Origin of the sequence: Aeromonas sp. PS2Canimalfood6 (genome assembly GCF_048276795.1) — a bacterium.
Classification (GTDB): domain Bacteria; phylum Pseudomonadota; class Gammaproteobacteria; order Enterobacterales; family Aeromonadaceae; genus Aeromonas; species Aeromonas caviae.
The window spans coordinates 1-41353 of record NZ_JBLUXC010000042.1; the positions used below are offsets into that span (position 1 = coordinate 1).

General features: G+C 64.1%; 33 protein-coding genes, 1 pseudogene and 1 riboswitch. Of the genes and pseudogenes, 9 read left to right on the forward strand and 25 right to left on the reverse strand.

What is annotated here, in order from left to right; translation table 11 throughout:
* Positions 1 to 735: 735 nt before the first annotated feature.
* From thiH to ACNPAA_RS15565, 8 genes are all read right to left on the reverse strand, one after another.
* Positions 736 to 2007 carry a 2-iminoacetate synthase ThiH gene (gene thiH, locus ACNPAA_RS15530; protein WP_103244134.1) on the reverse strand — a complete coding sequence of 424 codons (1272 nt, stop codon included), beginning with the start codon at positions 2005 to 2007 and terminating at the stop codon, positions 736 to 738.
* Positions 2004 to 2771, reverse strand: coding sequence for a thiazole synthase (locus tag ACNPAA_RS15535; RefSeq protein ID WP_052815867.1), 768 nt, complete (start codon positions 2769 to 2771; stop codon positions 2004 to 2006). Before ACNPAA_RS15535 ends, thiH begins: the two co-directional genes overlap by 4 nt.
* An 85-nt stretch (positions 2772 to 2856) precedes the next feature.
* Positions 2857 to 3057, reverse strand: coding sequence for a sulfur carrier protein ThiS (thiS, locus tag ACNPAA_RS15540; RefSeq protein WP_010672666.1), 201 nt, complete (start codon positions 3055 to 3057; stop codon positions 2857 to 2859).
* 2 nt (positions 3058 to 3059) lie between these two features.
* On the reverse strand, positions 3060 to 3839 hold the full coding sequence (locus ACNPAA_RS15545) for a HesA/MoeB/ThiF family protein (RefSeq protein WP_408795445.1): 780 nt from the start codon (positions 3837 to 3839) through the stop codon (positions 3060 to 3062).
* Entirely contained in the window at positions 3829 to 5436 is a 1608-nt protein-coding gene (gene thiE, locus ACNPAA_RS15550) for a thiamine phosphate synthase (RefSeq protein ID WP_139736950.1), read from the reverse strand. The genes ACNPAA_RS15545 and thiE overlap by 11 nt, the downstream gene beginning before the upstream one ends.
* Positions 5433 to 7424 (reverse strand): phosphomethylpyrimidine synthase ThiC, encoded by a 1992-nt coding sequence (gene thiC / locus ACNPAA_RS15555; protein ID WP_417891854.1) that lies wholly within the window; start codon positions 7422 to 7424, stop codon positions 5433 to 5435. The genes thiE and thiC overlap by 4 nt, the downstream gene beginning before the upstream one ends.
* Before the next feature lie 263 nt (positions 7425 to 7687).
* Positions 7688 to 7801: riboswitch (TPP riboswitch) on the reverse strand.
* Between the two features lie 62 nt (positions 7802 to 7863).
* Positions 7864 to 8352 carry a hypothetical protein gene (locus tag ACNPAA_RS15560; protein ID WP_041214323.1) on the reverse strand — a complete coding sequence of 163 codons (489 nt, stop codon included), beginning with the start codon at positions 8350 to 8352 and terminating at the stop codon, positions 7864 to 7866.
* A gap of 78 nt (positions 8353 to 8430) precedes the next feature.
* A complete protein-coding gene (locus tag ACNPAA_RS15565) occupies positions 8431 to 8859 on the reverse strand; it encodes a hypothetical protein (RefSeq protein ID WP_029313554.1) in 429 nt (142 codons plus the stop codon).
* A gap of 90 nt (positions 8860 to 8949) precedes the next feature.
* On the opposite strand from ACNPAA_RS15565, the gene ACNPAA_RS15570 reads away from it, so the two are divergent.
* On the forward strand, positions 8950 to 9618 hold the full coding sequence (locus ACNPAA_RS15570) for a response regulator transcription factor (protein WP_049637286.1): 669 nt from the start codon (positions 8950 to 8952) through the stop codon (positions 9616 to 9618).
* Positions 9615 to 10871: a sensor histidine kinase gene (locus ACNPAA_RS15575; protein ID WP_201972574.1), complete on the forward strand. Its 1257-nt coding sequence runs from the start codon at positions 9615 to 9617 to the stop codon at positions 10869 to 10871. Before ACNPAA_RS15570 ends, ACNPAA_RS15575 begins: the two co-directional genes overlap by 4 nt.
* A 156-nt stretch (positions 10872 to 11027) precedes the next feature.
* On the opposite strand, the gene rimK is transcribed toward ACNPAA_RS15575, so the two are convergent.
* The 3 genes from rimK to metH form a co-directional block, all read right to left on the reverse strand.
* Positions 11028 to 11924 carry a 30S ribosomal protein S6--L-glutamate ligase gene (gene rimK / locus ACNPAA_RS15580; RefSeq protein WP_010672657.1) on the reverse strand — a complete coding sequence of 299 codons (897 nt, stop codon included), beginning with the start codon at positions 11922 to 11924 and terminating at the stop codon, positions 11028 to 11030.
* Between the two features lie 191 nt (positions 11925 to 12115).
* Positions 12116 to 13183, reverse strand: a complete 1068-nt coding sequence (locus ACNPAA_RS15585; protein ID WP_125117045.1) for a Gfo/Idh/MocA family oxidoreductase — start codon at positions 13181 to 13183, stop codon at positions 12116 to 12118.
* A 67-nt stretch (positions 13184 to 13250) separates the two neighbouring features.
* Positions 13251 to 16946 (reverse strand): methionine synthase, encoded by a 3696-nt coding sequence (metH, locus tag ACNPAA_RS15590; protein WP_201872585.1) that lies wholly within the window; start codon positions 16944 to 16946, stop codon positions 13251 to 13253.
* A 204-nt stretch (positions 16947 to 17150) separates the two neighbouring features.
* On the opposite strand from metH, the gene ACNPAA_RS15595 reads away from it, so the two are divergent.
* Both ACNPAA_RS15595 and ACNPAA_RS15600 read left to right on the forward strand, forming a co-directional pair.
* Positions 17151 to 18428 carry a cation:proton antiporter gene (locus tag ACNPAA_RS15595; protein ID WP_201872584.1) on the forward strand — a complete coding sequence of 426 codons (1278 nt, stop codon included), beginning with the start codon at positions 17151 to 17153 and terminating at the stop codon, positions 18426 to 18428.
* Positions 18429 to 18899: 471 nt separating this feature from the next.
* The gene (locus tag ACNPAA_RS15600) at positions 18900 to 19076 is read left to right on the forward strand and encodes a hypothetical protein (protein WP_010672653.1); all 177 of its coding nucleotides are present in this window, start codon (positions 18900 to 18902) and stop codon (positions 19074 to 19076) included.
* 101 nt (positions 19077 to 19177) lie between these two features.
* On the opposite strand, the gene ACNPAA_RS15605 is transcribed toward ACNPAA_RS15600, so the two are convergent.
* Positions 19178 to 19699: a GNAT family N-acetyltransferase gene (locus ACNPAA_RS15605; protein WP_201872588.1), complete on the reverse strand. Its 522-nt coding sequence runs from the start codon at positions 19697 to 19699 to the stop codon at positions 19178 to 19180.
* A 140-nt stretch (positions 19700 to 19839) separates the two neighbouring features.
* Between ACNPAA_RS15605 and ACNPAA_RS15610 the strand changes: the two genes are divergently transcribed.
* Both ACNPAA_RS15610 and ACNPAA_RS15615 read left to right on the forward strand, forming a co-directional pair.
* Positions 19840 to 20103: a hypothetical protein gene (locus ACNPAA_RS15610; RefSeq protein ID WP_104455135.1), complete on the forward strand. Its 264-nt coding sequence runs from the start codon at positions 19840 to 19842 to the stop codon at positions 20101 to 20103.
* 74 nt (positions 20104 to 20177) lie between these two features.
* Entirely contained in the window at positions 20178 to 21032 is an 855-nt protein-coding gene (locus tag ACNPAA_RS15615) for a neutral zinc metallopeptidase (RefSeq protein WP_042015333.1), read from the forward strand.
* Positions 21033 to 21105: 73 nt separating this feature from the next.
* Here ACNPAA_RS15615 and ACNPAA_RS15620 read toward each other — a convergent pair whose 3' ends face one another.
* Positions 21106 to 21783: an ATP-binding protein gene (locus ACNPAA_RS15620; RefSeq protein WP_417891855.1), complete on the reverse strand. Its 678-nt coding sequence runs from the start codon at positions 21781 to 21783 to the stop codon at positions 21106 to 21108.
* A 154-nt stretch (positions 21784 to 21937) separates the two neighbouring features.
* On the opposite strand from ACNPAA_RS15620, the gene ACNPAA_RS15625 reads away from it, so the two are divergent.
* From ACNPAA_RS15625 to ACNPAA_RS15635, 3 genes are all read left to right on the forward strand, one after another.
* Positions 21938 to 23254 carry an MFS transporter gene (locus tag ACNPAA_RS15625; RefSeq protein ID WP_039040437.1) on the forward strand — a complete coding sequence of 439 codons (1317 nt, stop codon included), beginning with the start codon at positions 21938 to 21940 and terminating at the stop codon, positions 23252 to 23254.
* Between the two features lie 120 nt (positions 23255 to 23374).
* Entirely contained in the window at positions 23375 to 24097 is a 723-nt protein-coding gene (locus tag ACNPAA_RS15630) for a MarC family NAAT transporter (protein WP_045522936.1), read from the forward strand.
* Positions 24098 to 24256: 159 nt separating this feature from the next.
* Complete coding sequence (locus ACNPAA_RS15635; protein ID WP_041212219.1) at positions 24257 to 24460, forward strand: hypothetical protein; 204 nt, start codon at positions 24257 to 24259, stop codon at positions 24458 to 24460.
* A gap of 103 nt (positions 24461 to 24563) precedes the next feature.
* Here ACNPAA_RS15635 and tldD read toward each other — a convergent pair whose 3' ends face one another.
* From tldD to ACNPAA_RS15695, 12 genes and pseudogenes are all read right to left on the reverse strand, one after another.
* Positions 24564 to 26012: a metalloprotease TldD gene (tldD, locus tag ACNPAA_RS15640; RefSeq protein WP_161469776.1), complete on the reverse strand. Its 1449-nt coding sequence runs from the start codon at positions 26010 to 26012 to the stop codon at positions 24564 to 24566.
* Between the two features lie 57 nt (positions 26013 to 26069).
* A complete protein-coding gene (locus tag ACNPAA_RS15645; protein ID WP_043154366.1) occupies positions 26070 to 26876 on the reverse strand; it encodes a carbon-nitrogen hydrolase family protein in 807 nt (268 codons plus the stop codon).
* A gap of 251 nt (positions 26877 to 27127) precedes the next feature.
* Positions 27128 to 31027 (reverse strand): YhdP family protein, encoded by a 3900-nt coding sequence (locus ACNPAA_RS15650; protein WP_417891856.1) that lies wholly within the window; start codon positions 31025 to 31027, stop codon positions 27128 to 27130.
* The gene (rng, locus tag ACNPAA_RS15655; protein WP_010672637.1) at positions 31028 to 32497 is read right to left on the reverse strand and encodes a ribonuclease G; all 1470 of its coding nucleotides are present in this window, start codon (positions 32495 to 32497) and stop codon (positions 31028 to 31030) included.
* 79 nt (positions 32498 to 32576) lie between these two features.
* Entirely contained in the window at positions 32577 to 33164 is a 588-nt protein-coding gene (locus ACNPAA_RS15660; protein WP_010672636.1) for a Maf family protein, read from the reverse strand.
* A 52-nt stretch (positions 33165 to 33216) separates the two neighbouring features.
* Entirely contained in the window at positions 33217 to 33702 is a 486-nt protein-coding gene (mreD, locus tag ACNPAA_RS15665) for a rod shape-determining protein MreD (RefSeq protein WP_010672635.1), read from the reverse strand.
* Entirely contained in the window at positions 33702 to 34610 is a 909-nt protein-coding gene (gene mreC, locus ACNPAA_RS15670) for a rod shape-determining protein MreC (RefSeq protein ID WP_029313545.1), read from the reverse strand. The genes mreD and mreC overlap by 1 nt, the downstream gene beginning before the upstream one ends.
* 41 nt (positions 34611 to 34651) lie before the next feature.
* Complete coding sequence (locus ACNPAA_RS15675; RefSeq protein ID WP_005308111.1) at positions 34652 to 35692, reverse strand: rod shape-determining protein; 1041 nt, start codon at positions 35690 to 35692, stop codon at positions 34652 to 34654.
* Positions 35693 to 35908: 216 nt separating this feature from the next.
* The gene (locus ACNPAA_RS15680) at positions 35909 to 39301 is read right to left on the reverse strand and encodes a DUF6701 domain-containing protein (RefSeq protein WP_113978236.1); all 3393 of its coding nucleotides are present in this window, start codon (positions 39299 to 39301) and stop codon (positions 35909 to 35911) included.
* A gap of 107 nt (positions 39302 to 39408) precedes the next feature.
* Positions 39409 to 39909 (reverse strand): MSHA biogenesis protein MshP, encoded by a 501-nt coding sequence (locus ACNPAA_RS15685; RefSeq protein WP_417891857.1) that lies wholly within the window; start codon positions 39907 to 39909, stop codon positions 39409 to 39411.
* On the reverse strand, positions 39899 to 40762 hold the full coding sequence (locus ACNPAA_RS15690) for a PilW family protein (RefSeq protein ID WP_113978235.1): 864 nt from the start codon (positions 40760 to 40762) through the stop codon (positions 39899 to 39901). Before ACNPAA_RS15690 ends, ACNPAA_RS15685 begins: the two co-directional genes overlap by 11 nt.
* Positions 40762 to 41232, reverse strand: a pseudogene (locus tag ACNPAA_RS15695) (MSHA biogenesis protein MshD); the annotation flags it as partial. The gene ACNPAA_RS15690 and the pseudogene ACNPAA_RS15695, both read right to left, overlap by 1 nt.
* Between the last annotated feature and the right edge of the window lie 121 nt (positions 41233 to 41353).

Below are 41353 nucleotides of genomic sequence, written 5' to 3' on the forward strand. Positions count from 1 at the left end.
GGCGAGCGTAAGACGGAAGCAAAAAATCGCAGGAATGAGCAGTGAATATCTGGAAACGGTACTCAATGCGGGTCTCAAAAAACTGGGTGAAATTTAACAAAATGTTCACGCTCTCACCCTGGATCTAGCATCTAAACACCCCTCATGGGAAATTTTCACTTCTCAAGTTGTTGGATGGCTCACCCCAATAATTGAAGATTTAAGAGAAATAGATGCTTAAATTTCGTCCTCACAGGGTGTATTACCGTAGGGTGCAATAAGCGAAGCGAATTGCACCCTACGACCACTCCCTGAGGTTATGGCGGGCACGGTTTTGGTTCCCCCTCTTATTCGCTGAGGCGAGCACGCTTGTCCAGGCCGCGAGACAGGATGTCGAGCGAGCGGCGCCGGGCCATGGATGGCCCGTCGCCGCGTGCCGTCGGACAAGCGGGTGAGCCGAAGGAACCCGACGAAGTCGGGCGAATAAGCGGGGGAGAAGACCTTTGGTGACTTTGGGTCTTTCCAAAGTCACTCGCCCCGGCCCGAAGGGCGGGCGAAACACCTTCGAGGCCAGCGGCCTCGCGTCCTGCACGGCGAAGCCGAGCCGTCTACCATCCCCAAAAAATGCAAAGCGGACGATTACGCCTATCGGCTAATCGACCCTACGATTGCACGGCGCAGCCGTGCCTGCTCGCCACAGGCTAGGAGTCTGGCTGGACGCTGGGATGCCACCGGCAAAGGGGGGCGTGGCCGCCCCTATCGGCCCAAGAAGGGTTCCCAGTCCTTGAACACCGGCTGCAACCCTGCCAGCCGCACGGCGGCGGCCACTTCCCCCACCGGGCGGTCGTCGTGGATGGCGAACTGCTCCAGCTCCTCTTTATCCCCCTCGGCATAGCCACCCGGCTGGGTGCGCGACTCGGCCGACATCTGGGTGATGCCAAGGCGCACTGCGCCGTTGCGAAAGGTGGCGGACTCGCGGGTCGAGAGGGACAAGTCCAGCGTGGGCGAGAAGAGGCGCCAGGCGCAGATAAGCTGGGCCAGCTGGCGATCCGACATGACCACGGCAGGCTCCAGCCCGCCGGTGCAGGGGCGCAGGCGCGGGAAGGAGAGGGAGTAGCGGCTCTGCCAGTGGTGGCGCTCAAGCCAGGCGAGGTGCTCGGCGACGAAGTAGCTGTCGGCACGCCAGTCCGCAGAGAGACCGATGAGCGCCCCCAGCCCTATCTTGTCGATACCGGCGCGGCCGAGCCGATCCGGCGTGGCGAGGCGCCATGCGATGTCCTGCTTGTTGCCGCGCAGGTGGTGGCGGGCATAGGTGGGGGCGTGGTAGGTCTCCTGATAGACCATGACCGAATCGAGGCCGAGGGTTTTCAGCTCGGCGTACTCGGCTTGCGAGAGGGGCTGCACCTCCATCCCCACCGTGCTGAAGTGACGGCGGATGATGGGCAACACCTGCCGAAAATAGGCGAGCCCCACCTTGTGCTCGTGCTCGCCGGTCACCAGCAGCACGCTGTCAAAACCGCGCGCCTTGATGGCCAGACACTCGCGCTCAATCTCCTCTGCATTCAGGGTCTTGCGCTTGAGGCGGTTGCTCATGGAGAAGCCGCAGTAGGTGCAGTCGTTGGCACAGAGGTTCGACAGATAGAGGGGCACATAGAAGCCGATGGTGTTGCCAAAGCGCTGGCGGGTCAGGCGCTCGGCCTCGGCTGCCATCTGCGGCAAATACGCCTCGGCGGCCGGGGAGATCAGCGCCATAAAGTCGGCCAGGGTGCGGCGGGAGGTAGTCAGCGCCCGCTCTACATCGGCGGCGGTCTTGGCGCGGATCTGCATGCCGATATCGTCCCACTCCAGCTCCTGCCATCTATCGAGAAAACTCTCCGACTTTCTCTCAACCCCCTCCCGGCCTCCCCCTTCACAAGGGGGAGGTGTTAATCCGCCCCCCCGATCTCCTACTTCACAAGAGGGCGAAGTCGACACTCCCTCCCCTGGCAAGGGGAGGGTCGGGGTGGGGTCATTGGCATGCTGACTCATAACGCCCCCAGAAAATCGGTAAGCGGGCTGGAGGCTTGCGCCTGCAGGGCGCGGGCGCCGAGACCGGCTTCATAGGCACTGCGCCCGGCGGTGCAGGCCAGCGCAAAGGCGCGGCCCATGGCGATCGGGTCGCCGCTCACCGCGATGGCGGTGTTGACCAGCACGGCATCGGCGCCGAGCTCAAAGGCGGCGGCGGCGTGGCTCGGCGCACCGATCCCCGCATCCACCACGACCGGCACATTGGCCTGCTCGACGATGATGGAGAGAAACTCCCGGGTCACCAGCCCCTGATTGGAACCGATGGGCGCACCGAGCGGCATCACGGCGGCGCAGCCCACCTCTTCGAGCCGTTTGCACAGCACGGGGTCGGCGCCGCAGTAGGGCAGCACCACAAAGCCCTCTTTCACCAGCTGCTCGGCGGCTTTCAGCGTCTCGATGGGATCGGGCAGCAGGTAGCGCGGATCGGGGTGGATCTCGAGCTTGAGCCAGTTCGTCCCCAGCGCCTCGCGGGCGAGGTGGGCGGCAAATACCGCCTCGGCGGCGGTCTTGGCCCCCGAGGTGTTGGGCAGCAGCTTGACCCCGAGTTGCCGAAGGGGCGTGAGGATATCGTCGTGGGCCTTGCCCGGTTCGAGCCGCTTGATGGCCATGGTCACCAGCTGGGAGCCACTTGCCTCGATGGCGGCGGCCATCAGTTCCGGGCGGGCAAACTTGCCGGTGCCGGTGAAGAGGCGCGAAGAGAAGGTGTGATCGGCAATCTTGAGCATGTCAGCCTCCGGCCACTGCGATAAGAAGAGATGAGGCCCCGCCGCAAGGCAGAGCGCGCGAAGATGGGACTGCGAGCATCATGGATCAGCCTCCCGCGATGGCGGTGAAGAGGTGGAGTTCGTCCCCGTCATTGAGACGGGTCTCGGCCCAGCGGCCACGGGGCAGCACGGCACCGTTGAGGGCCACCGCTACCCCCTGAGGGGAAATCTCCTGCACCGCCAGCAGCTCAGTCAGGCGCTGGCCGGTGGGCAGCGTCAGCTCGATATCGTTCAATCGGATCTTCATGGTTAATTCTCCAGGGCCGCGTGGGTGCTGCCGCAGACCGGGCAATCGGGGTCGGGAGCCAGCGTGAGGGTCTGCCACTGATGGGTCAACGCATCGAAGCGGCGCAATGTGCCCGCCACCGGGCTCGGCATCCCGAGCAGCATTTTCAGTGCCTCCAGCGCCTGCAAAGAGCCCATCACCCCGACCAGCGGGCCGGTGACACCGCTGGTCTCGCAGCTCTGGCTCACCTTGGTATCCAACGGATAAAGGCAGGCGTAGCAGGCGTGATCGCTGCTGGTGCGCACCATCAGCTGCCCCTGCCAGCCCACTGCGGCGGCACAGACCCAGGGCTTGCCCTGGGCCACGCAGGCGGCGTTGATGGCCTGGCGGGTGGCGAGGTTGTCGCAGCAGTCGATCACCAGATCCACCTCGGTCACAAACGCCGGCAGGCTGGCGGCATCGAGTCGCTGATTGATGGCAATCAGCTCCACCAGCGGGTTGTGGGCGGCCAAGCGCTCGCGGGCCAGCTCCGCCTTGGAGTGGTTGACCGCCTCGCTATCGAACAGGATCTGGCGCGGCAGATTGCTGGAGTCCACCGTATCGCCATCGGCCAGCCACAAAGTGCCCACCCCGGCCCCGGCCAGATAGAGGGCGAGCGGCGAGCCGAGCCCGCCGAGGCCCACGATCAGCACGGATTTATCCTTGAGCCGCGCCTGACCGGCTTCCCCAATTTCCGCCAGCATCAGCTGGCGGCCGTATCGCAGGTACTCTTTGTCACTAAGAGAAGCGGCATCAGAGCGCATGTTCTGCCTCCCGTATCACGCAGGCCGAGCGCGGTTCATCCCCCGCCCCCACGGCGGCGAGCAGCCGCTCGGTCGCCCCCTGCCAGTCATCGCTTGCCGTGATGGCCGAGACCAGCGCAATGCTGCCGACCCCGCTTGCCTTGACCGCCGCCACCCGCTCCTCGCTGATGCCGCCGATGGCCACCGTGGGCCACTGCGCCATCAGGGCGCGGTAGTGGTGCAGCCGCGCCAGCCCCTGGGGGCGCGAAGGCATCGCCTTGGTGTTGGTCGGGAAGATATGGCCGAGCGCGATATAGGAGGGGGCCAGCTCGCGGGCCCGCATCAGCTCGAAGTAGCCGTGGGTGGAGATGCCAAGGCGCAGCCCGGCCGCCTGAATGGCGGCGAGATCGGCGGTCTCCATATCCTCCTGCCCCAGGTGCACGCCCCAGGCACCCGCCTCGATGGCCTGCTGCCAGTAGTCGTTGATAAAGAGCCGCGCCCCATGGCGGCGACCGAGCGCTACCGCATCACGAATGGCCGGCGCCACCTCTGTGGCGGGCAGATTCTTGATCCGCAGCTGGATGGTCTTGACCCCGGCCCCCAGCAGGCGTTTGAGCCACTTGACCGAGTCCACCACCGGATAGAGGCCGAGGTTGTGTTCGGTCGGCGCAAAGGGGCCCTGCGGCAGACGGGCGCTGCTCGCTTCATACAATCCAAAGCGGCGATCGAGCGGTGAGCCCGCCAGCACGGCACGGGGGAAGTGGGCAAGATCGGCAGGCCAGCCGAGATGGGCGATGGGCCCCGGGCCTGCCCCCACCCCTTGCGCCGCCGCCAAGCCCTGTTGCAGGTAGGCGCGCGCCAGGGTGATGGCGTCCTCCACCGGATAGTCCTGCGCCACCACGGCGGCGATGGCGCTGGCGTAAGCGCAACCGGTGCCGTGACCGTGGCGGGTATCGAGGCGCGGCGCGGCGAGCCAGAATTCGCGGGTCTCATCCTGGTAGTAGTCGAGGCAGAGATCCCCGCCCCATTCAAGGTGGCCCCCCTTGACCAGCACGGCGCGAGCGCCGAGTTCGCGCAGCCGCCGGGCGGCGAGGCGCACCAGCTCGGGACTGGTGGCGGGCAGGCCGGTCAGGGCTTCCAGCTCGGGACCATTGGGGGTGATCAAGGAGAGGCGCGGCAGCAGGTGCTCGCGCACCGCCACCAGCATGCCGGGCTCCGCCATGGGGGTGCCGGTGCTGGCGATGGCCACCGGGTCGTAGACCACGAAGGGAGCCTCGACGGTCGACAACCTGCGTGCCAGCACCTCCACATGCAGCCGGGTCGGCAGCAGGCCGATCTTGATGGCGGCGGGTGGCAGATCCAGCCCCAGGGCATCGATCTGGGCGGCGAAGGTCTGCATCAGCACGGGGTCGACCATCTTCACCGCCACCGAGTTCTGGGCCGTGATGGCGGAGATGACGGAGCAGCCGTGCACGCCGAGGTCATGCATCGTGTGCAAGTCGGCCTGAATGCCGGCCCCGCCGCCGGAGTCGGACCCGGCGATGGTCCAGACCACGGGGCGGGCCTGCGTCACAGGCGACAGGTCGGCGGGGCTGACAGCCCCGCGCTCGCTGCTCACGCCTCCTCCCCTGCGGCCTGCTTCAGGGTCGCCGCCTGATGGTAGATCTCGCCGCCGGTCTCCTTGAAGGTTTCCGCCATGCGGGCCATGCCGCTCTCCACCTCGGCCACCACCCGCTCCTGCTGGCCGTCCATGCCGACCAGCTTGATCTCCACGGCTTCCAGTTTCGCCGCATAATCGCGCACGTCCTGGGTGATCTTCATGGAGCAGAACTTGGGCCCGCACATGGAGCAGAAGTGGGCCACTTTGCCGGACTCCTGAGGCAGGGTCTCGTCGTGGTAGGCGCGGGCGGTGTCGGGATCCAGGGCCAGGTTGAATTGATCCTCCCAGCGGAACTCGAAGCGCGCCTTGGACATGGCGTTGTCGCGGATCTGGGCGCCCGGGTGGCCCTTGGCAAGGTCAGCCGCGTGGGCGGCGATCTTGTAGGTAATGAGCCCCTGCTTCACGTCCTCCTTGTTGGGCAGGCCCAGGTGTTCCTTGGGAGTCACGTAGCAGAGCATGGCGCAGCCGTACCAGCCGATGAGCGCGGCGCCGATGCCGGAGGTGAAGTGATCGTACCCCGGGGCAATGTCGGTGGTGAGCGGGCCCAGGGTATAGAAGGGCGCCTCGTGGCAGTGCTCCAGCTGCTCGGTCATGTTGCGCTCGATCATGTGCATGGGTACGTGGCCGGGCCCCTCGATCATCACCTGCACGTCGTATTCCCAGGCAATTTTGGTGAGCTCGCCCAGGGTGCGCAGCTCGGCGAACTGGGCCTCGTCGTTGGCGTCATAGACGGAGCCCGGACGCAGACCGTCACCCAGCGACAAGCTCACGTCGTAGGCGGCGCAGATCTCGCAGATCTCGCGGAAGTGCTCGTAGAGGAAGTTCTCCTTGTGGTGCGACAGGCACCACTTGGCCATGATGCTGCCACCGCGCGAAACGATGCCGGTGAGGCGCTTGGCAGTCATGGGCACGAAGCGCAGCAAGACGCCGGCGTGGATGGTGAAGTAGTCCACCCCCTGCTCGGCCTGCTCCAGCAGGGTATCGCGGAACAGCTCCCAGGTGAGGTCTTCGGCGATGCCGTTGGTCTTCTCCAGCGCCTGATAGATGGGCACGGTACCGATGGGCACCGGGCTGTTGCGCAGGATCCACTCGCGGGTCTCGTGGATGTAACGGCCGGTGGAGAGATCCATCACGGTGTCGGCGCCCCAGCGGGTGGACCAGACCAGCTTCTCCACCTCCTCTTCGATGCTGGAGGTGACCGCCGAGTTGCCGATGTTGGCGTTGATCTTCACCAGGAAGTTGCGGCCGATGATCATGGGCTCCGCTTCCGGGTGGTTGATGTTGCTGGGGATGATGGCGCGACCGGCGGCCACTTCATCGCGCACGAACTCGGGGGTGATGTTCTGGGGCAGTCTGGCGCCAAAGCCCTGACCCGGATGCTGGGTGCGCAGGAGCTCGGAGCGCACTCGCTCGCGGCCCATGTTCTCGCGGATGGCGATAAATTCCATCTCGGGGGTGACGATGCCTTGGCGGGCATAGTGCAGCTGGGTGACCCGGCGGCCCGGCTTGGCACGGCGCGGCTTTGGCAGATGCTCGAAGCGCAGGTGATCCAGCCCCTCGTCCGCCAGCCGCTCCTGGGTGAAAGTGGAGCTCAGCCCCTCCAGCGCGTCGGTGTCATCGCGCTCCAGCACCCAATTCTCCCGCAGGCGCGGCAGACCGCGGCGCACGTCGATGGGGGCAGCCTCTTCCCCATAAGGGCCCGAGGTATCGTAAACCGGCACCGGCTCGTTGGGCTCGAACTGGGGAGCCTCCTTGGTGCCGCCGACGAAGGTGTCGGCCAGCTGGATCTCCCGCAGGGGCACCCGGATATCGGCGCGGGAGCCTTCGATAAAGATGCGGCGGGAGTTGGGGTGAGCCATCCCCTTCAGGTTGTCGATAAAGGTCTGGGCGCTGGAGCGCTGCTCGCGGCGGCTGGATTTGGTGGTATCAGAAACATTGGTAGACATAGCAAAACTCACATTAACTGGTTGAAGTTATGGGTGTTTGCTTGTCTGGAGTTCGAGGAGAAGATGAACTTGCGGCGGGGTGTGCTCGGGGGAGTGAGTCGGGCATGGATCTTCCCTGCTCTGCCGTCCCGGTGTTTCCCTAGTCTGGAAACCCGGCGCCCTAAGGACAACCGGACGGGACAACCTCCCCCTGTGCGCCTGTGCCAGCCAGAGGCGGTCTGCCTCCAGCTGGCGGGAAGGTGTGCCTTCCCCGGCGCGGTAACCCGCAAGTTACCCTTGTTTCCCTTCGCAGGTCTTAACCTGATCAGGTTCCACGGATCCCGAATTAACGGTCTCAGCTTAGCGTCGTTCGACGGTCAGCACTCCGACAAGATGTGCGCCAGTATAAGTGGGGAAATTTAAAGTACAAGCCATTAACAAGGGGAAAGGGAGAGAGGTCTCACTCTTCGGCGTCGAGGGGATCCTCGGGGTCAGGAATGAGGATATCGGTGAGGCGGCCCTCTTCATCCCGGCTCAGCACCAGGCGGCGACCCGGTTGCAGATCGGCGGCGCTGCCGTTGATCCAGCGAGTGTCAGCATCAAACACCAGCACGCCGAGTTCCTGTAGCAGCAATGCCTGCTGATTATGGGTGAGCAGTCGATCCTCCGCCCGCCGCCAGCTGGCCCCGAGCGCCGGATCCGGCGCCCCGTCGAGCACCCGGATCGTCTCGGCGACGCCGTAGCGGCTCTGGATCGCGAGGTGCATGCCGGGCACGAGTCCGTCCGGCTGCGCCACGCCGTGCAGTTCGGCACTGCCGAGCTCCAGCTCAGCCCCCTGGAATTGCAGGCGCACCCCGTCGTTGTGCTCCAGCTCCACCAGCCAGAGCTCGGCGTCGTCGGCAAGGGTGCAGAAGGGCAACAGCAGCAGGCAGAGTGCGGTTCGGGTCATGGCAGGCGGTCCGGGGTCACGGGGTGAGGTTTAACTATGGCCCCGGACGGGCAATTTTTCCCGGTCCGCCCTGACCGGTCAGTCATCCTCCCGGCACTGGCTCAGGCGCATGCCGTCAAACTTGCACTCCAGCTCCAGCCAGCGTCCCTCGAACGGGGAGAGGCTCCCATCCGAGGTGACATAGCCCCAGATCCTTCCACCTTCCACCGGCCCTTCCAGTTCCATCTCGTCCTCCTCTTCCAGCGCCTCCACCTCGCGAACGAGCCGCCGCGCCCCTGCCGCCGTCTCCTGCACGACCCCTTCCAGATCGACCCAGGTCCCGCCGAGATCGTCCTCATCCAGGCCATCCTTGAAGCGGGTGCGCTCATCGATCACGAAGGGAATGCCGTTGACCATCAACTGGCCAAGCTGCCAGGTGGTGCGGCCCGTGAGCTTGAACTCGGCCGCCTGCACCAGACCAAAAGGCAATAGAATCAATAACCAGAAGGCGCAGAGAGACTTCTTCATCGGGGATCCTCGGGGTTACACTGGCACACAGGATGACCCATCCGGTGTGAAATGGCCGTGAAATAGCGACACAGACCAGGAGATCAGAGCATGAAAATACTGGTGGTGGAAGACAGTCCCCAGGTGGCGGAGACCATCATGGACTATCTGGCGCTGGCCGGGCACAGGGTGGACTGCGCCTATCATGGCCAGGCCGCCCTGCAACTGCTGGCCCAGGAGCGCTTCGACGTCATCATCATGGACGTCATGATGCCGCGCCTAGACGGCCTGCGTACCGTGGAGCGGCTGCGTGCGGACGGCATCGCGACCCCGGTGCTCTTTCTCACCGCCCGTGACAGCCTGGAGGACAAGCTGGCAGGCTTTCGGGCGGGGGGCGACGACTATCTGGTCAAGCCGTTCGCCATGGAGGAGCTGGAGGTGCGCCTGGAGGCCCTCAGCCTGCGTGGCCCCAGAGGGGACATGGGCGTCCTCGGCTTTGGCGATCTGACGGTGGATCCCGCCAGCGGCCGCGCCACCCGCGCCGGGGTGGAGCTCAAGCTCGGCAAGATCCCGTTCCAGATCCTCACCCTGCTGGTGAAGCGCGCGCCCCAGCTGGTGACGCGCCAGGAGGTGCTCGACACCGTCTGGGGCGACGAGGAGCCCGACTCCGACGCCCTGCGCAGCCACATCTATGCCCTGCGCAGCGCCCTCGACAAGCCCTTCCCCACCCCCATGCTGGAGACCCTGCACGGCCAGGGCTACCGGCTGGTGACCCCATGACGAACCCGACGCCGCCCCTTGCCTCCGGTCTGCCGAGCCTGCGCCGGCGCCTGGTGCTGGCGCTGGGAGGGGCCGGTCTGCTGCTGCTGGTGATCCTGAGCCTGCTGATGGTGGTGGCCGAGAACAAGATGGAGGAGCTGAGCCTGCGCCACTGGCTGGAGGCGGAGGCAACCCGCTATGACGACGACTGGTTGCGCCTCGGAATGGCGGCCCCCGCCCCCAGCCCGCGCCAGTTCTCCAGCTACTGGACAGAGGCGGGCCGCCTGCCCGCCTGGCTCAAGGCCTACCAGAGCCCCGGCTTCTTCGAGCATCAGCTGGGCCGGGAGGACAAGCACTTCCTGGTACGCGCCCACCCCTCGGGTCAGGGGCTGCTCTATCTGGTGTTCAACGACGATGCGGACGACTACCTCGACCCTTACGAAGCCAAGCTGCATCTGGTGACCCGCCTCATCGGCCTGGCCCTGCTGCTGGGGAGCCTCGCCTTCGGCATCTGGCTGGTGCGTCACATCACCAGGCCGCTGGAGCGGCTGCGCCAGCGGGTCGCCCACCTCACCCCGGATCAGGGGGACTTCGTGCCCGATGCCCCCTGGCAGGAGCTGCGAGAGATAGAGCAGGCGCTGCTGGCGGGCAAGCACGAGGTAGCCGCCGTGTTTGCCCGTGAACAGGAGTTCAGCCGCTTTGCCAGCCACGAGCTGCGCACCCCCAACATGGTGATCCAGGGATCCGCCGCCCTGCTCGGCAAGGTGAATGACCTGCCCGCCCCGGCGGCCCGCGCCGTCAGCCGCATCCGCGCCGCCGCCGACGAGATGGCCCTGCTCACCGAAACCTTCCTGCTGCTGGGACGCAAGGAAGCCGTGGAACGCCCGCCCCAGCAGGTGGCGCAGCTCATTCGCCGGGAACTGACCCGCCTCGCCCCCCTGCTGCAACGGGAGACGCTGGACATTCGCCTGCAACTGGACGAGGAGAGCGAGGTGCAGGCCCCCCTCTCCCTGCTCGCCATCGCCCTCGGCAACCTCTTGAAAAACGCCCTGAGCTACGCCGAGGGCCACATCGAGATCACCCTGCACGAGCAGGTGCTCACCATCAGCAACCCCACCGCCGCCGCGCCGGATCAGATCCTCGGCTACGGCTGCGGCCTCACCATCATCCAGCGCATCTGCGAGAAGCTGGGCTGGCAGATTGAGACCCACCTGGTGGAGGGGGTCTTCAGCGCCCGGCTGGTGATGATCCCCGGCGCCCCCGGGGCGGCATAACCCCCTCATTCCCGGCCCTTCTTCCCGGCTGTTCAACACAGTGGGAGAAGGGAGACACTTCCCGGCAAGCCCGCTGCCTTCCAGCCCCCCCCCCCCAGATAGCAACAAGGCGCCCGAGGGCGCCCTGTGTTTACCTGTCTGACACTCGTTTGGGACTCATTCCGCCGGCTTGTGCTTGCGGCTCGCCTTGAGCTCGAGGAACTCGATGATCTTGCCCGCCACGTCCTTGCCGGAGGCAGCTTCCACCCCCTGCAGGCCGGGGGAGGAGTTCACCTCCAGCACCAGCGGGCCGCGGGCGCTTCGCAGAATATCCACCCCGGCCACGTCCAGCCCCATGATCTTGGCGGCCTGCACGGCGGTGGCACGCTCTTCCGGTGTGATCTTGATGGCTTCGGCGGTGCCGCCCCGGTGCAGGTTGGAGCGAAACTCCCCCGGCTGGGCCTGGCGGCGCATGGCGGCCACCACCTTGCCGTTGACCACCAGGCAGCGGATATCGGCACCGTTGGCCTCGCGGATGTACTCCTGCACCAGGATGTTGTTGTTGGTCTGGATAAAGGCCTCGATGACGCTCTCCGCGGCCTTCTGGGTTTCGCACAGCACCACGCCAATCCCCTGGGTTCCCTCCAGCAGCTTCACCACCAGGGGGGCGCCCCCCACCATGGTGATGAGATCCGGTACGTCGTGGGTGCTGTGGGCATAGCCGGTCACCGGCAGGCCGATGCCGTGACGGGAGAGCAGCTGCATGGCGCGCAGCTTGTCCCGGGAGCGGGAGATGGCCACCGAGCTGTTGAGGGCCATGGTGCTCATCATCTCGAACTGGCGCAGCACGGCGGTGCCATAGAAGGTGATGCTGGCACCGATGCGCGGGATCACGGCGTCATAGCTCTCCAGCTCCCGCCCTTCGTAATGGATGGAGGGGCTGTGGGAGGCGATGTTCATGTAGCAGCGCAGGGTGTCGAGCACCTCGACCTGGTGCCCACGGGCCCGGGCCACCTCGACCAGACGGCGGGTGGAGTAGTTGTTGGGCTCACGGGATAAAATGGCAATATTCATGGAAATGGCAGACCTGATAATCGGACTGGAGAGTATAAGGTGCCATGAACGACTGGCAACGCCAATCCTTTCCCCTCACCATGCGCGGTTCTGCAAGAACGGGCAAAAACCGAGAGTGCCGCACTCAAGAACGGACCGTTCTGCAAGACGGCGCCAGCCACCAGCCCTCATGCCGGATGGCGCCAGCGACGTCAATGGGGGCCGCGCAGCCCTTGCTGCAACTCAAGCAGCAGGGCGACCTCCTGCAAACGGCGCGCCGTGGTGCCGGCCCAGCCTCCCAAAGGCACGGGGGCCAGCAGGGTCTGGGCGATGCAGTGGCGATAGAGGGGCCCCTCACGTTGCCAGCCCCGCATCCCGTCGACGTCGTGATGGTGCAGCCACTCCAGGTTGCCGCGGCGAAGCAGCTCGATGCGCCGCCCGTCTTTGAAGTGCAGGCAAAGCCCCTTCTTCTCCACCCTGGGACCGGCATACTTGTCGAGCCAGAGGGTCAGGGGCACCCCTGCCGCCTCGCCGCGCAGGCAGGCCCGCCCCTCGGCGCTCTCCAGATCCCCGCACCGGATGGGCTGCCCCAGCCGGTCGCAGACGCCCTCCGCGATCAGGTGCAGGCGGTCGTCCCCACCCAGGGCCACCAGCAGTTCCCGGATCATCGCCAGCAGATGGGTGCCGATGTCGAGGATCACCCCGTCTGGATGGCGCAGGACCCGCCGATCCGGCTCCCCGGTGGCGAAGTTGAGGGCATAGGGATGCCCCGTCTCGTCCAGGCCGCAGGGTTCCAGCAAAAAGCCCTCCACCGCGCTGATATCGGCGAGGGTGGCCAGCCCGACCCCGGCGCCGCCTGGTGCCCGAGGCTGCCAGCCTTCATCCAGTTTGCCGCTCAGCAGCAACTGCTGGACGGCATTGCGGGCCATCCAGTGATCCAGCGCCAGCACCCTGGCTGCGACCTCGGGGTCCGCCAGCAGGGCGTGCAGGCGATCGTGCTGGGCCAGGGTGGCCACCACGGGTTTCTCCACCAGGATGAGGGGAATGGCGCTGGCCAGCGCCTGCTCCAGCACGGGCAGATGCAGCAGGGAAGGCGTGGCGATCACCAGCCGATCCAGGGGTTCGGCCAGCAGGGCTTCCAGGGTCGGCGTAGACATGACGCCGGGCAAGGTGATGGCGGGATCAAAACCCCATATCTCGGTATTTTCCGCCAGTGCGGCGAGTGCAGGCAGATAGGCTGTCTGCACCACAGCCCCCAGACCGACAAATCCAATCTTCATGGCAACCTCGATATGGCGTGCGTACCCGGCGTCTGCCCCGCACCGTGTGAGGCGGGGCAGACGGGGATCAATGCAGGTTGGGCCCCAGCCAGCGTTCGGCCTCTGCCAGGGTCATCCCCTTGCGCATGGCGTAGTCTTCCACCTGATCCTGCTGGATCTGGGCCACGGCGAAGTATTTGCTCTCGGGGTGGGAGAAGTACCAGCCGGATACCGCCGCCCCCGGCCACATGGCGTAGGACTCGGTGAGCTGCATACCGATGGCCTGCTCCACGTCCAGCAGCTCCCAGATGCTCCCCTTCTCGGTGTGCTCCGGGCAGGCCGGGTAGCCCGGCGCCGGACGTATCCCCTGGTAATTTTCGCGAATCAGTTCCTCGTTGCTGAGCGCCTCGTCCGGGGCATAGCCCCAGTGCACTTTGCGCACCTGCTCGTGGAGGTATTCGGCAAAGGCCTCGGCGAGGCGATCGCACACCGCCTGGATGAGAATGGCGTTGTAGTCGTCGTGGTCCGCCTTGTAGGCCTTGGCGATGGCCTCCTCGCCGATGCCGCCGGTCACCGCGAAGGCACCGATCCAGTCGGGCTTGCCGCTCTCTTTCGGCGCCACATAGTCCGCCAGACAGTAGTTGGGGAAGCCCTGCTTCTCGCTTTGCTGGCGCAGGTGGTGCAGCACCTTGCGCACCTGGGTGCGGGACTCGTCGGTGTAAACCTCGATGCTGTCCCCCACGGCGTTGGCGGGGAACAGGCCGACGATGCCGGCGCAGCGCACGCTCTGATCCTTCTCCAGCTGGTCCAGCATGGCGTTGGCGTCGGCGTAGAGGCGCGTCGCTTCCTCCCCCACCACCTCATCTTCCAGGATGCGGGGGAACTTGCCCGCCAGCTCCCAGCTCAGGAAAAACGGCGTCCAGTCGATGTAGGGGCGCAGCACCGAGATGGGCACGTTTTCGAAGGTCTGCACGCCGGGCTCCCGGGGCGCCGGGGGCTCATAACCGACCCAGTCCAGCTGATGGCGGTTGGCCCGGGCATGGGCCAGGGAAACCGGCTTGGAGCGCGGCTGCTTGCGGGCATGCTGATCCCGGGCAATCTCGTACTCCTTGTCGATGCGGGCGACGAAGGCGGGCTTGAGCTCCGGGCTCAGCAGGCTCTGGGCCACCCCCACGGCGCGGGAGGCGTTGGAGACATAGACCACGGGCTCGGAGTAGTTCTGCTCTATCTTCACCGCGGTGTGGGCCTTGGAAGTGGTGGCACCGCCGATGAGCAGCGGCAGCTTGAACCCCTGACGCTCCATCTCCTTTGCTACGTGCACCATCTCGTCCAGGGACGGAGTGATGAGGCCCGACAGGCCGATGATGTCGGCGTTCACTTCCCGGGCCGTCTTGAGGATGGTCTCGCAGGAGACCATGACCCCGAGATCCACGATCTCGAAGTTGTTGCACTGGAGCACCACCCCGACGATGTTCTTGCCGATGTCGTGCACGTCACCCTTGACGGTGGCCAGCACGATTTTGCCGTTGCTGGAGCCGCCGGACTTCTCCGCCTCGATGTAGGGTTGCAGGTAGGCCACCGCCCGCTTCATCACCCGGGCCGACTTCACCACCTGGGGCAGGAACATCTTGCCGGCGCCGAACAGATCGCCCACCACGTTCATGCCGTCCATCAGCGGCCCCTCGATGACGTGCAGCGGCTTCTCGGCCTGGGCGCGCGCCTCCTCGGTGTCCTCCTCGATAAAGTCGGTGATCCCCTTGACCAGGGCGTGTTCGAGCCGCTTGCCCACCGGCCAGCTGCGCCACTCCTGATCCCGCGGATCCTCCGCCTGGGCACCCGCGCCGCGATACTTCTCGGCGATGGCCAGCAGCGCCTCGGTGGCGTTGTCGTTGAGGTTCAGCACCACCGCCTCGACCTTCTCTTTTAGATCGCTCGGGATGTCTTCGTAGATGGCAAGCTGGCCCGCGTTGACGATCCCCATGTCCATGCCGTTCCTGATGGCGTGGTAGAGGAAGACAGCGTGGATGGCTTCGCGCACCGGCTCGTTGCCACGGAAGGAGAAGGAGACGTTGGAGACACCGCCGGAGATCATGGCGTGGGGCAGGTGTGTTTTGATGTCCTTCACCGCTTCGATGAAGTCCACCGCGTAGTTGTTGTGCTCGTCGATGCCGGTCGCCACCGCGAAGATGTTGGGGTCGAAGATGATGTCTTCCGGCGGGAAGCCGACGCGGTCCACCAGAATGCGGTAGGCGCGCTGGCAGATCTCGAACTTGCGGGCACGGGTATCAGCCTGGCCCACCTCGTCGAACGCCATGACGATGACGGCGGCGCCGTAGCGACGCAGCAGTTTCGCCTGCTCGATGAATTTGTCCTCCCCCTCCTTCATGGAGATGGAGTTGACCACCGGCTTGCCCTGCACGCACTTGAGGCCCGCCTCCAGCACCTCCCACTTGGAGGAGTCGATCATCACCGGCACCCGGGCGATATCCGGTTCCCCGGCGATGAGGTTCAGGAAGCGCACCATGGCCGCCTCGGCGTCCAGCATCCCCTCATCCATGTTGATGTCGATGATCTGGGCGCCGTTTTCCACCTGCTGCTTGGCCACATCCAGGGCCTCGTCGTAGAGCCCCTCTTTTATCAAGCGCTTGAACTTGGCCGAACCGGTGACGTTGGTCCGCTCACCCACGTTCACGAACATGGAGTCCGCCGTGATGATGAGAGGCTCCAGGCCCGACAACCGGCAGGCCACCGGCAGATCCGGCAGGGCACGGGGCTTGATGCCCGCCACGGCATCCGCCATGGCGCGAATATGGGTCGGGGTGGTACCACAGCAGCCACCCACCAGGTTGAGGAAGCCGCTTTGGGCCCACTCGCGGATATGCTCCGCCATCTCTACCGCGTCCAGATCGTACTCGCCAAACGCATTGGGCAGACCGGCATTGGGGTGGGCGCTGACATGGGTCTCGCTGATGCGGGACAGCTCCTCCACGTACTGGCGCAGCTCGTCCGGCCCCAGCGCACAGTTGAGGCCGAAGGAGACCGGTTTGACGTGGCGAAGGGAGTGGTAGAAGGCCTCGGTGGTCTGGCCCGAGAGGGTACGACCGGAGGCGTCCGTGATGGTGCCGGAGATCATCACCGGCAGGCTGTAACCCAGCTCCTCGAACACCAGGTCCACCGCGAAGGCGGCCGCCTTGGCGTTGAGGGTGTCGAAGATGGTCTCGATCAGGATGATGTCGGCACCGCCCTCGATCAGGGCGTGGGTCGATTCGGTGTAGGCGGCCACCAGCTCGTCATAGGTGACGTTGCGCTTGCCCGGATCGTTCACGTCTGGCGAGATGGAGGCGGTACGGTTGGTGGGGCCCAGTACCCCTGCCACAAAGCGCGGTTTCGTCGGGTCCTTGGCGGTCCACTCGTCCGCCACGGCGCGGGCCAGGCGGGCCGCCTCCCGGTTTATCTCGGCCGAGAGCGCTTCCATCTCGTAGTCCGCCATGGCGATGCGGGTGGCGTTGAAGGTGTTGGTCTCGAGGATGTCGGCCCCGGCGGCACAATACTGGTCGTGGATCTCGCGAATGACGGCGGGACGGCTCAACACCAGCAGGTCGTTGTTGCCCTTGATGTCGGTATGCCAGTCGGCAAACCGCTCCCCCCGATAGTCCGCCTCACCGAGTTTGTAACCCTGGATCATGGTGCCCATGGCCCCGTCGATGATCAGGATCCGCTCCTTGAGACAGGCTTCCAGCCTGGTTGTGACATCCGCTTTCTTGTTCGACTCTCTGCTCGACACCGCTCGTACCCCTTACATCCATGCAACTGCGTGATGCCCATCCTAGCAGCAATCAAATTAAATGGAAATCTAGCCGTCTATCTGTCCGTGACAACGATTAAATATAACCATAAATAGGTAATGAGCATGATCTAACCCGGGAGTACCCTATGCCCGTCCTCAAGAGGGCTACGTGCTTGCTGTTTACCAAAGAGAAAAATAACTATGAGCGTCTACTACACACTCTGCTTCCTGGCAGCGTTGGCGATCTTCATCGCCTTTGCCAACCAGTATGTTGTGAAGATCCAGACCACCATCGCCATCACTGCGGGCTCCATGCTGATCTCCGCGCTGCTGGTGCTGTTTGGCAAACTGGGTTGGTTCAATCTGGAGCCTCTCGCCATCAAGACCATGGAGAGCATCGACTTCCAGAACTTCCTGTTGAAGGGGATCCTGGGCTTCCTGCTGTTCGCCGGCGGGCTTGGCATCAACCTCAAGGCGTTGCGTAGCCAGAAGTGGGAAATCACCATTCTGGCCATAGCCGCCACCCTGCTCTCCACCTTCCTCATCGGCTACGGCTTCTGGTTCATCGCCAAGCTGCTGGGCTGGGACCTGCCGCTGGTCTACTGCATGTTGTTCGGTGCCCTGATCTCCCCCACCGACCCCATCGCCGTACTGGCCATCGTCAAGAAGATGAAGGCGCCACCCCAGATCGCCATCCAGATCGAGGGGGAATCCCTGTTCAACGACGGTGTCGGCCTCGTCATCTTCGCCACCGTGTTTGCCGTCGCCTTTGGCGGTGTCGAGCCCACCTTCGGTAGCGTGGCCGGTCTGTTCCTGCACGAAGCCCTCGGCGGCATCCTGTTCGGTGCCGTGCTGGGCCTCATCGCCCACGTGATGATCAGCGCCACCGACGACGGCTCCCTGGAGCTGCTGCTGACCCTCTGCATCCCGACCGCGGGCTTCGCCTTCGCCAACATGATCGGCGTCTCCGGCGCCCTGGCCATGGTGGTGACCGGCATCATGATCGGCAACTGGACCCGTCATTCCGGCTTCTCCGAGCAGAGCCAGCACCACCTGGATCACTTCTGGGAGTTGATGGATCAGTTCCTCAACGCCCTGCTGTTCCTGCTGATCGGTCTGGCACTGGTGCTGCTGGATCTGGCCTGGCGCGACTGGATCCTGCTGGTCATCGCGGTGCCGCTCTGCCTCGCCGCCCGCTTCATCAGCGTCTCCCTGCCCTATGTGGCGTTCCGCAAGTTCCGCAGCTACAACACCTTCTCGGTGCGCATCCTCACCTGGGGCGGCCTGCGTGGCGGCCTGGCCATGGCCATGGCCCTGGCACTGCCATCCGGTGTCATGATGATCCCGGAGCACAACGTCGATCTGCGCCAGGTGATCCTGGTGATGACCTACTCGGTGGTGATGTTCTCCATCGTGGTACAGGGCATGACCATTACCCCCATGATCACCGCCGCCAAGAAGGCCTGTGGCAACGCCTGAGCCCGTCCCTGACCGGCAATGAAAAGGGCTCCCTCGGGAGCCCTTTTGCCATCCCCGTGGCAGTGAAAAACAGGGAATGACTGGGTGAACGCACAATTAGTGTTTGCTTTTTACACATTTCGAGGAGAGAATGCGCGCCGGCTAGTTAATCAGCCCTGATTATGTTCGCAATGCTTCACCTCACGATGAATCCTGCCAGTACCCGCATAACCTTCTTCTGATTTACTCGCCTTGAGAACCGTTCAGGCTGTCTGCCTGCGTTGCCCGGCTCTCACGGTGCAGACCCGATCTGCCCACTCCCAAGTAGCATCATGCATCCGCATGGTCCTTGGCGCCTTCCTTGAAAGTGCAGACGCCCCTGAACCGGGCTGGGTATTCCTGCGCGCTCGTCCGCCATCGTGCTGACCGCGCCCATTGACCTGACATTTGCCAATACAAGGAGCAAACACTTAATTTATATAGAGAAATACCATGATGAAACACGTACAGATACGCAAACCCCTGCGTCGCAGCAAACCCATCAACCTGCCCGTGCAAGAGCACGACGACGATGCGTTCCTGATCCAGTTCAGCACCCGCTTCAGCGGCGGCTTCGCCATCTCCTGTGATGGTATCGCCGGCGAGTTCTCCATCGAAGAGCTCAACTGACTTTGCCTACCCAGGCAGCGCCCGATGCAGACAGGCCGCAACTCACGGCGGCCTCCTTGCCTGACGTCATAGTCTGCATGGCCCCGCTCCCAGAGCGGTGGCTAGACCCCGCAAGTCTCCTTGTCCGGCGCCTCCAGCAGCAGGCACTCCTCCTCGCCGGCCCCCAACCTGACCCGTTTGCCCTGACTCAGCCCCAGCTTGGCGAGTAACCGGACCGAGCGCTCATTGCCCGGAGTGACGATGGCGACCACCCGCTCGATGCCGAGCCGTTCGCGGCCATCTGCCATGGCCGCCCGCGCGGCTTCGATGGCATAGCCCAGGCCGCGCCAAGCGGGCAGGAAAGCATAGCCGATGTCTTCACAGGGCAGGGTATCGCGCTTGATCAGACCGCAGATGCCGAGCCTGGCCCCGTCTTCCCGCCGCACCACCAGATAGAGTCCGTGACCGTGGCGGGCATAGCTGACCGCAGGCCCCTGCTGGATGTAGTTTTCGGCATCCGCCAGGGTACGCACCCCGCGATCGCCGATGTAGCGGTGAAAATCACCATCGTTGAGCAGTTCGAGAATGAAGGGGGCATCGACAACGGTCAGTTCGCGCAGTTCCAGGTGCTCGGAGAGGATCATGGCATGGGCTCGTTCGGCAGAGAGAGTGTCCAAGACTGCTCCCGCCCCGCCCCCTTGGCAAGTCCCGGACGATATTTTCGCCCCCGGGAGCCGCGTCCCCGCTATACTGCCCACCCCATGGAACAGGCAGGAGAACGGCCATGACCGATACCCCCGAATTTTTTGATGAAGAGACACTGCTGGAGATGGTGGAGAACCAGCTCGCCGAGGGCCACCCCCTCCAGGTGAAAGCCACCCTGATGCGCCTGGTGATGAAGGGCACCCCGCGGGAAGAGGCGCTGCAATACATCGCCTGCGCCCTGGGCGCCGAACTCATGGCTATGGAGGCCGAACAGGGCCCCTTCAACCTCGTCCGTTACGGCGAGTTCCTCGACAGCCTGCCCGAGATGCCCTGGGCCGAATGACCCGGGCCGATTAGGCAAGCCCCGGCGCCAGCCATTATCATTACCGCCACCACCAATGACGGGAGTATGGGGATATGCGCTGGCAAGATCGCCGTGAGAGCAACAATGTGGAAGACCGACGCCAACAAGGCGGCGGCAACGGGGGCGGCGGCCTGCCCATCGGTGGCAAGGGGCGTCTGATCCTGCTGGTGGTGGTCATGGTGGCGGGGTACTACGGCGTGGACCTCGGCCCCCTGCTGCAGGATCCGGCCCCGCAGAGCCAGCCCCAGCGTCAGAACTCGTCCCAGGCTGCCAACGATCCCCTCGCCCGCTTCACCTCGGTGATGCTCGCCTCCACGGAGGACGCCTGGGGTGAGATGTTCCAGCAAAGCGGCAACCACTATCAGGCCCCCAGACTGGTGCTCTATCGCGGTGCGACCCGCACCGGCTGCGGCCAGGGGCAGTCGGTGATGGGGCCCTTCTACTGTCCGGCCGACAGCACCGTCTACATCGATCTCTCCTTCTATCAGGACATGCGCGACAAGCTGGGGGCCGACGGCGACTTCGCCCAGGGCTATGTGATCGCCCACGAGGTGGGCCACCACGTGCAGAACCTGCTCGGTATCTCCACCAAGGTGCGCCAGCAGCAACAGGGGCTGAGCCAGGTTGCCCAGAACCGGTTGTCGGTCAAGCTCGAACTGCAGGCGGACTGCTTCGCCGGGGTCTGGGGCCACTACATGGAAAAAGAGCAGGTGCTGGAGCGTGGCGATCTGGAAGAGGCGCTCAATGCCGCCCAGGCCATCGGCGACGACAGGTTGCAGCAGCAGGGTCAGGGCCGGGTCGTTCCCGACAGCTTCACCCACGGTACCTCGGCCCAGCGCCTCGCCTGGTTCAAACGCGGTTTTGACAGCGGCAAGCCCGCCAGTTGCGACACCTTCGCCGCCCGCTGAAGGGGACAAACGCAAAGGGGCCGATTCCTCACGGAACCGGCCCCTTTCCTTTCTCACCCGAGGGGGTCTTCCCTCATTCGGGATCCTCCGCCAGCAGATCGGTGAAGACGAAGCCGTCCCGCAGCACCGTCTCCCCCACCCGGATGGGCAAGGGATGCAGGAACATGGGGCCGTCCCAGGCCAGGGTGTGGAACTCCCCGTTCTCGCCGCAGGGATCCACCCCGGCGGGCAGGGCAGCCAGCAAGGCCGCGTCAAACTCATGTCCGCCGAGGGTGGCAGGCAGCTTGCCCGGATCCAGGGTACAGACCCTGGCCTTGAGCCCGGCGTCGATCATCGCCTGCGCCAGCTCGGTCGTGTCGCTGCCCCAGAGCGGGAAGAGCGGCGTGATGCCGGTCCCCGCCAGTTGCCGCTCCCGATAGGCGCGCACATCCTCAAGAAAGAGATCCCCGAACGCCATGTGGTAAATGTCCTGGGCCTGCACATCGGCGATGAAGCCCGTCATGATGCGCCCATACTCCTCGTTACTGCAGGGCCAGGGCAGGTCGATGGTGGTCAGCGGCAAGCCCACACACTCAGCCTGTGCCAGCAGCAACTGCTTGCGCACCCCGTGCATGGCCACCCGCTCGAACGCCTGGTTGAGGGTGGTGAACAGCCCCACCACCTCGATGGCCGGATCCTGGCGCAGGCGATGCAAGGCCCAGGCGCTGTCTTTTCCGCTGCTCCAGGAGAGCAGTACCTTTTTCTTCGTCATGATCTCTCCAGCTACTTGCAGCACCGTGCTGCAAGACAGTGTTGCGAATTGTGCGATTTACATTGCGGGACACAAAAGCATACCCTCGTGGGTGAGCGTATCCCCGCAGCACACCGGGGAGAATAACTAAAAAAACGATGGGAAACATAAGGATATGAGTAAAGTCAGCACATCGCACGACCACGGTCGCCCCCTCAATCGACAGGATTACAAGACCCTGAGCCTGGCGGCGCTGGGCGGCGCCCTCGAATTCTACGACTTCATCATCTTCGTCTTCTTCGCCGTGGTCATCGGCGAGCTCTTCTTCCCGGCCGACATTCCCGAGTGGCTGCGCCAGTTCCAGACCTTCGGCATCTTCGCCGCCGGCTACCTGGCCCGCCCCCTGGGGGGCATCATCATGGCCCACTTTGGCGATCTCATCGGCCGCAAGCGGATGTTCACCCTCAGCATCATCCTGATGGCCTTGCCGACCCTGCTGATCGGCCTGCTGCCCACCTACGCCGTGCTCGGCATCGCCGCCCCCCTCCTGCTGCTGCTGCTGCGGATCCTGCAAGGGGCCGCCATCGGCGGGGAAGTCCCCGGAGCCTGGGTCTTCGTGGCCGAACACGTGCCCGCCCGCCGGGTCGGTGTCGCCTGCGGTACCCTCACCGCAGGGCTGACCGCCGGCATCCTGCTCGGCTCCCTGGTGGCCACCGCCATCAACCGTGGCATGAGCCCGGGCGATGTGAGCGACTGGGGCTGGCGTCTGGCCTTCGTGCTCGGCGGCGTGTTCGGCATCGTCGCCATGTACCTGCGCCGCTGGCTGCACGAGACTCCGGTCTTCGCAGAGATGCAGGCCAACAAGTCCCTGGCCGAGGAGCTGCCCCTCAAGACGGTGCTGCGTGAACACAAGGGCAGCGTCGTCGTCTCCATGCTGCTGACCTGGCTGCTCTCCGCCGGCATCGTGGTGGTGATCCTGATGACCCCGACCTATCTGCAGAAGGTCCACGGCATCAGCCCGGCCGATGCCCTGACCGCCAACTCCCTGGCCATCGTCGCCCTCACCCTGGGCTGCATCGTCTATGGCCGCCTGATCGATGCCATCGGCAGCGGCCCTACCTTCATCCTGGGCTCCCTGCTGCTGGCCGGCGCCACTTATACCTTCTACCACAGCCTGGCAGCCGGCACGGATCAGCTGGTGCCCCTCTACATGCTGGCGGGCTTTGCAGTGGGGATCGTCGGCGCCGTGCCCTACGTCATGGTCAATGCCTTCCCGCCGGTGGTGCGCTTCTCCGGGCTGTCGTTCTCCTACAACGTGGCCTACGCCATCTTCGGCGGCCTCACCCCCATGCTGGTCACCCTCTGGATGAAGGAGGACGTGCTGGCCCCCTCCCACTATGTGGTCAGCCTGGCCGCCCTCGGTTTCGTGCTCGGCATCTGGCTCTGGCTGCGCCAGCGCGGCCAACGCCAGGCCACCCCGCAGGCCGCCTGATCCTTCCCAAGCAAGCCCCGCACTGTCGGGGCTTCTTCTTTGCGGATATCATCGACCGGGTGGCGGTCCGCTACGGACCTGCCAGCTCACCCCAATCCGTCCACCTGCCCGAGGTCCACTATGTTCTTCCAGGTCATCTTTCTCGCCTTGCTGGCCCTGCTGCCCATGGTCAACCCGCCCACCACGGCCACCCTGCTGCTGGGGCTGAGCAAGGGCATGTCCCGCGAGCACATTCGCCGCCAGATCAACATGGCCGCCCTTTATCTGTTCGCCACCCTGTGCGTCAGCTTCTTCATCGGATCCTCCATCCTGGATCTGTTCGGGATCTCCATTCCCGGCCTGCGCCTGGCCGGTGGCCTCATCATCGCCTTCATCGGCTTTCGCATGCTGTTCCCCTCGCCAAACCAGTCTGCCGGGGTCGAGGCCAACCAGAATATCGCCTTCGTGCCCCTGACCATGCCCAGCATGTGCGGACCCGGCACCATGGCGCTGGTGATCAGCGGCGCGGCCCAGATCGCCGAGCTGCCGGCCGAGGCCGATCGCGTCGTCATCTATGCCGCCATGGTCACCGCCTTCGCCCTGATGAGCCTGATCAGCTGGGGTGTGCTCAAGCTGGCAGATCCCGTGTGCAAGATCCTGGGTGCCACCGGCATCGACGCCATGACACGCATCATGGGTTTCCTGCTGGTGTGCATGGGTATGCAGTTCTGCATCAACGGCGTCAAGGAGGTGGCGCAGGATCCCGTCTTCCATGGTCAGGTGATGGAACAACCCGCTGCCGCCTTGCCGTCCCATGCCGGATCCACCGCCTTCGATCATCTCGCCGTGCCGCGCCAGCCCTGATTGAAAACGGTGTCATTTTTCGTGCAAATCCCTCCTGATCTTGCGCCTGATCATATTGCCTTCATCTTGATGGGGTAGTCTGGTTTTTGTACAGGCAGGGTTCAGAAGGTTGCCGCTAGCGTGGCATGTGCTGACCCCATCACTTGAGGAGATATGCAAATGGAAAAGATGCTGACCGAGATTGGAAGCTACAGCCTGTTTCATGAGTATCTGAATGTGGTCGGTGCCGCCAGCCCCGCGCTGACCCGGATCAAGACAGGATGGGAGTTCAAGCGAAAGGATCGCCTGCTCGCCCAGATAAGGGTGGATGATCACGGCCACGCCCGCTTCTTCATCGACGCCCGCGCCATTTCGGTCAACTGACCCGACCCCTTTCCCAGCCCCGGCGCCTGCCGGGGCTTTTTATTGCTTGCGCGTTCCAATAAAAACCCCGGCGCCGGGCCGGGGTTTACAAAGGTGTGTGACCTTACTGGGTGCCGCCCACGGTGAGCTGATCCAGCTTGAGGGTGGGCTGGCCGACGCCGACCGGCACGCTCTGCCCCTCCTTGCCGCAGACCCCGACCCCGCGATCCAGCGCGAGATCACGGCCCACCATGGAAACCTGGCTCATCGCCTCGGGGCCGTTGCCGATCAGGGTCGCCCCCTTGATGGGCGCGGTGATCTTGCCATCCTCGATGAGGTAGGCCTCGGAGGCGGAGAAGACGAACTTGCCGGAGGTGATGTCCACCTGACCGCCGCCGAAGTTGGGGGCATAGATCCCCTTCTTCACCGAGGCGATGATCTCGGCCGGATCGTACTGACCCGCCAGCATGTAGGTGTTGGTCATGCGCGGCATAGGCAGGGCGGCGTAGGATTCGCGGCGGCCGTTGCCGGTGAGCGGCACGCCCATCAGACGGGCGTTCTGCTTGTCCTGCAGATAGCCCTTGAGGATGCCGTTCTCGATCAGCACGTTGTAACCCCCCGGCGTCCCCTCGTCGTCGATGGAGACGGAGCCGCGCCGACCCGGCAGGGTGCCGTCATCGACGATGGTGCAGTGTTTGGAAGCCACCTGCTCGCCGATGCGCCCGGCAAAGGCGGAGGAGCCCTTGCGGTTGAAGTCCCCTTCCAGACCGTGACCCACAGCCTCGTGCAGCAGCACACCGGGCCAGCCGGCACCGAGCACCACCGGCATGGTGCCGGCCGGGGCGTCGATGGCCTCCAGGTTGACCAGGGCCTGGCGTACCGCTTCGCGCACATAGCCAAACGCCCGGCTCTCGAGCCCGTCCAGCTCGAGGAAATGGTCGTAACCGAAGCGGCCACCGCCCCCCGCGCTGCCGCGCTCACGGCGATCCCCCTTCTCGGCGATGACGGTCACCGAGAGGCGCACCAGGGGGCGCACGTCGGCGGCCAGGGTGCCATCGGTGGCGGCCACCAGGATCTCTTCATAGACCCCGCTGATAGAGGCCATCACCTGATTGATGGCGGGATCCAGGCTTCTGGCGAACTTGTCCATCTGCTCCAGCAGGGCAATTTTCTGCTGCTTGTCGAGAGTTTGCAGGGGATCCAGCGCCGGGTAGAGCAGGTTTGCTTCGGTGCGAGCCCACGCCTTTACCTTGCCGTGAGCACCGGCGGCGGCGATGCCGCGAGCGGCAGTCACCGACTGTTGCAGCGCCAGCAGGCTCAGCTCGTCCGAGTAGGCGAAACCGGTCTTCTCGCCGCTGACGGCGCGCACCCCCACCCCCTGATCGATGTTGTAGCTGCCATCCTTGACGATGCCGTCCTCCAGCATCCAGGACTCGTGCCAGCTGCGCTGGAAATAGAGGTCGCCGAACTCCACCTGATGGCTCATCAGGCTGCCGAGCAGCTGTTGCAGCCGCCCTTCGTCGAGATCGTTCGGGGCCAACAGGGAGGCACTAACCTGGCTCAGTAGACTCAAATCTTTCTCTCCACTCTCATGCGAGATGTCGTAACGGTTAAATGCACGGCCGCGGGCTCACAACAGGCGGGCGTGTTGCAGCACCGGCATGGTGCGTTTCAATTCATCGACCAGGGCCCCATCCAGCGGCGCCAGCACAGTGCCCTGCCCCGACGCCCGACAGGCCAGCACCCGGCCCCAGGGGTCGATCACCATGCTGTGGCCCCAGGTCTGGCGCCCCGTCTCGTGGGTACCCCCCTGGTTGGCGGCCACCACGTAGCACTGGTTTTCGATGGCACGGGCCCGCAGCAGAGGCTCCCAGTGCGCCTCGCCGGTGACGGCGGTAAAGGCGGCAGGCACCAGCAGCACCCGGGCACCGGCCCGGGCCAACTGGCGGTACAGCTCGGGAAAGCGCAGATCATAACAGATAGAAAGGCCGAGGGGACCAAAGGGGGAGTCCACCAGCACAGGCTGATCACCCGGGCTGAAGGTCTCCGACTCCCGGTAGCGGCCGTGATTGTCCGCCACGTCCACGTCGAACAGGTGGATCTTGTGGTAATGCCCCTTGAGCTCGCCGTCGGGATCGAACACCAGGGTACTGGTGTGAATGTGGTCGGCACCGGCGATGGCGGTGGGCATGGCCCCGGCCACCAGCCAGATGCCGTGGGATTTGGCCCAATCAGAGAGTTGCTGCTGGATTGGGCCATTTCCCAATGGCTCTGCCCCGTCCAGATACCCCTGCCGCTCGCCAAAGAGGGCGAAGTTTTCCGGCAGCAGCACCAGCAAGGGGCGCTCCCCGGGCAGACTCGCCAGCTCGGCGGCGATCCGCTCCCGGTTATCCTGCCAGGTTCGACCCGAAATCAACTGCATGGCGGCTAGCCACATGACGCGCTCCTTCTGTTGGGCGAGCCGGTGGCAGAAGGCCTCCTCGGCTCGCAGGGCAATATCCGCACTCATCTGTTGGGAGAACCGGTGACCGGTGACACAAGGCCTTCTCGGCTCGCAGGGCAATATCCGCACTCATCTGTTGGGCGAGCCGGTGACCGGTGACAGAAGGCCTTCTCGGCTCGCGGGCAATATCCGCACTATGAGGGGTTTGGCGGCCGGGGGAAAGTCCCCCAGCCCGGCGCTGGCCCTCAGCGCTGACCCGAGCCCTGGTGCTTGGGATCGAGCAGGAAGGGGGTGACCTCCTTGGTGGGCAGGCCGGGCGCCACCGCATCCACCGCATCCTTTTGGTGCTGGTTGAGCTTGATGCGGGCGCGATCCCGCCCCGCCTCCACCAGCCTGGGGGCGTCCAGCGGGCCGGAGACCCGAAAATCGATGCGGGTCACCACGTCCACCACGGGCTCCAGCAGCTTGGAGAGGGCCAGCACATAGAGCCCGGTGATGGGGGTCAGGGAGAAGGCCGCCACCACCGGCAGGGTGCCCCCCAGGTTGGGGGAGAAGCTCAGATCAAAGTCGAGCCGCCAGCGCACCAGATCCGCGATGCCCTTGCCCCGCAGGTTGCCCGCGGCGCCCTTCATGTAGAAGTCGTTGTTCTCCACCACCCCCTGATTGACCTTGGCGGAGGCGGACATGGACTCGAAATAGAAGCCCTTGTCGAAGACGTCGCGAAAATCGAGGCGCAGCTTGCGCATCAGGGAGTCGAGGCTCAGCAGGGAGAGCAGTCGGGCCCCCTTGTCGTTGACCTCCCGCAGGGTGCCTCCCTCCAGTTGGTAGTCGGCGCTGCCCGCCAGAGTCGGCAGGCTCAGGCGGTAGGGCACGTCACGCCAGTTCAGATCCAGCGCCAGCTTGCCCGGGGCATCCCCGATGGGCGAGGTGTAGCCGAGCCGCTTGAGCAGCAGCTCGCTGTTGCGGGTCTCGAGGTTCACCCTGGCACGGGTCTGCATCTGGCTGCCACGGGCCAGCCACTCGGCGCTGCCGCGCAGGGTGCTGCCCGCCAGGCGCATCTCCAGTCCCTTGAGATCCAGCCGGTTGGCCCCGGGCAGCAGCTCCCCCTTCACCTCACCCAGGGGCAGCTCGCCGAAGCGGCAATCCACGCAACTGAAGGTGAGCCAGGGAATGGCATTCATGATGGCCCTGTCCTGGCGCTCATCGGGATCCGGGCTGAGATCGGTCCCCTTGCCGGACCAGTAGATGCGGGCAAACTTGGCATCGATGGGGCGCCCATCGGCCACCGGCACCCGCACCACCCCCATCACGTCGGGGCTGTCGATCATCACCTCGGTGGCCTGGTTCACCGGCCCCAGGGTGAAGTGCACCGCCTTGAGGCTGGCACTGCCGATGTCGGCACGGGCCAGCTGGCCATCTACCCACCACTCCTGGGGCAAGAAAGAGGGGCCCACCACCGCATTGTCACTCGGCGCCGAACCGGCCGGCAGCCACTGCTTGAGACGAGCCAGCCAGCCGGCCACGTCCGCCTGCTGCTGGTTGATGGCGAGCAGCATGGGCTTGTCCTGCATCACCCGCGCCCCGGGCTGGCCGATGTTGACCCGCACCCGGCTGAGGTAGGGGACGCCGTCGCCGTACACCAGGCGGCTCTGCATGTCGATGTCCGCCCCCAGCACGGCGCGGATGTCGGCGCTGCCATCCCGCCCACGGGCCGTCACCTTGAGGGGCAGCCGGGTACCCGCCGCCTTGGTCAGGGGCACAGGCAGATCCAGCCCCATGCCCTGCAGGTTGGAGTCCAGCGCCAGCTGGAAGCTGAACGCCTTGTTCTCGGGCAGGGTCAGCCCCAGGGTACCCGACCAGTTGCTGCGCCCCTGGAGCATCTCGAGGGCCGGTATGTCCCGGCGCTGGCGGCGGCTGTCCCACTGCCCCTGGAACTTGAGATCGGCCTGATAGCCGTGGGGCAGTTGCCGCCCCTGATAATCCAGGGTCAGCGGCTGGTTCCACAGGCTGGCCTTGAGGTTGTGAATGCGCGTCTGCTCGTTGTCATACTCGAGCGTCCCTGCGACCCCGTCGAGGGGCAGATCCAGGGAGGCGATCCTCACCTTGTTGTCCTTGAAGCTGGCTTCCCCGCTGGCCTTGACCTCCCCCTCGCCATCCAGCGGTATGTCAAGCTTCACCGTACCCTTCATGGGGCCGCGGATCTCCACCTCCCGCAGCGCCTGACCGACGGATCCCCCCAGCGGCGAGTCCTGCAAATAGTCGCTGATGGCCTTGCCCTCGCCCTCAACCTTGGCATCCACGTAGAGGTGAGCACCCGGATAGAGGTCCGGGATCCAGGCATGCACCGAGTCGGAGCTGGCCTTGCCGAGCTGGGTGGCGCGGCTGTTCATGTCGAGGCTGGCGTTCTGGAACAGCAGATCGATCTGCAGGTCGGTCAGCGGCTGCCAACCCGGGAAAAACTCGTAGGTGGCCTGTTGCAGCGGCACCGCCACCTGGAAGACGCCCTTGCCGTTGTCGTAGGGGAAGTCACGGAATTCGCCGTACCAGAGCAAGTCTGCCCCCTTGGCCTTGCCCCCCTTGATGGCGCCGCTCAGGTAGCTCACCAGCCCCTCATCCATCACCGCCAGGGGGTAGTAGCGATCCGCATGGGCCGCGTTCTTGACGTCGATGCGCCCGGTCAGGGCGAGGAAGGGGTGCTCGAACAGCTCGAGGCGAAACCGGCTGGCGAGGCGCAGATCCGGGTTGTCCAGGGCAATGTCCTGGCCATAGAGCACCCAGCCTTGCGGCGCCCGCCACCAGTCGAGGGCCGCACTTAGGCTGTCCACCGGGATGGGTTCCTTGAAGTGGCGGGCCGGATCCACCTTGCCCTTGCCCAGGGTCAGGCGGGCACGCCCCCCGTTCGGGGTCAGCCAGAAGTCGCCGTCCAGCTTTTGCAGACCGGGCACATCGTGCCAGGCCCGGGTCCCGAAGCCGCGCAGTTGCCCCTGCAAAGAGAGCCCCTGCCAGTCCCCGTCGGCCTGCAGGACCAGCTCCTGCAACTGGCCCCTTGGCCGGGTGCGCTTGAGGGTCTCGGTCAGCTCGGGATAGAGGCCGGAGACCAGCTGGCTCAGGTTGGCAATCTGGTCGAGATCGATGGCGGGCACATAGCCCTGGATGCGCGAGCCGATGCGCTCGAGCTGCAGGCGGCTGTGCAGCCAGGTGGCGCCATCGAGCTTGAAGGTGACGTCGTGGCTGGCGAGCTGCCACGCCTCGCCGTCCCGGCGCAGCTGGATCTTGCCCCCCTGCAGGTCGAGGCGGTGCGGCTCCCCCTTGATCTCGTCTTTCCAGATCAGGTGGTTGTTGCCAAAGGCCAGCAGGGAGTTACCGAGCCTGCCCTTCTCGAACTCGCTCCAGAGCTGGAAGTCGAGCTGGCCGCTCACCGGCGGCGCGCCGGCGTGGATCCTGGCCAGCATGGGGCTGATGTCCAGCTCGCTGGCCCCCAGATAGAGCTGGCCCTTGAGACGGTCGAGCCGCACCTCGGGGGCATCCACATCGATGATGAGGTCCAGGGTGCTCTCCCCCACCCCGTTGATGAGATAGGCCTTGCCGACCCCCTGATGCCGCTTGCCGCGGTTCTGCCAGCGCAACTGGGCGATGTCGAGGGCGCGCACCTCCCCCAGTGCCGTGGTGAGGCTCAGGCGAGTGTCGTGAATGTCGAAGGTGGAGAGCTGGGTCAGCAGGAAGCGCAGCAGGGCCTCCTGCTGGTTCGCGCTCTTCCCGCTGACGGGGGTGGCGGGCTGGGTCATGTCCAGCGCGATGTTGCCGTCGCTCAGGATCAACTGGCCAAACACCGGTCTGAGTTCGTTGAGGGAGCGCCAGAAGTCGAGGTGGGCCCACACCTTGCCAAGGCGCAGGGAGAAACGCCCCGAATCGGGGGCGATGGCCAGTCCTTCCAGCCCGATGGCCGGGCCGCGGGGAGTCCACTCCAGCCCGACGTGATCCACGCTCACCTCGAGCTGACTCTCTCCGAGCAGGGTCCCTATCACGGCCGCTCGGTGCTGGTTGAGCAAAGGGCCGCCCAGTCGTACCACGCTGACCAGAACGGCCAGCAGCACGAAGAAGACTCCGAGGGCCAACCAGCCCCGACTCAGCCAGCGATAGACCAATTACATCATCACCACATCGAACTGTTCCTGCCCACAGAGCGGCTCGGAAACCACCCTGACCTGCTTGCCGATGAAGACTTCCAGCTCCGCCAGACTGTGGGACTCCTCCCCCCGCAGGTAATCGGCCACCGAGGGGGCCGCATAGACGGTGAACTGATCCGCGTCGTAGGCGCGGTTGACCCGGATGATCTCCCGCAGGATCTCGAAGCAGACCGACTCCACCGTCTTGACCCGGCCGCGCCCCTTGCACTCGGGGCACTCGGCGCAGAGCACGTGCTCCAGGCTCTCCCGGGTGCGCTTGCGGGTCATCTCCACCAGCCCGAGCTGGGAGAAACCGTTGACGTTGGTCTTGGCCCTGTCTTTGGCCAGCGCCAGCTCCAGGCTGTGCAGCACACGGCGACGGTGATCCTCGGACTGCATGTCGATGAAGTCGATGATGATGATGCCACCGAGGTTGCGCAGGCGCAGGTGACGGGCGATGGCGGCAGTGGCCTCGACGTTGGTGTTGAAGATGGTCTCTTCCAGATTGCGATGGCCGACGAAGGCCCCGGTGTTGATGTCCACCGTGGTCATGGCTTCGGTCTGGTCGATGATGAGGTAGCCGCCGGATTTGAGCTCCACCTTGCGCTCCAGGGCCCGCTGGATCTCGTTCTCCACGTCGTAGAGATCGAAGATCGGCGACTCGCCGGTGTAGTACTCCAGCTTGTTGGCAAGCTCGGGCACGTACTCCTCGGTGAAGCGCTTGAGCTGATCGAAGCTCTGGCGCGAGTCGACCCGGATCTTGTCGAGCTCGGCACCGACGAAGTCACGCACCACCCTAAACGCCAGGCTGGGATCCTCATAGAGGATCTTGCAGGGGGGATACTTCTGCTTGCGCTCGAGGATCTTGCGCCACAGGCGCTTCAAGAAGGCGGCGTCCTGCTCCAGCTCCTGCTCCCCCACCCCTTCGGCGGCGGTGCGGATGATGTAGCCGCCCAGTTCGTCCACATAGCCGGCCACGGTGCGCTTGAGGCGCTCGCGCTCCGCCTCGGATTCGATGCGCTGGGAGACCCCTACGTGGGCACTGCCCGGCATGAAGACCAGATAACGGGATGGCAGGGTGATGTCGGTGGTGAGGCGGGCCCCCTTGGTACCGAGCGGGTCTTTGACCACCTGTACCATGATGTCCTGCCCCTGGCGCACCAGTTCGGCGATGTTGCCGGCCTGGAACTGCTCCTTCTCCTTGATCGCCACGCACTCGGTATGGGGGACGATGTCGGAGGCGTGCAGAAAGGCGGCCTTGTCCATGCCGATGTCGACGAAGGCGGCCTGCATGCCGGGCAGCACGCGGCTGATCTTGCCCTTGTAGATGTTGCCCACGATGCCGCGCTTGGCCTGACGCTCCACATGCACTTCCTGCAGCAGACCGTTCTCGACCAGGGCGACCCGGGTTTCGGAGGGGGTGACGTTTACCAGCAGTTCTACCGACATAAGTTACCTTGCCTTTCTAGTTTTGAATTCTGGCACGACGAACAACGGGTAACTCAGCAGCGCACTGCTGACGAGAGGATTACCGGGTCTGCTCGAGGTGCTGCTTGATCAACAGGTCCGTCTCCAGCAGGGGCAGGCCGACCACGGCACTGTAGCTCCCCTCGAGGCGACTGACGAATTTGCCGGCAATGCCCTGGATAGCATAGGCGCCCGCCTTGTCGCACGGCTCGCCGGTGCGCCAGTAGGCTTCGATCTCGGCCTCGTCCAGCTTGCGAAACGCCACGTTGGTGGTGACCAGCCGCACATCGCACCGCTCCGGGGTGGCCAGGGCCACCGCCGTCATCACCTGGTGTACCCGCCCGGAGAGGGCTTCCAGCATGTCTTTGGCGTCCAGCAGGTCGGAGGGTTTCTCCAGCACCCGCTCCCCCAGCACCACTATGGTGTCGGCCCCCAGCACAGGCAGCGCCGTCGGCGCCGCGGCCACACCGGCCATGGCCTTGTCGCGGGCCAGCCGGCAGACGTAATCCTGGGGCTTCTCACCGTCGTTGCGCAGCTCCGGCACATCCAGCTTGAGGACCTCGAAACGGTAGCCCAGGCGGGTCAGAAGCTCGTGCCGGCGGGGGGAGCCCGAGGCGAGATAGAGTTGCAGTTCGTTGTGCTTGTTCATACTTCACTCAATGAGACGATGCGCAGTTACAATGCGTTGTTTTTATTCACATTCACTTGATATTGAAGCGACGCCGCACCTTGCGCAAGACCATAAAAATCCAGGGCCATATTAACATCGTCGTCAACGTCGACCAAAAGTAGGCGAAGTTGAGGCTGGCCCGGCTGAACAGATGCTCCGCCCAGAACACGGTGATCTTCCCCACCAGGGAGAGCAGACCGATGATCAGCGCCTGCTGCCAGAGGGAGAAGTTGCGGATCTTCTGGAACTGGAAGGCCGCCAGGTAGGTGGTGATGGCCATGGCCATGGCCCGCACGCCGAGGGTGCTGCCGAGCAGCACGTCCAGCAGCAGGCCCGCCACCCAGGCGGTGCCGACGTTGGTCCGGTGCGGCAGCGCCAGCGCCCAGTAGATGAGCACCATGGCGAGCCAGTCCGGACGGAAGGGTTCGAATTGAAAGGGAAGCGGCAGGATGGAGAGGCACAGGGCCAGCAGGATCGAACACCAGATCCAGATCCTGCCGCTGGCGGGTTGCAGCATCAGCGCGTCGCCCCCGCCGCCGAGGTTGCCGTGGCCGCCGAGGCGCTCGCCGCAGGCTCAAGGGCATCCTTGTCGTGTACTTCCGGTTTCTTGTCGGTCCACAGCAGCAGCAGGTAGCGCAGACGGTCCAGCGCCACCAGCGGCTTGGCCTCGATCTGGGCGAAGGGCTTGCCCTCCACGTAGTCGGAGCGGGTCACGGTCGCCACCGGATAACCTTCCGGGAAGCGGCCGCCCAGGCCCGAGGTGACCAGCAGATCGCCGACCTGGACGTCGGTGTTGCGGGGCAGGTTGCGCAGCTCCAGCTTGTCCAGCTCGCCGCTGCCGGAGGCGATGGCGCGCAAGTCGTTGCGCAGCACCCGCACCGGGATACCGTGGCTGGAGTCGGTGATGAGCAGGACGCGACTGGTGGTGGAGCCCACGTGGAGCACCTGACCGACCACCCCCTGATCGTTGATCACCGGCTGGCCGTTGTAGACGCCATCCAGCGCCCCCTTGTTGATCAGCACCTGATGGCTGAAGGGGTCGGAATCCACCGACAGCAGCTCGGCCACCATCTTGCGGGACTCCTTGTGTACCGGCGACCCCAGCAGCTCGCGCAGCCGCTGGTTCTCGTGCTCCAGCTGATCCATCTTGAGCAGGCGCGAGCGCAGGGTGAACAGTTGCTGCTCCTGCTGCTTGGTCTGCTCGATGAGATCGGCGCGGGTCTGCACCTGGGTCGACATGGTGTCGAGCAGGGTGCCGGGGGCGTTGGCGATGTATTGCAGCGGGCTCACCAGGGAGCTCAGATAAACGCGGACATGGCTGAACACACCGAAGCGGGAATCCGCGACGATGGCAGCGACGGAGATGATGACGGCGAGAAACAACCGTAACTGAAGCGAAGGGCCTCTACCGAAGATGGGTTTCATGAGTCGTCAAAAAAGAGCCGGCGCTCGGCCGGCTTTGGGTCTTATTCGTAGTGGAACAGATCGCCACCGTGCATATCGATCAGCTCCAGCGCCTTGCCACCGCCACGGGCGACACAGGTGAGGGGATCTTCAGCCACGACGACCGGGATGCCGGTCTCTTCCATCAGCAGACGGTCGATGTCCTTGAGCAGGGCACCACCACCGGTCAGCACCATGCCGCGCTCGGAGATGTCGGACGCCAGCTCGGGCGGGGATTGCTCCAGGGCCACCATGACGGCGGAGACGATGCCGGAGAGCGGCTCTTGCAGCGCTTCCAGGATCTCGTTGGAGTTCAGGGTGAAGCTGCGGGGCACACCCTCGGCCAGGTTGCGACCGCGCACTTCGATCTCGCGCACCTCTTCGCCCGGATAGGCGGAGCCGATCTCGTGCTTGATGCGCTCGGCGGTGGCTTCCCCGATCAGGCTGCCGTAGTTGCGACGCACGTAGCTGATGATGGCTTCGTCGAACTTGTCGCCACCGATACGGACGGACTGGGAGTAGACCACGCCGTTCAGGGAGATGATGGCCACTTCGGTGGTACCGCCACCGATGTCCACCACCATGGAACCGGTCGCTTCGGAGACCGGCAGGCCGGCACCGATGGCGGCAGCCATGGGTTCATCGATCAGGTAAACCTCGCGGGCGCCGGCGCCCAGAGCGGATTCCTTGATGGCGCGACGTTCCACCTGGGTGGAGCCGCAGGGTACGCACACCAGCACGCGCGGGCTGGGGCGGAAATAGTTGTTGTCGTGAACCTGTTTGATGAAGTGCTGCAGCATCTTCTCGGTCACGTAGAAATCGGCGATCACGCCGTCTTTCATCGGGCGAATGGCGGAGATGTTACCCGGGGTACGACCCAGCATCTGCTTGGCGGCATGACCGACAGCAGCGACCGATTTGGCGTTCCCGCGCTCTTGGCGAATGGCGACAACTGAGGGTTCGTTAAGGACGATCCCTTGATCTTTTACATAGATCAGGGTGTTGGCAGTTCCCAAGTCGATCGACAGATCGTTGGAAAAGACGCCTCTGAGCTTTTTGAACATGGCTACGGGAAATCCTAAGAATTTGGAGGTGCAGAAAACCGGCTAACTTTACCAATGCCCACCCCAATGGGCAAGCGCTCAAACTGTCGCCAATCAATCAGGCGCGACAAAAATGCGAGTCATCACTCACCCGCTCAGGCCGACAAACACTACGAAACAAGGAAATAAGACGCCACTGTACAGCAATGCGTCTATCTCCCCGTGTCAGCCCGGGTGTCAGGGCATCACTTCGCGGCGATAAATAATGCGATCGTTACCTCGAGTGGAGCCGAAAATGGCCTCCCCCGCCTGAGTAAGTGGATCCGACAGCCAGAGTGGCCGTGACGGCTGTTTCGACAATTCCACCTTGTAGGGGATGCCAACAACTTTATTTGGTACTGGTACTAGCGCAGAGAAATGAAACAGGATCTCACCTTTGTTTGCCGTCGCTACACTGGCTGGCGCAGCCAGACCACTGAGCGTCAAAGTGCTACTGAAAGATTGCGGCGGCATGGTTCCTGGTACCTGACCCGTGACCTCATAAGAACCATTATTGAGACTGATCTTGTGCGTCGGATCCAATGGAACAAAACCTCCTTTGGCAAGAGATAGCTGTGTACAAACATCCGCTTGGTTGATTTTCCACGCCGCTCCTTCGAAATACTGCACCTGCAACGGCAGCATCAGAGGGGCGCTGGCGACCCCTTGTCTGGTGCTGGCCAGCACTCGGCCGTAACGCAGCTCCTGAGTTCCCAGCCGAATGGCGTTACAACCAACCCCTTGACATCCCCCCGCAACGCCGGGGTTCATATCAGCCCCTGTCAGTACCGTTTCCCCCCCGTCTTTGTCATCCATTCGCAGGCCGATATCAAGCAGGGAGAGCGGCTCTTCCGGGGCTGCCCCCCGATCAAATCGGGTATTATCCCGCTGATCCACCGTGGCAACGCCATCGATCCAGCTCAGAGAGGGAGACATGGAGAAGCGTGTTGAACGGTCCACCCCGTCGAGGGCATTGGCCGCGACCATCTGTGCAATTCCCTTGGCGAAGCCCTCTTTATAATTCTGCGTGGTTACTCCCTGATTGTTACGAGCCTTGATAATAAAACCACTTTGGAAGGGCTGGCTCATATAAGTAAAGATGTTACAGGCAGGTGTGATAAAGCCGCCGCTTAAGCTGTAATCCCAGGGCACGAAGCGCCCCACCGGCACACTGGTGGCGGCGGGAATGGTGGAACCGAAGTAGCCTGAGGTCGGCGGTGTCGCCGTCATCTGGAAGACTCCGACCTCGTTGAGCGACTGGGTGACGGCATTGAGGTTGTTGCTGGCCGTGATGGCATGGTCATAACTCAGCTTGCTGACCACCGCCTCGACCCCGGGCTTGGGGGCCACCAGCTGGCTGCCAAGCGCTATCTTGGCCAGTGTGAAGTTGGGGGTCGCCAGATTGCCGCTGCAAAAATCGCTGTCGTTATCGGCCTGCCAGGCCACGGCGCCGATATTCAGCTGGAAGTCATCGCCCGCCTTCTTGAACACCGGACAGCTGACATCCCCTGCCGTGCAGGCCCCTTGGGCAGGGGTGATGCAGAGCCCGACCGGGCGGCTGACGAAGAGATCCGAGCCCGTCATCACCAGACCCGCCGTGTCGCCGCTGCCATCGTGGCGGGCGTTGAGCCGCATCTGGCCCGCATCCGGGTAGCTGACCGTCAGGGTCGCCTCCCCTTTGGCATCGAAGCTCAGGTTGCTGAGGGTGGCCGCCCCCTGCGCGGTGGCGATGGCGCTGCCGTTGACCATCACCCTGCTGCCGAAGGTGTTGGTCGCCGGGCTGACGTAGTCGCTCCAGAAGCTGACGGCTTTGCTCACGTTGGCGAAGCTCGGCACGCACTGCTGGGTCACATTGTCTTTCCTGACCGCCTTGAGCTGCACCTGCTGGGGTCTGTTGGCCAGGGTGTCCAGCACGTCAAAGATGAAGCCGCTGTCGGCGAAGCTCAAGGTACAGGCGGCGGCGCTCAGTGCCCCGCTACCCGCCCGGCACAGGGTTCCATGGAGGAAGCCGGGGGTCGAACTTGAGACCCCGATGGTCACGGCACTGGCCGTATTATTACGCAGCTGGGCCGAGGTCGAGCCCCCGCTGAAGACCACCTGATTGCCACCGACCCAGCCATTGCTGCCAGAGCTGGGAGAGAGGCTCAGGGTAGCGCTGACCTGCTCGGTGACGAGCTGGGAACAACCCGCGTTGGCGCAGGCCTTGATGACCACGGTCTCGGGGTTGCAGGTGAGCGCCTGACCGGAATGGGAGAGTTCGAAGTGATCGAGCTGGCTTCCCCCCGAGCCGCCGCCGCAGGTGATATCGCCAAAATCGACTTTGTCGACCGCATCTTGTACAAACTGGAAGTTGTTGCTGCCGCCCAGATCGACGCTGCCGCCGGCGGCAACTGCCCCCCTCAGCTCCGAATTACCGGTCATCTTGACGTCGCCCGCTACATAGAGGATGCCATTGATACGGACCTGGCCCACCACGTTGAGCAAACCCTTGACATAGATCAGCAGGTTTTCCGGTGCACCACCCACGTTGAGCTGGGCATTGTTCAAGGTGAGTTCGTTGAAATAGAGCCGTGCCGTCACGCCGGTGGTAACCAGCGCAGCGTCATTTCCGAAGCTGCCTCGATTGAAGTCGTGATCGCCAGGCGCAAAGACGTTGCTGTTATTCGGTGCCCCCGTGCAGGTGGTCACCCCCTTCTTCTCCTCGCAGCTGAGATCGCCGAGCGGCGGCTCCAGTATGCCGGGTGGAGGGGTCATGATGACCCCCCCAGAGGGGGGATCGGTAAAGATGTTTTTGCAGGTGGACGATGGGAGCACTGCATCTCCCTTGTTGATCACGCTATTATCCCTGACTTCCAATGCTCTAGACGTGATCCGGCCAGTCAGGGTCGCTTGGTTGCTCAGGGTCACTTTGCCACCCGCATAGAGGTAACCAACAAAAGAGCCGCTCTGCATGGCGAAGTCGCCGTAGCTGACCCAGATCAGGTTCTGCTTGCCCCCCGCATTGAGCGAGAAATTGTTTTGCAAGGTAGGGGTATTCTTGACGAAGATCCGGGTCAACGCCTGATCCACACTCTGCAACTTGATGGTGGTGCTATCGAGGGAAAGCGTCTCGAAAAAGTGATCTCCCGGTCCCAGGGTCAGGGTGCCACCATTGCTCATGGTAAGGCTCTTGACCTGGTAACCGGGCTGGGCGGTCATCGTCAGCTGACAACCACTGCTGGTGACAGTGCGGTAGTCCTTCTGGCTCAACGCCGCGCTGCCGTTGTTGGTACAGGCGAGATCCGTCGTGGAGCCATTGGTGGGGAAAGCATTGTTCCCTGTCAGGCTGAGCCCAGCAATATCCCGCCCCGTGACGGCGCAGACCTTGTAACCCCCTTGGCCATCGTCACAGTTCTTGGTGTTGTTTTGGTTAGCGCTGATGGAGCAAAACGCCAGCTTGTTGCCGCCGGTACCATTGATTTTTGGCTGATTAACTTCGCTCAACTGAGGATTGGGCACGTTAGTACAGGCCGCTGCCTCCACCCCATGATGCCCCTGCACCACGGCCGGGAAATAGGTGCTGGTATTGATGGCATCAAAGGCGCCACTCATACCGCTAAACAACCCCAACAGGCCGCAGAGGATAGCGCGGACCCAAGCCCGGGCCGTCGCAGACTCCCGAAGACTCAAGGGTGAACCGTCACCAGCACGCTTCTGTCTCAAGGTATGTCTCCATCAAAGGCTTCCGCTTCCACTGTTCGGCTAACAGCAAAATCCGGGTTCGGGCTGTTCAGATCCTGATCGCCGCAACGCCCTTCGCTGTGAAGCCGGTAGCCGGTCTGGGTGGTTCCGGCCGCACTTACGACCACAGTTGTGCAAAACAACCGTGCCTGGCAGTTAATCAGACCTGGATCCGGGGGGAAGGTAATTGGGGTAGGAGGGGGGTTAGTGGCAACACAGCGCAGCTCGCTTCCGCCACTCGCACTGGCATTCCAACTGCCATTGGGATAGAGCCGATAGAGCGCTATCTCCAGTCCGCTCTGGGCCGCCATCAGGGCCCGCACGCCACGCACCTCGACCGTATTCTTCTCGCCGCTGTCCACCAAAAAGCGGCCCATGGCCGCCGCCAGCAAGGCCATGATGACGATGACGAAGAGCGCTATCATGATGGCGCTGCCGCGCTGGGCCCGCCTACTGGTGGGGAGCGGCTTAAGGAACATTGAGCACCTCCAGCTTGTGGTTGAAGCTGACGCTCTCGCCGCGCTGCTCAAACACTAGCCGCAGCCCCACCTCGCTCGGGCTGAAGGCCGCGGGATCCCGATAGAAATAGGATTCGGTGGGCCGAATATGTTCTGCCATCAGGACGGGTGCGGATCCACTGTACCGCATCAAGGCACCTTGGGCGTCAATGCAATAACGCACCTGCTGGTTGGCAAAATAGATGCGTTTGGCGGGAGATTCCCCATCAAATACCCTATCCACCACTACAGTCCCTATCCCGTTCACTGCGTTCGGTGGCGGCACCTTCACAGCCGCCACACAGTCGCCATAGACGCATCCCGTTTCTAAGCCTCCATCTCCTGTGATGGGATACACAACGGCCCAATCTTTATAAGTAGGAAGTTCACTGGCGGATGAAGCCACCAGCGTTAGCTCGAGGCCTTCTGCAACGGGTTTATTGAGGCTCAGATAACGGCTGACGGTGGCAATGGGCCAGAAGCGCAGGCAGGCGCCTTGTCCCCCACTATTAGAAGCCTCCACTTGCACCGAGCCGGGCACCGCATCGCGCAACTCCCGATTTAGCCGCTCCATGGCGAAGCGAGCATCGCTCATCAGTTGCTCGCGGCGGCTGGCATCCCCGTAGATCTGGGTGCCGATGCCGATAAACTGGCTGGAGAAGGTCGCCATCACCCCGAGCAGCAGGATCACCATCACCAGTTCCACCAGGGTGAAGCCCCGCCCCCGCCCAGGTTGGGCGCAGGCTCGATGAGCGAAGCCTGATCGGACGCGGTAACGGGGTGTGGTCACAGCTGCGTCATCGAACGCGGCATCACGGGAGTGCGGCTGGTCCATCAGTAGTTCCCCCGATAGAGGGCAAACGCCAGCTCGCTCTCATCCGGCAGACGCACTGTCAGGGCGACGCGCTTGCCGATAGACTCGGCCCCTGGCCCGGTGCTGCCAAACAGGGTATCCGGGGTGACGGCGATCCTGATCTGATAGTGGCGATACTCCTGGTCGCTGACGCCCTCGGCATCCGTCTGGGTAAACAGGTTGGCGTCCACCCAGTGACCCCCGGTGTCGAAATCGTCCACGTCGTTGAAGGCATAGGGGCGGGTCTCGCCCCCCTCCGGGCCGTAGTCGGCGCTGGCGGTGCAGGGGGGATAGGTCACCGCAGGGGTGCCGACGGTCTCGCCGCAGCGAAAACGGCCGCCGTTGTGATCCGAGTGCTCATCGAAGGATTTTTGCAGCACCTCGCTTAAGATCCGCTGGGCCAGCTGGGCGGCCCGTACCTGCTGCACCGGATCCACCGCCTGGGGTGCCTGATACCAATCGGATTAAACATTAGGTCAGTTTTATCCAATCTCGGCTACAAAGTGACATCACCCGCTCCACATCGGCAATAAAGTGCTTCCAGGCCGATGTGCAGGCATCAAGGATGTCGTC

Bases quoted from the DNA above. Each gene is read 5' to 3' on its own strand.
- ACNPAA_RS15565 (WP_029313554.1), bottom strand. From the start codon at position 8,859: ATGAAGAAGTCTCTCTGCGCCTTCTGGTTATTGATTCTATTGCCTTTT.
- ACNPAA_RS15625 (WP_039040437.1), top strand. From the start codon at position 21,938: ATGAGTAAAGTCAGCACATCGCACGACCACGGTCGCCCCCTCAATCGA.
- ACNPAA_RS15680 (WP_113978236.1), bottom strand. From the start codon at position 39,301: ATGAGTGGCGCCTTTGATGCCATCAATACCAGCACCTATTTCCCGGCC.
- ACNPAA_RS15535 (WP_052815867.1), bottom strand. From the start codon at position 2,771: ATGCTCAAGATTGCCGATCACACCTTCTCTTCGCGCCTCTTCACCGGC.
- ACNPAA_RS15595 (WP_201872584.1), top strand. From the start codon at position 17,151: ATGAGCGTCTACTACACACTCTGCTTCCTGGCAGCGTTGGCGATCTTC.
- ACNPAA_RS15600 (WP_010672653.1), top strand. From the start codon at position 18,900: ATGATGAAACACGTACAGATACGCAAACCCCTGCGTCGCAGCAAACCC.
- ACNPAA_RS15630 (WP_045522936.1), top strand. From the start codon at position 23,375: ATGTTCTTCCAGGTCATCTTTCTCGCCTTGCTGGCCCTGCTGCCCATG.
- mreD (WP_010672635.1), bottom strand. From the start codon at position 33,702: ATGCTGCAACCCGCCAGCGGCAGGATCTGGATCTGGTGTTCGATCCTG.
- mreC (WP_029313545.1), bottom strand. From the start codon at position 34,610: ATGAAACCCATCTTCGGTAGAGGCCCTTCGCTTCAGTTACGGTTGTTT.
- ACNPAA_RS15675 (WP_005308111.1), bottom strand. From the start codon at position 35,692: ATGTTCAAAAAGCTCAGAGGCGTCTTTTCCAACGATCTGTCGATCGAC.
- rng (WP_010672637.1), bottom strand. From the start codon at position 32,497: ATGTCGGTAGAACTGCTGGTAAACGTCACCCCCTCCGAAACCCGGGTC.
- ACNPAA_RS15645 (WP_043154366.1), bottom strand. From the start codon at position 26,876: ATGTGGCTAGCCGCCATGCAGTTGATTTCGGGTCGAACCTGGCAGGAT.
- ACNPAA_RS15685 (WP_417891857.1), bottom strand. From the start codon at position 39,909: ATGTTCCTTAAGCCGCTCCCCACCAGTAGGCGGGCCCAGCGCGGCAGC.
- ACNPAA_RS15620 (WP_417891855.1), bottom strand. From the start codon at position 21,783: ATGACGAAGAAAAAGGTACTGCTCTCCTGGAGCAGCGGAAAAGACAGC.
- ACNPAA_RS15570 (WP_049637286.1), top strand. From the start codon at position 8,950: ATGAAAATACTGGTGGTGGAAGACAGTCCCCAGGTGGCGGAGACCATC.
- ACNPAA_RS15690 (WP_113978235.1), bottom strand. From the start codon at position 40,762: ATGGACCAGCCGCACTCCCGTGATGCCGCGTTCGATGACGCAGCTGTG.
- ACNPAA_RS15575 (WP_201972574.1), top strand. From the start codon at position 9,615: ATGACGAACCCGACGCCGCCCCTTGCCTCCGGTCTGCCGAGCCTGCGC.
- ACNPAA_RS15615 (WP_042015333.1), top strand. From the start codon at position 20,178: ATGCGCTGGCAAGATCGCCGTGAGAGCAACAATGTGGAAGACCGACGC.
- ACNPAA_RS15610 (WP_104455135.1), top strand. From the start codon at position 19,840: ATGACCGATACCCCCGAATTTTTTGATGAAGAGACACTGCTGGAGATG.
- thiS (WP_010672666.1), bottom strand. From the start codon at position 3,057: ATGAAGATCCGATTGAACGATATCGAGCTGACGCTGCCCACCGGCCAG.
- thiC (WP_417891854.1), bottom strand. From the start codon at position 7,424: ATGTCTACCAATGTTTCTGATACCACCAAATCCAGCCGCCGCGAGCAG.
- ACNPAA_RS15545 (WP_408795445.1), bottom strand. From the start codon at position 3,839: ATGCGCTCTGATGCCGCTTCTCTTAGTGACAAAGAGTACCTGCGATAC.
- ACNPAA_RS15660 (WP_010672636.1), bottom strand. From the start codon at position 33,164: ATGAACAAGCACAACGAACTGCAACTCTATCTCGCCTCGGGCTCCCCC.
- thiH (WP_103244134.1), bottom strand. From the start codon at position 2,007: ATGAGTCAGCATGCCAATGACCCCACCCCGACCCTCCCCTTGCCAGGG.
- ACNPAA_RS15560 (WP_041214323.1), bottom strand. From the start codon at position 8,352: ATGACCCGAACCGCACTCTGCCTGCTGCTGTTGCCCTTCTGCACCCTT.
- ACNPAA_RS15635 (WP_041212219.1), top strand. From the start codon at position 24,257: ATGGAAAAGATGCTGACCGAGATTGGAAGCTACAGCCTGTTTCATGAG.
- ACNPAA_RS15585 (WP_125117045.1), bottom strand. From the start codon at position 13,183: ATGAAGATTGGATTTGTCGGTCTGGGGGCTGTGGTGCAGACAGCCTAT.
- rimK (WP_010672657.1), bottom strand. From the start codon at position 11,924: ATGAATATTGCCATTTTATCCCGTGAGCCCAACAACTACTCCACCCGC.
- ACNPAA_RS15605 (WP_201872588.1), bottom strand. From the start codon at position 19,699: ATGATCCTCTCCGAGCACCTGGAACTGCGCGAACTGACCGTTGTCGAT.